The sequence below is a fragment of the Cytobacillus sp. EB106-05-05-XG126 genome, assembly GCF_058791715.1.
The window spans coordinates 1-57671 of sequence record NZ_JBYTDU010000008.1 but is presented as its reverse complement, the minus strand read 5'-3'; the positions used below and the strand labels follow the sequence as shown (position 1 = coordinate 57671).

The following is a 57671-nucleotide window of genomic DNA, read 5'->3' as shown; positions in this document are numbered from 1 at the left end:
ATACTAGTAATAAGTAACACAGAATACCGGTAAAATGGAGATGAAAAATTTGGAAAACATCACAGAAATGCTGAAAGGGGTGCTTGAGGGTTGTGTGCTTGAGATCATCAGCCGCGGGGAAACTTATGGCTATGAAATCACGCAACAGCTGCGGGAACTTGGATTCACTGATGTGGTTGAAGGCACAGTTTATACAATCACCATGCGACTTGAGAAAAACAATCTGGTGAACATCGAGAAAAAGCCATCCACTATGGGACCGCCGAGAAAATTTTACACACTTAACGCAGCAGGTCAAGAGCACCTTGAAACTTTTTGGAAAAAATGGGATTTCGTCTCAAGCAAAATTAACGAACTCAAAACAAAAATAAAATCAAAAGGAGAAGTAATATGATGAGTATTTTTGAAAAAATCTTTGGCGATTTTAGCGAAAAGAAAGCATGGCGTGAAATGGAAAACCGTGCAAAATCCTTACCAGAAGACTACTGCATAGCCTACAAAGCAATGCAAAAATATCTCTGGAACACTGGCAGCGTGGTGGATTGGCAAGAAACAAAATTCGTCTTTAATCACATCATCGACCTTCTTGAAGAAGCCGCAGCCGATGGCAAGCCCGTTAAAGAAGTTACTGGCAATGATGTAGCAGCCTTCTGTGATGATCTTGCCAGTGATGCAAAATCATGGGTTGATAAGCAACGGCAAAAACTCAACGATGCGATTAAATAATACAACTGTACTGAATAGCTTAGTATCTTAAAGGAGACTACAATGAACTTTTTAGAAAAAATAACCGGTAGCGATATGACTAAAGCCATGAAAGATTTTGAAGCACGAGCAAAAGTCTTGCCAGCTGAATATCAAACTGCTTGGCAAGAAATTAAAATTAAACTCTGGATTCACGGAGATTTCACCGGCCGTAATCTGATGCCCATCCTTGACAGTACTCTTGAATTGCTTGAAGTTACAGCAGCAGACGGCCAGAGCATCGAAGAAGTACTAGGAGATGATATCAACGGCTTCTGTGAAGCGCTTGTTGGTAACGAAGGCGCAAAATCCTATAGAGATAAATGGCGTGACCAGCTCAACAAGAACGTCGCAAGAAAATTAGGAGGACTGAAATGAGCATCAAAAAAATCATTGAAGGCAAAAAAGAATGGAAAGCCCATGTTTCACGTGTCAAAGCGCTTCCACAAGATTACCAAATTGTCTATAAAGAGATCCAAAAATATCTCTTCAAAGTCGGTCCTGTTGAGCTAAACAATGGTATCGGACTGCTTTCTGACATTCTCAGCTTCTTTGAAGAAGGAGCAGCAGCTGGAAAAGGTGTGCTTGAAGTCACAGGAACAGACGTTGCTGCTTTCTGCGATGCACTTATTGAAGACTCAAAAACTTATGCTGATCTCTATCAAGAATCGATCAATCAAAAAGTCGATAAGGCTATGAAAAAATAGAAGGAATTTAATAAGCATGTCATCTCTTTCCTCCTTCCATTAAACAGATACGAATAAATTGAGTTGTTCGAAGCAAGTGCGGCAGAAGACAGACAGCTCCTGGACAGCACCAGGTTCGACTTGACGTCCTTTGCCTGCGAACCAGTGGCAAACGCTAATAACTTTGCCGGCAAGTATCGTGAAGATTTGAATGAGATCGATTTGAAAAAAGGCAACTTCAATAGATAGTTCGACTGAATAGCTGGTTACAAGTATGAATGTGCCACCTTCACTATTCAGTTATATTTTTACTCCAGTACTAAGTAATACAGATTATCAGTCAGACTAAGTAGCCGGTATTTTAGGCAATCAAGCTCCATCACTTTTATAAGGAGGAAAAAAGTATGAGTAATGCAGCGATTTCTGTAAAAGGGTTGAAAAAATCCTATAAAGACAAGGAAGTCTTAAAGGGGGTAGATTTTGAGGTGCGGCGTGGCGAAATTTTCGCACTGCTGGGCTCAAATGGAGCAGGCAAGACAACGACGGTCAACATCCTCTCGACGCTGATGAAGCCCGATGGCGGCGAAGCAGCTATTTGCGGCTTTGACTCCCAGCGTCAACCGGATCATGTTCGCCAGAGCATCAGCCTGACAGGACAATTCGCAGCCTTAGACGGCATGCTTACAGGAAGAGAAAATCTGATGATGATCGCCAAGCTTCGCGGAGTTTCCAATCCCGCTCAAGTCGCCGACAATCTGCTTGCCAAATTCAGCCTTACCGATGCGGCCAACCGCCGGGCGGACCAATATTCCGGCGGGATGAAGCGCCGGATTGACATTGCCATGAGCCTGATCGGGACGCCAGAAGTTATTTTTCTCGATGAACCGACGACAGGACTTGACCCCGAAGCGCGGATTGAAGTCTGGAATACCATAAAGGAACTTGCTGGAAGCGGCACGACCATCCTGCTGACGACCCAGTACTTGGAGGAAGCCGAACAACTGGCGGACCGTATCGCCATCCTGCATGGCGGAAAAATCATTACAACCGGTACCCTTTCCGAACTTAAAGAGATGTTCCCGCCAGCGAAAGTGGAGTATATCGAGAAGCAGCCGACATTGGAGGAAATTTTCCTCGCGATCATCGGCAAAAAGGAGGAGAAATAAATGAAAAACAAAACAGGGGTATTACTTGGACGCTTAATGTGCAACATCCTGCGCAGCCCGGATACGATTATCACGGTGGCAATTACGCCGATTATGATGATGCTGCTGTTTGTTTATGTATTTGGCGGATCCATAGAAACGGGCACGGACAACTACGTCAATTATTTATTGCCGGGAATCTTGCTAATGGCTATCGCATCCGGCGTCGCTTACACTACATTGCGGCTGTTTAACGATGTAAAGAGCGGGCTGATGGCTCGATTCATTACCATGCCTATCAAGCGTTCATCGGTATTGTGGGCTCACGTGTTGACTTCGCTTGTTTCCAATGCCATTACTGTCGTGGTGGTTATCCTTGTTGCCCTCTTGATGGGCTTCCGTTCCAGCGCTGATATCCTGGATTGGCTTGCCGTAGCCGGGATACTCGGGCTGTTTACGCTGGCACTGACATGGATTGCAGTCATTCCTGGATTGAAAGCAAAATCTATGGAAGGGGCGACAGCCTACTCGTACCCGCTGATTTTCCTGCCATTTATCAGTTCGGCCTTTGTCCCTACCGAAACCATGCCTAAAATTGTTCGTGTGTTTGCTGAGAACCAGCCCGTGACTTCAATCGTGAATGCGATTCGTACCCTCTTGTATGAAGGGTCTGTTGGCAGCGATATCTGGATTGCGCTTTCCTGGTGCATCGGCATCATGGTCATCGCTTACTTCTTCGCCACTAAAGCATTTAAACGCCAGTTAGGGTAAGTACACAATTAGGGGCTTAGCCATATCAAAGTCACAAGCTGCCAGGTAAGGACTACCGCCTCTTTACGTTTTCTGACTTATGATGTGTGTAACCCCTGCCTGCTTTAACCCAAGTCCCTGACCCCTTGTACTTTAAAGCGATAGTATAGTTGGGGTCAGGTACTTGTATTAGGACACCCCCTTACTTTACAAAATTTGGATTGTGCACTTTTTTACTTTTGTAAGATTCACTGGACTTTTATCTTTTCTTCGGCCATTGATATTGTTATGGTGTCACTGCAGAGGAAGCAGCTGCTTGGTCGGCCTTTACACAATCAATTGCAACAACGAGGGCAACCATGATGGCTTCCATTTCTTCATCTAAAATTTGAACCTTGTAGCTGTCGCCCCAAGTAAACCATTCCTTGTTCACTTTCCCAATAGCTTTGCCATGCTGTATTACCTGAAAATCCATGTCCCACCAATTACCATGTACTTCAATGCCTGCCCCATCAATCGTATAGCGTGCTTTTAAGAAGGATAACTCCTTCTTAATCGTCAGCACCTCTCGACCATTTACCTCAACAAAAAATTTCGGTAAAAAGCTAAACACCTTTTTCGTAATGAGGGCTATTTCATCTCTTGCTGTATTCATAATGGAAAATGTCTTTGGAATTTGCATAAAACTTCCCTCTATATAATATACATCGTTCTCCTGCTGGTCCTTTACTGTAAATTTGCCACTAAGACTAAACACCTTCTGCTTTATATAAAGTTGCCTCACATTATGACCCCCTTTTTATATAGCATATTACAAATTAGTATAATCTTGTTCTAACCGTTATGAAACATCAAGGAAGACCACCATGTAACTAATCGGATTCACTTTGCATTCATTGTAAAGAATCCTAAAGTTCAAGCTTACTTTAAAAATGAATACAATTGATATCCCATATAAATAGCCATAGCCCATATAATAAGAGCGGAAACTTGATTCATATATTTTAAGAACTTACCATTTTTATCAAATTGGCCAATCTTCCTTCCAGAAATCGCTAAGGAAAAGAACCAGATCCAAGAAATCATTATACAAGCCACGGTAAACACCCATTTCTCATATCCTGTATAAGCCAATGAACTAGTTCCTATAACTCCAATAGTATCCATAATAGCATGAGGATTAAGTAATGAGACAGAAGCAGCAAAAGTAACCTGACGACGTGCAGAAAAACGGTTTTGTTCTTGATTAGCGTTTATTTCGGATGTGTTTTTCCAGATGATCCAACCCATATAGGCTAAGAAAAAGAATCCTACTAAAAATAACAAAATCTTTATCCATTCAAAACTAAAAACAATAATGGATACCCCGGCAACAGCCAAATAAATCAGTATTGTATCACAAACCCCTGCTGTAATAATTGCAGGTAGAGCATTGGTGAATTTGTTGTGTGCCGCTCCTTGATTAAATACAAATACATTTTGAACTCCTAAAGGTAAGATTAATCCAAATGCCAATACCATTCCATGAAATAATGGTTCCACTATGATTCCCCCTATTCCTATACAGAATAGCTAAGGACCATTCATATGTCTCCAACCAATTGGATGGGAGTCTATCCAACCATTTGGTATAATTTTAAAAAATTGATTGGAGATAGCCTATGTCTGAATTAGATTGGAAGCCAGAAAAAAATTCAATCGTTCCTTTACATCAGCAAATATATGATTTTATGAAAAACAAAATAATGAACGGTGAATGGACAATAGGCACTAAAATACCACCACAAAGAAATTTAGCAAAAGGATTTCAAGTGAATCGCAGTACCATTGTAACTGCACTTGAAGAACTGGCTGCCGATGGATTAATTGAGTCTAAGGTTGGAAGCGGTACTAAGGTGATTAACAATACCTGGAGCCTGCTTGCTTCCACTCCTCCTCCAGATTGGATAAGTTATGTAAAATCCGGTATACATAAACCAAATATAACGATCATCCAAGAAATTAATAAATCAGAAGCAGACCCTGCTATGATTAGGCTTGGAACAGGAGAACTTTCACCAGATCTATTGCCCAACAAAAAGATGGGACAAGTACTGCAAATAGATACTGAGCAGTCTTTATCGCTTGGATACATGGAGCCTAAAGGAAGCCTATCTTTACGTAAAACCGTTAGTGCATATTTAAGAACAAAGGGAATTGAAGCTTCCCCCGAATCAATCTTAATTGTTTCTGGAGGGCTCCAGGCACTGCAATTGATTTCAATTGGATTATTAAAAAGAGGATCCACAATACTTCATGAATCACCATCCTATTTAAACTCCGTACACGTTTTTCAATCGGCTGGAATGAATTTATTGGGTATACCACTTGATAAAGAAGGAATTAAAAGTGACTCTATTGGACGCATGAAGCGACAGCATCACGCGGCTTTACTCTATACGATACCCACTTTTCACAATCCAACAGGCACATTAATGTCTGAAAAAAGGCGGGTTGAATTAATAAAGGTTTGTCAAAGGGAGTCTATACCTATCATTGAGGATGATGTTTATGGTGATTTATGGTTTGAAAACCCTCCGCCAAATCCTTTGAGAGCTAATGACACACAAGGAAATGTCCTGTATATAGGTAGCATGTCCAAAACATTGAGCCCCGGTTTGCGAATCGGTTGGATTGTGGGACCTGAACCTGTCATCGAACGTTTAGCAGATATAAAAATGCAAACAGATTACGGGTCAAGTTCCTTATCACAATATGCTGTAGACAAATGGCTTAGTAGTGGTATGTACGAGGATTTCTTAAAGGAAACGAAAGAGGAATTACGATCCAGAAGGGATTTCACCATTCAAATTTTAGAGAAATATTTTTCCGAGATAGCAACATGGAACACCCCAAAAGGTGGATTTTATATCTGGCTTAAATTACTGACAAGTGTTTCTATCCGAAAGCTATTTAACGCAGCCCTTCGAGAAGGAATTTTATTAAATCCAGGTAGTGTGTATGATAATAATGATGAACAGCATCTTCGTATTTCCTATTCATATGCATCAATGGATCAACTAGAAAAGGGGCTGGTTTATTTAGCACACCTTATTAAGAATTCTTCTATGAATTAAATTTTATTGAGGATACCGCGTAATAACGGTATCCTTATTTAAAAAAGTCAATATAATGAGTGCTTATCTAGGCCATTTTTGTTATACCCCTATTTATGGTACGGTTCCCCGTAACGAGTCTAAATGAGGTTTCACCAAACCTGTAAATAGGTCAAAAAAACTTATTGGCTTTAATAAATATGGAATGCCTTTTATATTTTTATAACGCTTTTGTTTTCCTTCTAGTTCGTATTAGCTTTTAGTATTTCATTTGCATCAAACCACTGAGGATGGAGAATATACCTATGCCTATACAAATCAAGCAGACAGTTCTTAACTTCTTTTTGGATGATTTAAGGAAATATATTGAAAATCCTAATAAAACCAAAAGAATACCTATTATTATACTTGACTGATAAAATAGCGGGGCGAGGTTTTCAAGAGTATTATCTGTTGCATTTACAATTTTATGTTCCATATTTGTTATACCTCCATGCAGTTAATCTTTCTTGTCATTATGTTGATGACAATTACACTTATCAATACAAGAATTATTGTAAAAATAATGATTGGACTATCAGCAGATATAGAACCTGCCACGATGTTACTTAATAGAGAGCAAAGCAAGACTGAGCATATTATAGTGGTTGGTATAGACTTTTTTATAAAGCCGATTGCCATAGAGATAATACCAACACTAACAGCTGAAATAGACATATAAAATGTGGTTTTGGCAGCCCTGCTTATAATTTCAAAAGTGATGTTTCCGTCTACCACTGGGGAAATGGATTCACTAATACCAAAAATAATAAATATACTTATACTTGAGGTGATCATTGCAGTCGCCACAAACAGTGAAACCACAGAAATCTTTGCCAGAAAAACCTTTCTTCTGCTGATAGGGTATGAGAATAGCAGAATGGTGCGTTTCCCTGCATATTCTTCAATTACTATTTTTGAAAACATTACTGATGATAATAAGCTGAAGGCAAACATACAGATTGTGTTAAATAGTGGAATGATATTTTCATATCCTGCAAACATTTTCATGTCCGGGTCTTTTGGCTCAATCTTGGGAGCATAGGCGAATAGATATATTATTCCTAACATACAGATTCCAATGATAGAGGCTGAAATAATGTATGTACGAATATTGTTCTTTTTCAATTCAAGTTTCAATAGGTTAATCATTATGTTTCATTCCTCCATTCACAATACTAAAAAAATATTCTTCTAAGCCATCTGCAAAATCCTTTTCGATAGTGGATAACTCTATTTCTTTAACAATGCATCCTTCTTCGATAATTCCTATAACATCTGAGATATGTTCGATTTCACTTAAAATATGGCTGGAAACAAGTATAGTCATATCATGTTTTTTTACAAGGTCTTGAAAAAGCTCCCTCATTTCACGGATTCCCACTGGATCTAGCCCATTAATTGGTTCATCCAAAATTAAAAGTTTTGGATGATGGATGATTGCTCTTGCAATCCCTAAGCGCTGACGCATGCCTAGAGAAAATTGAGAAACAGGTTGATTTCCTATATCATGTAATCCAACTATTCCTAATGTTTTTTGAATATCTGTATTTTGAATACCCATATAGGAAAGATGAATTTCTAAATTTTTAAAAGCGGATAAATGTTCATAAAAAATGGGAGTTTCAATTATGCTTCCCACATTCCTTAATATACATTTTTTATCAACTTGAATATCCTTGCCGAAAATCTCAATGTGTCCGGCTACGGGATGAACTAATCCTAATAGCATTTTAAAAATTGTAGTTTTTCCAGCACCATTTACACCCAACAGTCCGTAAACGCTTCCTTTTGAAACGGTCATGTTACAATTTCTTATGACTTCTTTTTGATTGAAGGTCTTTACTAATCCAGATATTTTTACAGCAGATTCAAACTCCATATCAAACTCCTCCTAAATTATTTACATACATATAAATGTATGTAAGTGTGTAAAAGTAAACTGCCCAATGGCAGTCCACTTAGATATTTAAAATAGATTTATGAAATTTTTCAAGTGTAGCAAATATCTGGTCATCAATCACTGGGAGTCCGATACTATTAAATAATTCATGTAAATGTTTTGCTTTTAATAGATATTCTTCCGTATCCACTGAAAAGATAATAGGACTTAACCAAATATTGGTCAACAGCATAAATGTTTCAGATGTCTGCTTAGGATATTGAACAGAAATAGACCCATCCATTACCCCTTCTTCGATAAAAGCGAGTATATCACGAGCCCCTGAATTGACACAATCCTGCAATTGTTTGGCAATCAATTTGGGGTTGTTTAGGATTGTAGGTATTGTTTTAACGGCTTCTAATTGTCCAATATTTTCAAATGACAGTAAAAATGCCATTCTCAACTTTTCTAGTCCGTTTAATCCAGAGATATTTTTAGCCTTTTTGAACGGGTCATTTTCAGTAGCCAGTCGATTGAGAACAGCGTCTATAATATCCTCTTTAGATTTAAAGTGATGGTAAAATGCACCTCTGGTTAAATCTCCTAATTCATCTACAATATTCTGAATGGTAGTTTCTTCCCATCCCTTTTCCACAAACAACTTTGTTGCTGTATCCAAGATTCTTTTTTCTGTTATTTCTGGATATTTATTTCTTGGCAAGATGCTACCCTCCATACATACATTTATATGTATGTATGTTATCTCTTATTTATGAAAATGTAAAGTATTACTAGCAGAAAAATTGCATAGCGCAACTCACTGAATATTATGAATACATTTACTCTTTGTAATCAAATTCATTAAGGCGGGGCTGGAAGCCACCGCCGTGTAAATTATGGAAATGACCACAATTACGGTACACTCCACATGTTAAAATGTATAAAAATATTCATGCAAGAAGTTTAATTAAAAACCTCATTTATTTATGATACGGTTCACCCCGATTAATCCGAAAAGCCCGATAAATCTGCTCCAGCAAGATCAGCTTCATCAACTGATGCGGAAACGTCATCTTCGAAAAAGACAGCTTCTCATCCGCACGCTGCAAAACCTCCTGGCTCAATCCAAGCGACCCGCCAATGACAAACGCAATCTTACTCTTCCCGTATGTAGCCAATTTATCAAGAGTATCAGCCAATTCTTCCGACGATTTCATCTTCCCTTCAATTGCCAAAGCAATGACATGGGCATCCGGATGGATCTTTGCCAGGATCCGCTCACCCTCTTTTTGCTTGACCTGAATCATTTCCGTTTCGCTTAGTTCTTCGGGGGCTTTTTCGTCGGGGACTTCGATGATGTCCAGTTTTGCGTAGGCTGACAGTCTTTTTAGATATTCGTCAATTCCCTGCTTCAAGTATTTTTCTTTTAGCTTTCCAACCGTTATGATTGAGATATTCACAGCATGTCCTCACTTTACAAACAAGATATCCACAGAAGTTATCCACATGTCCACATTTTTCATCCACATGTTGTATGAGATCATTCGTTCGCTACAACATATATTGCGGTATTTTGACAATATTCACAGGTTGTTGATAACTTTTTATCACCTTCAAGTTTTGTTAATTGTGGGAATGTTTCGTACTCATCCACCACTATATCTATTGCCAGATCAACGTGTTCGTCACAGCAGTAAATCATTTTCAGCTAACTCCTTTTTAGGCTGGCCGCCTGTTTTTTTATCCGATCTGTGGATAATTTTTATATTTGGTTATGTATTTAAGTTATCCACATCTCATACTAACAAAACAATAAAAAACAGGAAAGCGATTATCGCTTTCCCATTTCATTAAAATGTCTCGCCGCTCAGCTTCATCGTTACTTCCTGTGTTTTGCCGTCGCGGTAAAACTTGATTTTCATCTGGTCGCCAACTGATTTTTTCGTATAGAGATGCTGGCGCAATTCGATGATGTCTTTGATTTCCTGTCCATCCATCTCGACAATGACATCCATTTCCTTCAGTCCTGCCTGTGCTGCTGGAGAGTTCGGTTCTACAGATGTGATAGCCACACCTGATTTTACATCCTTCGGCAGTTTCAGTGCTTCCTGCTGGTAGTAGCCAGGAATCTCATTAACAGATGCCAGCTGCACGCCCATATATGGACGTTTTACTTCTCCAAATTTTTCAAGGTCATCAATTACTGGTCTTGCGTAGTTAATTGGAATCGCCAATCCAATTCCTTCTACCGCACTCTCAGCAATTTTCATGGAGTTGATGCCGATGAGCTGGCCACTGATATTAACCAGCGCTCCGCCGCTGTTACCCGGGTTGATGGCCGCATCTGTCTGCAGAACTTCTGCCTGCCAGTCTACTGTCCCATTCTGGTCAATATCAACCGGTATGGCACGCTCCAGTCCAGAGATGATTCCCTGTGTGACTGAGCCGGAGAACTGGCCAAGAGGGTTTCCGATGGCAATGACAGGCTCGCCTGGCTTCAGCTTGTCTGAATCGCCGAATTCGGCTACCGTTTTGATTTCCTTTCCTTCTACTTCAAGCACGGCAAGATCCGTCCAAATATCGCTGCCTACCAGTCTTGCCGGCAGCTTGGTGCCATCCTCCAGGCTTACTTCCAATTCCTGAGCACCTTCGACCACATGATGGTTTGTGACGATGAAGGCTGTATTTCCTTCCTTCTTATAAATAACGCCTGACCCTGTTCCGGCCGGCTGTCCGGCACTGCCGTTTCCTTCATTGGACCAGAAGCCGGCTGTCTGGATGTTCGTAATGCTTACTACCGCATCCCCGGCTTTGTCGACCGCCTTGGTTACATCGGTTGTCACATCAAGTGAGACATTCTGAGTCCTGGCATTATTGTTATCCCCGGATGCTTCGTCCTGCAGCTTTTGATCCGGTTCAACCGTATATGGGAGCACGTCGTAGTCAGCCAGCTTTGGGACTGCAACCACTACCAGGATGGCCCCTAGTATGATCCCAACAAGACTGGCCAGAAAGTATCCGCCCTTGTTGCCTTTTTGCCCTTTATAACGGTTCTGATGATCTTGATCATAATAGCCCAAACTGCACCCATCCTTTCTTTCTTTTGCAAAAAAAAACGGCTGTTTTTAATATAAATGCTAAAACTTAGTCTTCCTTTATACCCAATATTATACTCTTCTGTTTTTAGAAATCTAACAAAAAAGCTCTCGCTGACGCAATCTTACGACTTTGTTCATACTTTATTAAAATTTCCTCAAAAAGAAAAAGAGGAATACACGAAAAACAGCTGTCTCTCTGTGTATTCCTCTTATAATTTATGTTTAAACGGCTGTTAAAATCGTCGGGACCTTGGGATCGGTATCAAAAAGGTCGAATTGTTCGCCGACAATGATTCCGCGGCTTTCCAGTGTCTGGGCTACAGACATTCTCGCCAGATCCTTAATATTGTTATCCTGGCTTAAATGGGCAAGATAAAAGCTCTTCGTCCGGTCGCCTGCCACTTCACTCATCGCCAGCGCTGCATCCTCATTGGATACATGGCCGACATCACTTAAGATCCTTCTCTTTATATTCCACGGGTAGCGGCCCATGCGAAGCATCTGGACATCATGATTGCTTTCAAATACATAGGCCTCTGCATTGGAAATCAGGCCTTTCATACGGTCGCTGACATATCCTGTATCGGTAATCAGGACCAGCTTTTTCCCGTTATGATGGAACACATAAAACATCGGGTCGGCTGCATCATGGGAAACCCCGAAGGATTGAATATCCAGGGATCCGAATGTTTTCACGGCTTCCATATCAAAATGGAATTTTTGGTCAACTGGGACTTGCCCAATCAGTCCGTCCATGGCCAGCCATGTTTTTTCATTGGCATAGATCGGGAGGTTATACTTGCGGGCAAGAATCCCGACACCCTTGATATGGTCGCTATGCTCATGGGTCACCAGTATGCCTGAAAGCTTACCGATGTCCCGGCCAATATGCTGAAATAATCCTTCCATTTGCTTCCCGCTTAAACCGGCGTCTACCAGAAAGGAATGTTCCTCCGTCTCGACAAAGATCGCATTCCCAGTACTGCCGCTCGCGAGAACGCTGAATTGTAAAGACATGTTCTCCTCACTCCACTATTTTTTTCTCTTCGTTGTTAAGCTGAATAATTTTGCCTTCAAAGGCATCCACAAATAAATTCTCCTCGCCATTAATAACAAATCGCCAGGCAGGCGTCAATAGTTGTGAAGAACTCAAATGCACGAAGGTAAAATAACCTAACTCTACATTTGTGATTTTTGATTTAGGCAGAAGCGAGCCATTCTTGTAAAGGGTCTCGACAGCCTTTATCGGCTGAATGACTTTTTCGCTCTCTTCCTTCGACTCAATCTTTTCCAGAAGCGTTTGCTTGTAAGAGACGATTTCATTTTCATCATTCAAATAAAATGTGAGCTCGCCATTTAAATTCATATAAAACATCTTGTCTTCAAATTCCTGATAATACGTGATTTTATTGCTGTCCTCAGGCTTGTCCCAGAAGCGGTACTGATCCCCGAATAACACCCTGTTTTTGATAAAAGCGGATAATTCGGATGGACTGAACTTGTCACTGATCTTGATCGGCTCATCCAAAATGGAATTCAAGGTGGTTCCTTCTGAAATCGTGATCTCCTGGCCTTCAAGCTTTGTATCTTTCAGACCCTCAAGATTTTCAATATCAAATTCCACCGGCTTTGCCCTCAGGTAACGGTCTTTCGGGTTGCTTTTCGGAAGGGGCGACTCAAATGTGATCTCGGCACTCTTAAGCTGCTTTTCCAGGGATGCCTGGGCGACCGGTTCAAATTCACTGGCTTCCTTTAATTTGAAAAACTCGTACATCAAGTAAATATCCAGCACCAGGAAGGTTAAAATAAAGATTGTTTTGATCTTACTCCAATCCATTATTCATGCCCCCTGTCTCATCAAGCGAAATGCTCTTCCACGTTCCTTCATAACGGTAAAACCAGGAAGGCTCCAGACGGATGAAGGTGGTCTGCGCTTCCTTGACCAGCATCATCTGATACCCCAGTCTTACATCCTCCAGCAATTCAGGATCGAATCCGTCCAGGGCCAACAGGTACTCCATTACGCGATTTCCGGAACTGAGGGATACTTCTGTTGGCGTTTCCGTACTCAGACCAAGCTGGAAGCTGCTTCGAACATACTCATATATTTCATTTTGCCCCCAAATCTGGCGGATCTCAGACAGTTTCGGATCATCGCTGAAAATAGGATAGCCTGAAGATTCATACATCCGGAATACAACCCGATGGTTCACTTCATCTATTTCGGCAAATTGGTAATTATCTGTCCATCCCGAATGTCCGTTAATGTAGTCAATGCTCCTTTTCAGGAGGTCACCTGACGGAAAAGCCGGATTATCACCGGCAGCCGGTTTAATATAACGAAGGGTATTTTTATCAGAATTCACCCTCAGCAGGCTTAAGGTATCATTATATTCATCCTCTGATTGCTGAAAGCTTTTCTGCACGACACTCGGATCACTGAACAAGGCATTTTTGTATTGTTCAGAGTCCAATTTTTTCTCGAGATATTGATATCTTGGCATTTTGGTATCCTGTGCGGGCAGGTAGATGGTTCTTTTATCTGATGGCTTATAAGCAAGATAGGCTCCATATTTCGGGTTATACTCCGACAGATTGAAGTATTGGCTTTTGAAATTCTGAATAAAGGAAACAGGCACATGGCTACGATAAACCTGCCGGTTATCCAATGAGACAAAATCTACAATTCCTTCCTTTTTATCCGTTTGCCTGGTATCAATGACAATATGATCAAATTGAAAATCAGCGGGATCTTTATCGCCAATTTTGATGACGGATTTGTATAAGTCAATCGGAACAGAATCCGGAAATGCCAGAACCGCTTTTCCTTCGTTATGAACAAACGAAGGAAGGATGCCTGCTTCCTCTGTAATATTTTCAAAGTCAGCAAAATTCCAATCGCTGATTTCCTTTATTACTTTATCAATCTCATCAGGGCTGACTGTCCCCAAGGTCTGTTTTTCCCCAAGATGGAATAAAAGGGTGTCCGGTCTTACAATCTGATTTATTTCTTTTTTCTCCGCAATTGTTACTTCCTGAATGGTGTTTGATTCTTTTTCAATTCGCTCAAAAGTCGGCTGGTAGGTCCAGAGATTCCAGGTCAGGAGGACACTTGTCACGACTAGAATGGTCAGTATGATGGATTTTATATTTTCATATCTCATTCCCAATCATCCTCTTCCGAGCGAACATATGGAAGGCTGAATGAAATCGTTGTCCCTTTCCCTTCTGTACTCGCTGCCCAAATTTTCCCGCCATGAGCCTCCACCATTTCCTTCGCAATGGCCAAACCGAGGCCTGTTCCGCCAAGCTTTCTTGTCCGGGCTTTATCCACCCGGTAAAAACGCTCAAAAATCTGCTCAATATTTTCTTTTGGTATCCCCACACCCTGGTCAGAAACGCTGACGATAATGAATTCATCTTTTTCCTCAATGCCAAACGTCACCTTTCCGCCCTCCGGAGAGTATTTCAGTGCATTCGAGATGATGTTGTCCAGTACCTGGGTGAGCTTGTCTTCATCTATTTCCACAAAAGCCGAATGGTCAGGAAGCCTTCTTTCAAACGTAACATTCTGCTGCTTCGTCATTTCAAAACGGTCTATAATTCTATTATAGAAGAAAATGAAATCAATCCAGTCCTTGCTTAAACGGTAATCCTTGCTGTCCATTTTAGAAAGCTGCAGCAGATCATTAACCAGGCGGATCATCCGCTCTGTTTCATTTTGGGTAACATCCAGGAAGTTCGGGGCAATCTCCTCATCTTTCCAGGCGCCATCCGCCAGAGCTTCCAGATAGCTTCTCATCGTCGTGAGCGGGGTTCTAAGTTCATGAGATACATTTGCCACAAATTCGCGGCGTTCCATATCAATTTTCTCCTGCTCGGTGATATCATGCAAAACGGTGATTAAGCCGTTTACAAACCCGGTTTCTTTTTGGATAACCGAGAAATTCGCACGGAGAATCAGCGTTTTCGTTTTGCTGCTATAATCCAGGATGACTGAATCCTGCTCGTCTAACAGCTCTTCAAAGGTATAATCCTCTTCAAGTCCTAAAAGGGATACAATTGGTGAAGACAGGACCGTTTCACGTGAAACATTCAGCATTTTTGCTGCAGGCTCATTAATGAGAATGACACGCCCTTTGCGGTCGGTTGCGATGACCCCATCTGTCATATAGGAAAGAACAGAGGATAATTTCCGCCGTTCGCCTTCCGTTGTGGCGTGAGCTTCCTGAAGCTTCTTTGTTAAGCTGTTAAACGTAATGGCCAGCTGGCCAATTTCGTCATACCCATAAACTTTAACCTTGCGGGAGAAGTTCCCTTTTGCCATGGCCAGCGCCTGTTTCCGCATATCGGAAATAGGGCGTGTTACCGTCTGGGCAAGGAGTATTCCCAGGATCGCTGTGATGGCTAACGCAATAGCGATTCCGGATGTAAAAATATTATTTATCTCTCTCATCTGTTCATAGATGTTTTCTATTTTAGCAACCAGATAGATGGCCCCGTTGACTTCCCCATTATTATTTTTAATAGGGGTGACGAGAACCCATATCCGCTGTCCCTGGTCAACCAGATCCTCCGTTACCGGCTGTTTGGTGGCGATGGCCATCTTGATCAGGTTATCGGTAGACCTTCCTCCGACAACCCCCTGATTATCGGGGTCGGAGGTGCCAAGAATTTTCAGTGATTCATCAACCACACGGACTTCGGATATATCCGCCGAATTGTAATCACTTAATAGCCTTCTGATATCTTCCTCCTGGGACGGGGCCTCCTCATCGGGAAGCCTTACCTTGGTCATCTGTTCCTCCACATAATAGCTAAGAAGATTAACCCTCTCCTGAATGGCATCTTTGAAATTTTCCTGTAAGGTCGATTCCAGCTGCCTGACAAAGTAGACTCCGATAATCTGCATCGCTACCAGGATGAGAAGAACATAAATGATCACAAACTTCAAATGAATGGACCGAAAAAAACCCACCTTTTCCATGTACCCTTTTACTCCTGTTCAGGATTCCGCAAGTAATAACCGACTCCTCTTCTTGTCACAATCCATGTCGGGTGGCTTGGATTATCCTCGATTTTCTCCCGCAGTCTTCTGACAGTTACATCAACTGTGCGGACATCACCATAATAATCATAGCCCCATACGGTTTGAAGAAGATGTTCCCTTGTCATGACTTGTCCAATATGTTTGGCCAGATAGTGAAGGAGCTCAAACTCACGGTGTGTTAATTCAATCGTCTCACCGCGTTTGGAAACCACGTAGGCATCCGGATGGATAATCAGTGAACCCACTTCGATTTCGTTGGATTCATCTTCTTCCTCTGCTTTGGCAACCTGCTGATGGCGCCTCATATTAGCCTTCACACGGGCAATCAATTCTCTCGTGCTGAACGGCTTTGTAACATAATCATCTGCACCCAGCTCAAGACCCAGAACTTTATCAATTTCAGAATCCTTTGCTGTCAGCATAATGATCGGCATATCATATTTCTTGCGCACTTCACGGCAAACCTCAATGCCATCCCTCTGCGGAAGCATGATATCAAGCAAAATTAAATCCGGCTTGATTTCTTCTACCTTTTCAAGGGCGTCATTGCCGTCATAGGCACATACCACTTCATAGCCTTCTTTTTTTAAATTGAACTGCAGAATATCTGCAATTGGTTTCTCATCGTCTACAACCAGAATTTTTTTATCCATACCTATCTCCTTTTTCTTGCTCATTTATTTATTTTTGGAGCAGTAGAAGTCAGTTTCATGCATATGTTCTCTACTTTACTTTACCATGTTAACAGTGATAATTCACCTATTACGAAAAGCGGGAGCGCCCTGCCTGCCTCCGACACCTCAAGAAGCTGAATGTTTTATTACTTATTCTTAACCACAAAAGTCTCTAGCATGATAACTAGAGACTTTTGTGCGTGTATTATTTATTAATATATTTCAGCGGATCCTGCATTTTGCCGTTTTTGTATACTTCGAAGTGCAGGTGGACACCGGTTGAATCACCAGTGGTTCCCATTATGCCGATTTTTGATCCTTTTGAGACGGTTTGGCCAACGCTGACACTGATGGAATCCAGATGGGCATAAATCGTGCGGAAGCCATTGTTATGGTCGATGACGATTTTATTTCCATAGCCGCCATCCATGCCTGCGGATACAACCGTACCGTTATCGGCTGCTTTGATCGTGCGGTCGCTCGGTCTTGCAATGTCAATCCCTTTATGCATTTTGCCCCAGCGGTATCCCATTTTACTTGAGATATAGCCGCCAACTGCCGGATAGGCAAAGCTGCCTTCACCGCGGGATGGAATCACCTTTGTTCCCTTGATGACAATTTGCTTCACAGGCTCTTCAAGAACCTTTTCATCTTTTACTTCTTTTTTGACCGTTTGGCCGTTTTCTTCCGTAATCAGATAGGTAGCAGCACGAACGCCTTCCTTGCCTTCCTGCTTCACTTTCGTTTCGCCTTTAGGCATGCTGCTGTCTTCGACGATTTCCTTTTCAAAATCTATTTTTTCTTTCTTGAAAACTTCCTTATCTGCTAACACTTTTACATACGGTTTGTAGACAGTCACATTTAATTTCTGGCCTGCTTTAATGACTGAATCGTTCTTAAGACCGTTGTTCAGTTCGATCAATTCCTTCATATCGAGGTCATGGGCACTGGCGATATTGCTTAGTGCATCGCCTTCTTTCACCACATATTTCTCTTCTTCAAGGGTTCCCTTTTGCAAAAGCTTTACAGCCTCATCTGCATTGATGATCTGGTCTGGTTTCACGGTTGCTTCAGAGATGGATACATCTTCCGTAAAGCGGACATCTAAAAGACGTGTTTCATCTTCCTTCAGCTGTGGTAAAGGAATTGCAGAAGATGCTTTTCTATCTTCGAGTGCCTTTAAGTCTTTTTCTGATACATAGGACGTCTTGATTTTCTGGAGGGCCGCTTTTGCCTGCTCCTCATTTTCCAAATAAGCAATTTCCTTGCCGCCAATCACTAAGGCAGCTGCTTCAGCATGAACTTCCATCTTATCTTTTAGGCCATTGACAGCTTCTGATTCATTCACTTGTGAGCTGGATTCAAAAACCTGCTCAGGAACAAAGGAAAGCTCCGATGCCAGCGCCAGCTTTAATCCCTCATGGGATCCTTCAGCCTCACTGATCTTTTTATCAGCCAAATTTTCGATGACACTTTTATCCGACACCGTTCCAATATATTCGTCACCCATATAGACATAATAAACGGTCACAAGCTTATCATCATTGGCAGAAGCGGATATGCCGCCAGTAAATGTTAAAGCCGCCGCTGCAAAGCCGGCCGCAATCGTTCTATTTATAGTTTTCTTAAAGCTTTTCGCTGTAAATTCTGATGATGAGGTACCTTTTTTCATCCATTTGAACATGGTTACATCCCCCTAGACTACGGTAACAAAGAACACTTTCATATAGTGCTATGTAACTACGAATTTGTGAGTCTGATTTTTTCACAATACCTACTTTACCATACAGCAAAGCAAATAAATTACGAGACTCGGGAATGTAACAAAAATGTATAATAGCTGACATTTTATGACTTTTAATGGCAAAGCAAAGGGTGGTATTTGTCGAATGGAGGATAGGAAGTAATCCCTATTTTCAAGGGTTTGTTAGGGCGGCGAAAAATAGAGGAGAGTGTGCGTCTAAATTACGCGGCCTTTCTTCAGAAAAGCGCTTATATTACAGAAATATAACAAAAAGGAGCATGCTTGGTTACATACTCCTTCTTGGGATGGCTCAGGACGGAATCGAACCGCCGACACAAGGATTTTCAGTCCTTTGCTCTACCGACTGAGCTACTGAGCCTTATTAGATTATTTTTTCCTAAACGTTGTTTGGCTTCGTCCTTCGTCCCGATTTGGCAAACGGTACAATGTTATGAAGCAGATTATGTAAATGGCGGTCCGGACGGGACTCGAACCCGCGACCTCCTGCGTGACAGGCAGGCATTCTAACCAACTGAACTACCGGACCAAATAATAACCGCCAGCAAGTAAGCTGGGCTTGCCAGCCGTTTGCTGACGGTTATTCGCCATGACCCCTACGGGATTCGAACCCGTGTTACCGCCGTGAAAGGGCGGTGTCTTAACCGCTTGACCAAGGGGCCATAAAAAAGTATAAATGGTGAGCCATGAAGGACTCGAACCTTCGACCCTCTGATTAAAAGTCAGATGCTCTACCGACTGAGCTAATGGCTCATGCTAAAATTCTGTTTCCTAAAGCCTGACACTGCTAAGTCAGATGTTCCAAAGCCCTGCGTGCTTTGTCACAGATTGCTATTCGGGTGAAGCAATTCACTGATGCTGCAATCTGCTCTACCGACTGAGCTAATGGCTCATGCTACTAGTGTTTCCAAGGTTGCTACCTTGGCGACGCTTTTTATAATATCATAGAGTTTTATAAAAGCGCAATAACTTTTTTATAAAAAATTCTTTTTTGCTGGGAAGACTGCAGCTGGAGGTGTTTGAATACTCGATTGCAGCCAATTGGCTGGGATGGGCTTTCCCTAAAAAGAGTATTCTTTTCCCCGGTTTATGGATTCATTTCCCTAATCTCCCTTTGTTTATTCCTCTTTTTTAATTTTTTCTCTATTATAAACCAGTTGTGCGGGTTCGGACTCAGGACCGGCCATTTTCTCTTTCTCTGTCTGAACTCGCCCCAACTTCGGACTCAGTAACGCCAATTTCTCCTTCTTCTGTCTGAACTTGACCTAATTTCGGACTCAACACCGGCCATTTCCCCTTTTCTCTGTCTGAACTCACCCCAACTTCGGACTCAAAAACGACAATTTCTCCTTCTTCTGTCTGAACTTGACCTAACTTCGGACTCAACACCGGCCATTTTCCCTTCTTCTGTCTGAACTCACCCCCACTTCGGACTCAAAAACGACAATTTCTCCTTCTTCTGTCTGAACCTGCCCCCAGGAGCCACAAACCAGCCAAGCGCACACCCGCCTTGTCCAGCCACATAAAAAAAGAAAAGCCCCAATCAGGGCTTTTCCAATCAAGAATTAGTTTTGTCTCCATGGGCTTAACACTACGTTTGTCTGTGTGCGGTCCGGGCCAACTGAGAAGATGGATAATGGAATTCCTGTCAGCTGGGAAACGCGCTCCAGGTAGTGGCGGGCATTGGCAGGAAGCTCATCGAGTGATTTGCAGCCTGTGATGTCCTCTGTCCAGCCTGGAAGCTCTTCGTATACCGGCTCACATTCAGCCAGTACTTTTAAGCTTGCAGGGAATTCTTCGATAACTTCTCCGTTATAACGGTAAGCTGTACAGATTTTTAATGTCTCAATTCCAGTCAGAACGTCGATGGAGTTAAGAGAAAGATCTGTGATGCCGCTGACACGGCGGGCATGGCGGACAACCACACTGTCGAACCAGCCGACACGGCGCGCACGGCCAGTAGTTGTTCCGTATTCACGGCCGACTTCACGGATCTGATTTCCGATTTCATTATCAAGCTCAGTCGGGAATGGGCCGTCTCCTACACGAGTCGTATAGGCCTTGGATACACCGACAACATGCTTGATCTTTGTAGGGCCAACACCAGAACCGATTGTTACGCCTCCAGCCACTGGGTTAGAGGATGTAACGAATGGGTATGTACCCTGATCGATATCAAGCATAACTCCCTGTGCACCTTCGAACAGAACGCGGCGGCCTTCATCCAATGCGTCGTTAAGCACGACAGACGTGTCGCAGACATAATGCTTGATCTGCTGGCCTAATTCGTAGTATTCATCCAGGATGTCTTCAATTTTGAATCCTTCTGTTTCATAGAAGCGCTCAAGCAGGCGGTTCTTTTCTTCCAGGTTGCGCGCAAGCTTTTCTTCAAACACTTCACGGTCAAGAAGGTCCGCGATGCGGATTCCGTTGCGGGCTGCTTTATCCATGTAAGCAGGGCCGATGCCTTTTTTCGTTGTACCGATCTTGTTCGCACCTTTGCGCTCTTCTTCCACTTCGTCAAGCTTCAGGTGGTAAGGAAGGATGACATGTGCGCGGTTTGAAATGCGCAGGTTGTCTGTTGTCACTCCCTTGTCATGAAGGTATGCCAATTCTTTTACAAGCGCTTTAGGATCGACTACCATTCCGTTTCCAATTGTGCAAATTTTATCGCTATAGAATATGCCAGATGGAATTAAGTGAAGCTTATATGTTTCGCCATTGAATTTGATTGTATGTCCTGCATTGTTTCCGCCTTGGTAACGTGCGATTACTTCTGCATTCTCAGAAAGGAAGTCTGTAATCTTTCCTTTCCCTTCATCTCCCCACTGTGTTCCAACTACTACTACTGATGACATTAAACAAGCACCTCCGGGAATCCCATGGTTTTAAAATTTATTTTCATTTTAATTAAGTAACTTATTTCAACCATCTTAGTTTAACAAGGTGATGTGTGATAGTCAATAAAACACGAACAATTTTAATAAAAATATGAAAATATGTTCGTGAAACAATGAAAATACGAAAAATAAAAGCGGAAGCGCCTTGCCCATTGAAGGAACGCAGACTAAGAACGCCACGTCCTGTGGCAACGTCTGCATGACCCGCATCCTTGCGGGCCACCAGTACAAGAAAAGCCGCACGGAAAGGTGTTCTTTCCTTTCTGGGCGGATTGCCCGAAATGTGGAGGCGACTGCTCAGGGACGACAAGCATAAGACGAGCCCTGCAAGAAGGTGTTCTTTCCTTCTGGAAGGGATTGGCTTATGTCTCGAGTCCCTAGGAGCCGCAACAAGACAAGCTTGTGACATCGAGGGGGTAGGCGCTGGAGCTGGACAATATAAAAAAGAGGACTTGCTATAGGCAGGCCCTCTTTATGCACCAGGCGGCGCGAATGAATCATCAAAGCGTTTCTCTAAGTTTACGAATTTATTATACTCTTTTACGAATGCCAGCTGAACGGTTCCAACCGGGCCGTTACGCTGCTTGGCGATGATGATTTCAATGATGTTTTTATCTTCGGATTCTTTGTCATAGTAGTCATCGCGGTATAGGAATGCCACGATATCGGCATCCTGCTCAATACTTCCCGATTCACGGATGTCTGACATCATCGGGCGCTTATCCTGGCGCTGTTCCACACCACGGGAAAGCTGGGACAGGGCAATCACAGGGACCTGAAGTTCACGTGCCAGCTGTTTTAAGGAACGGGAGATTTCAGAAACTTCCTGCTGGCGGTTTTCTCCTGAACGTCCGCTTCCGAGGATTAATTGCAGGTAGTCGATCAGAATCATGCCAAGCCCATGCTCCTGTTTGAGGCGGCGGCATTTGGAACGGATATCCTGGATGCGGACACCCGGCGTGTCATCGATGAAAATACCCGCATTTGACAGGCTTCCCATCGCCATCGTCAGTTTTCCCCAGTCCTCATCTGTCAGAGAGCCGGTACGAAGTCTCTGGGCATCAATATTCCCTTCAGCACAGAGAATACGCATGACCAGCTGTTCGGCACCCATCTCCAGACTGAAGATCGCGACGTTTTCTCCGGTTTTCGTTGCCACATTTTGCGCGATATTCAGGGCGAAGGCTGTTTTACCTACGGAAGGACGGGCACCGACAATGATAAGATCATTTCGCTGGAAGCCGGCTGTCATGCGGTCAAGCTCGGTAAATCCAGTCGCAATCCCGGTAATATCCCCTTTACGGTTATGCATTTCCTCGATATTATCATAGGTCCGCACCAATACATCCTTAATATTATGAAAGGCACCGGCATTTTTGCGCTGTGCAACCTCCATGATATTTTTCTCTGCTTCCCCCAGCAGAACTTCCACTTCATCCTCGCGCGTATAACCGTCCTGGGCAATGCCCGTCGCCGTCCGGATCAGCCTGCGAAGCAGTGACTTTTCTTCCACGATCTTTGCATAGTACTCGATATTAGCTGCTGTCGGAACAGATCCGGCCAGTTCACTTAAGTAGCTGACCCCTCCGGTATCCTCCAGCAGTTTTGCTGCGCTGAGCTCTTCTGTCACGGTCACTAAGTCGACCGCTTTTCCCTGATCGCTCAGCTTCAGCATTACATTGAAAATCTTCTGGTGGGCCGCACGGTAGAAGTCTTCGGGTATCAAGATCTCAGATGCTTGTGTAAGAGAGGAGGGTTCAAGAAAGATTGCCCCAAGCACAGCCTGTTCCGCTTCGATATTCTGAGGCGGGAGCCGATCCGCGAATAAATCACTCATCTCATTAAACCTCCTTAAAAAATAAAAGCGTTAAACCAATCTATATTTATATAAAAATCCTTTATAATCCCTTTAAAAAATGTGACCAGCAAAAACTGATCACATTTTTAATCAACCCTTTTATTTTAACATGTTTATTAGCAAAAGCCACTTCCAATATTAGTTTATCGGCTTAGCTTTATGCTTCTTTAACATGTACGTTTAATGTTGCGGTTACTTCAGTATGAAGCTTGACTGGAACCTTTGTGTATCCAAGTGTGCGGATTGCATCTTCCATTTCGATCTTGCGTTTGTCGATTTTGATGCTGTGCTTCTTTTGAAGCTCTTCAGCAATTTGCTTGCTTGTGATGGAGCCGAACAGGCGGCCGCCTTCACCTGATTTCGCAGTAAATTCAACTGTCAGCTTTTCAAGTGTTTCTTTCAGTTTTTTTGCATCAGCAAGCTCTTCAGCAGCAAGCTTTTCTTCTTTCTTCTTTTGAGCATTCAGACTGCTGATACTCGATTGGTTTGCTTCAACAGCAAGCCCTTGCTTAATTAAAAAGTTATGTGCATAGCCATCTGCTACATTTTTTACTTCGCCTTTTTTCCCTTTGCCTTTAACGTCTTTTAAAAAGATTACTTTCATTCCTTTTTTCTCCCTTCAAAGTATTCATCTATAGCTTCTTTTAATCGGACCTCAACATCATCAAGTGTTGCATCCTGAAGCTGTGTGGCAGCATTTGTTAAGTGCCCGCCGCCTTCGAGGTTTTCCATAATCACCTGGACATTGATATCCCCGAGGGAACGTGCGCTGACCCCTATCATGTTTTCAGAGCGGTTTGAGATAACAAACGAAGCAATCACACCATCCATCGTCAGCAGGGTATCTGCCGTCTGGGCAATCAGCACCTGGTCAAATATCTGATCCGGCTCACCCTTGGCAATCGCAATGCCTTCTTTGTAAAATTGAACGGTTTCAATCAGCTTCGCCCGCTTGATGTAGGTATCTACATCCTCTTTTAAGAACTTTTGGACGAGCACGGTATCTGCACCCTGTCCGCGCAGATAGGAAGCCGCATCAAACGTCCTTGACCCTGTCCGGAGTGAGAAGCTCTTCGTATCGACAATGATTCCGGCGAGCAGGGCCGTTGCTTCCAGCATTTCGATTCTGCCGTTTTTCGGCTGATACTCCAGAAGCTCTGTCACCAGTTCTGCTGTAGAGGAAGCGTATGGCTCCATATAAACCAGCAGCGGATTATGAATGAACTCTTCTGCGCGGCGATGATGGTCGATGACGACCACATGTTCAATCGCATGAAGCAGCTTTTCCTCAATTACCATGGATGGCTTGTGGGTATCAACAACCACGAGCAGGGTATCGTCCGTGGCGATTTCCATCGCCTGTTCCGGTGTGATGAACTTTGAAAAGAGCTCTTCATTCTTTTCAATTTCCTTCATCATCCTTCTGACGCCTGTATCCAGTTCATTGAAATTCACCACTACATAGCCTTCTCGCTGGTTCAGGCGCGCCACCTTCTGAATGCCAATGGCGGCTCCAATCGCATCCATATCCGGGCTTTTGTGGCCCATGATAATGACTTTATCACTTTCTGAAATCAATTCCTTCAGCGCATGGGAAATGACGCGTGCTCGGACCCGGGTTCTTTTTTCAACAGGATTGGTCTTGCCCCCGAAGAATTTGACTTTCCCGTTGGTCTGCTTAATGGCCACCTGATCTCCTCCGCGGCCTAATGCCAGGTCTAAGCTGGACTGGGCCAGTGAACCAAGCTCAGGAAGGGAAGAGACCCCAGTGCCGACACCTACGCTTAACGTGAGCGGAACATTTTGCTTGGATGTGGTCTCCCGGACATCATCGAGAATTGTGAATTTCCCTTTTTCAAGAAGCTGCAGAATATGTTCATTAAATACGGCGATAAAGCGCTCAGATGACACCCGCTTCAGGAAGACCCCATTATCCTGTGCCCATTTATTCAATATCTGGGTCACCAGACTGTTGAGGCTGCTTTTCGTCTGGTCATCCATCGCCTGGGTCAGTTCGTCATAATTATCAAGGAAGATGATGGCGATCACTGTACGTTCTTCCTGATACATTTTCTCAATTTCAGTTTGTTCCGTGACATCAAAAAAGTATAAAAGCCGTTCTTCCGGTTTATGGATCACCCGGAATTTCCGGTCATGAAGGGTAATAATTTCTGTTTCCACTTCTTGTTTGATCAGCGGAACAAGCGAATCCGCGACATCATAAAGCGATCTTCCGACTAGCGTATCTTCATCAAAGCAGGATGCCAAAAAGGGATTGGTCCATTCAATGTAATAATCATCATTAATCAGCATAATCCCGATCGGCATTTCCATCAGAGCTTCTTCGCCGACCTTTTTCACCCTGTAGGAAAGGGTAGAAATGTATTCTTCCGTCTCCTTCCGGTGCTTTTGATTCAGCTGAAAAAGGTAGTAGAAAGGAAGGATGGCCAGAAACAGCCCGATTAATGCAAAAAGCCAATTGTAGTACGCCAATATACCGAGAAGCACCACTGTTATGCCCATCAATCCAAAAATCGGATAGCGTATGGACCGCTTTTCTAAATACGAAGGCATGTTTTCAGCTCCTAAACAGTAGTGTTGTTCATCACTTTTTTCCTAATCTTTGCCTTAAATCAAATCCTAAGTCAATTATACCTAATATCCTCACAATATAAAGGAGAAATGGCATAAGAAATGTAAATACAGCAGCAAGGACAGGCACCGCTTTCGGCCATCCCTTTAAATGACTGAAAAAGAAAATCAGGGACAGGCCTTGAATGACCATGAAAATCTGCAGAATGAAGGCAATATTGACAAGGGCCATAAACCAGTAGCTTCCTTCTGACGGATTAAAAAGGAACGAAGCAATAATGGTTATGAGATAGTACCATAATATGCTTTTCGGCAGGCTCATTTCCCTGAATGGCTTAAAGCCTTCAATCTTAATACCGAATCGTTTGGCGATCGGAAAGGAAACAAGCTGAATGACAAAAACAGAAATGACCGATGTCATGACAAATAAACTCGGCGTTAAGGTCTCAATCATTTTCAGGCCTGCTGTCAGCTGCTCGACTGCCTTATCTGCGTTCTGTCCGAAGCCTTCGAGCATTCCTTGTGAGATTTTAATGGACTCCTCCATCATGCCGATGCCTTCTTTAATGATATTGATATTAAAAAAGGCAACTGCTGCAGCATACTGAAGCAAAAGGGCTGCAAGGAATACGAGCGTGCCCGCAATAAAGGAAGAAGCCCGTCCTTTATTTTCCCTTATAAAAATACCGATTACCGTGCCGGTCAATCCGAATGTCAGAGCAAGCGGAATGCCCATGATGGATCCGATAATCAGCGAAAGCAGGACACCTCCCGTCAGAAAGACAATCGCGCTCATCCGGTTATTTTTCGCTGCAAACATAATAAACGGAAGAGCCAGGAAGAAAACCGAAACGGTACCGAGAATCGGCACATAGAGCGAAATCAGAAGAAGCACGGCAAAAACCGCGAGAAGCACAGCACCTTCTGTTAATTTATGTACATTATTCATTGATACACCCCTCAAACTGTGTATCCAAAAAGGAGGAAATCTGTTCCCGGCTTTTTGAACCCATATAAGCTCTATTGTAGCTAGTATTAAATGCAGGTTCAACCTTAGTGATTTTAGAAGGGTTCTTAACTTTAACACAATCACGTACTAAAGGAGAACATACTAAAAAAAGACGCCGGATACCAGCGTCTTTTTCTAATTATTATTCACCTGAAACGTATGGCAGTAATGCCATTTGGCGAGCGCGCTTAATAGCAATCGTTAATTTACGTTGGTATTTAGCGTTAGTGCCAGTTACACGACGTGGTAAAATCTTACCGCGCTCAGAGATGAATTTTTTTAGAAGATCCACATCTTTGTAGTCGATGTGAGTGATTCCGTTTGCAGTGAAAAAGCAAACCTTACGACGTTTAGCACGTCCTCCTCTGCGTCCTCCAGCCATGGTCAGTTACCTCCTTTAGCTTTTTATTTTATATATTTCCGTTCATAATCGGGCACTATTAGAATGGCAGGTCGTCATCGGAAATGTCGATTTGGCCGTCATTTGCGAATGGGTCCTGATCCACGCGAGTGTAGTTGCCCTGATTACGATTATCCTGTCGTTGATTCTGATTGCTGTTATTTCCAAATGGGAAATCCTGATCTCTTGGACCGCCGTAGTTCGGATTACCGCCGCCCTGGCCGCCAGAACTATTCTTCGGCTCAAGGAATTGCACACTCTCAGCCTGGACTTCTGTCACGTAAACGCGCTTTCCATCCTGGCCTTCATAGCTGCGGGATTGAATCCGGCCATCTACACCTGCAAGACTTCCTTTTTTAAGGAAATTCGCTACGTTTTCAGCTGGCTTTCTCCATACCACACAGTTGATAAAGTCTGCCTCCCGCTCACCTTGCTGATTCGTAAAAGCACGATTCACGGCAAGAGTGAATGAAGCGACAGGAACTCCGTTCGGGGTATACCGCAAATCAGGATCCTTTGTCAAACGTCCGACAAGAACAACACGGTTCATCATCAGAATCAACTCCTCTCGGTAAAATGCTATATCTATTATTTTTCGTCTTTAACAACGATGTAACGGATGATGTCTTCGCTGATTTTAGCTAAACGAGTGAACTCGTCAACTGCTTTTGATTCAGCATTAACGTTCATAAGCTGGTAGTAGCCATCGCGGAAATCATTGATTTCGTATGCAAGACGACGCTTACCCCAATCCTTTGATTCAGAAACCTCCGCACCATTGTCAGTTAAGATTGTGTTGAAACGCTCAACTAGGGCTTTTTTAGCCTCATCTTCAATGTTTGGGCGGATGATGTACATAACTTCGTACTTTCTCATCACTTTCACCTCCTTTTGGTCTAACGGCCCACAAAGGGCAAGGAGCAATATACATTACTCACAAGTTGAAATTATAGCACATTAAATATGCAAAAGCAATAACACTAGAGTGAATTGGAAGATGGAAGATTATTTTGAAAGAATCATTAAAAAAGAACCCCTAAAAAAAGAGGTCCCCAAATAATTAAACGTTAAAGCGGAAGTGCATGACATCTCCGTCTTTAACAATGTATTCTTTTCCTTCGAGGCGGACTTTCCCTGCTTCTTTCGCAGCTGTCATGTTTCCTGCAGCGACAAGGTCTTCATAGGAAACCGTTTCTGCACGGATGAAGCCTTTTTCAAAGTCAGAGTGAATCACTCCCGCACATTGAGGAGCCTTCATTCCTTTGCGGAATGTCCAGGCACGGACTTCCTGTACACCCGCAGTGAAGTAAGTTGCCAGTCCAAGCAGGTTGTAGGCTGCTCTGATCAGCTGATCAAGGCCGGATTCTTCAATGCCAAGCTCTTGAAGGAACATTTCTTTTTCTTCCCCATCAAGCTCAGCAATTTCAGATTCGATTTTTGCACAGATTACGATCACTTCCGCATTATCCTTTGCGGCAAATTCTTTTACCTGCTGTACATATTCGTTAGAAGAAGGATCCGCTACATCATCCTCGCTTACGTTCGCAACGTAAAGCACAGGCTTGATTGTCAGCAGGTGAAGACCTTTTACAATCTTCATTTGCTCTTCTGTGAATTCAACTGTACGGGCTGGCTTATCGTTTTCGAACGCTTCTTTTAATTTCTCCAGAATTTCAAGCTCGATCACAGAATCTTTATCCTTCTGCTTAGCCAGCTTGCTCACACGGCCAATTCGCTTATCAACTGACTCAAGATCAGCCAGAATCAATTCCAGGTTGATGACTTCGATATCATCAATCGGGTCCACTTTCCCCGCAACGTGTGTAATATTGTCATCCGCAAAACAGCGGACAACCTGACAGATGGCATCCACTTCACGGATATGGGACAGGAATTTGTTTCCAAGACCTTCCCCTTTGCTCGCACCCTTTACGATGCCGGCGATATCCGTAAATTCGAAAGCCGTTGGCACAGTTTTTTTCGGCTGAACCAATTCAGTTAATTTATTCAAACGGTGATCAGGCACTTCCACAATTCCTACATTCGGATCAATTGTACAGAACGGATAGTTCGCAGACTCCGCTCCAGCCTGGGTAATTGCATTAAACAACGTAGACTTTCCGACGTTCGGCAAACCTACAATACCAGCTGTTAAAGCCATCCAAGTCACTCCTCAGTCTAATTTCATCTATTAAAAATACGATTGATTCTCATTTAAACAAGCCTCTAACAATTATAGATAGTTGCCGGAGAAATGTAAAGAAAAGGTGACAGGTACCTATACCCCTTTGCCTGACTGGTATAGGTGCCTGTCACCACTACTGTTAAACCTTCTCTATATTCACAAGGCAGTCATACAATGTGCTTCCAAGGCCGTTGTCCGATTCGCGGCTGGATGTAAGGTTATTGACGGGGCCGCCGAATTTTGCCCAGATGCCTTCATCGATATTGATGGTATCCGGATGGGCTTTCTTCATAATATGGACAAAGCCCTTCATTTCCCCGCGGTCATTCCACACCTTGACATGATCGTTCTCCTGCAGGCCAAGCTTTTCGGCAATATTATCGGCAATTTCGACCTTTGCCTTTGGCTCCGGCTTCAACAGGTGATAATGCTGCGAATGATTGGAGCGAAGAGGGTGAATCGTCAGCAGGGTAAAAGGAAACTGTTCGGCACGCTCTTTATCCGTCCACTTGGTTTCCCGTGGAAGAGCGAGTGTCAGCCTGCTTTCGGAACCCTTTCGGAACGAGGTAAATTCATACTTTCCGCTTGGCGTCTTGAACTGGCGGTCTGCCCAGGGCACCGTATCAACCGGAAGCTCCATATGGTGAGAATTCCTTAAGCTATCAAGCGTGATTCCCTGCTCTTTAAGCGAACCAAGGCCCATGCTGATGAATTCGTCTCTTGTAAAATCGAAATCGGCTCCGAATCCGAGTCGTTTGGCAAGCTCAGTCCATACCCATAAATCAGGCTTCGCTTCACCTGGCGGTTCAGCCAGCTTCGGGCCATGATTGGCATAATGATGATACATGGAAGAATAATAGACATCTTCCTGTTCAAACACGGTTGCAACAGGAAGAACGTAATCGGCCATTTTAGCCGTGTCTGTCATAAACTGATCCATCACAACAACGGTCTCAACAGATGCAAAAGCTTCTCGGACCCTTGAAGAGTCAGGCACCTGGGTTAAAGGATTTCCGCACGTAACGAAGATCATCTTAATTTCAGGATCCTTTGCTGTTAAAATCCCCTCTGCCTGCCGCATCATCGTAAATTGCCTGAAGGCCGTTTTCCGCTCAGGGAGGGTGAGGGCAGCCGCATCAAAGCTCTGTCCTACCTGTCTGTTGGCATAGTTTGCACCACCGCCTGGAATCCCTATATTGCCGCTCACGGCAATCAAAGCATCCATCAGTCTGATCGTGTTCCCGCCGTTTTCGTAGCGCTGCATGCCCAGGCCAAAGAAGGTGGACACGGGGCGATCGCCATACACCGCTGCAAGTTCGGTCATGACTTCTGCAGGCACTTCCGTTTTCTCTGCGATTTCCTCAAGCGTTACACTTTCGAGCAGTTCATTTAGATCTTCAAAACCAACTGAATAGGTATCTATGAAACTTCTATCTTCCAAACCTAGACGGAGCATTTCCTTCATGATGCCGGCCGCAAGCCAGCCATCCATCCCCGGCTTGATAGAAAAATAATAGTCAGCCATTTTAGCCGTCGCATTAAAAATTGGATCAATCACATATAATTTGGCACCCTGTTTCTTTGCCTCCTGCAGCCTTTGATACAGGTGCATATTGGTGCGGGCAACATTTCTGCCCCAGACGACAATGTGCCTGCTGTTTAAAATATCTTCAGGAGCATGGCTGTACGCATCTCCGAAATCCGAGCTCTGAGCTTCAATACCGGCTCCCCAGCAGATTGACCCCACAAGTTCAGTCACGCCGCCATAACAGTTGAAAAAACGCTGATCCAGGTTCGTCAGCAAACCGCCATTGGCATAATCATGGCTATGCAGGATTGAAGTGGTTCCAGCCGTTTCTTTTAGCTCCTTCATTTTCAGGGAAATATCGTGCAAAGCCTGCTCCCAGGAAATTGACACAAATTCTCCATCTACCTTTTTCAGTGGGTGAAGCAGGCGCTCCGGAGAATTGGTTCTGTTTTCAAGCATTCTGCCGCGGCCGCAAATTTTCCCCTTTGTTATCGGATGGTCCGGATCACCATCTACCTTTGTCACCTTACCGTCTTCAACTGTTACATGAAAGCCGCAGCTGTCCCAGCAATTAAGGGGACAGGCTGACTTGAATGTTTGTGCCAACAACCTCATCTCCCTGCAGTTTGTCTCTTATTCCTCATGCTTAACAAGAATTTTCTTCATTTTGCGGGCGAATTCCCTTCTTGGGATCATTACGCTGTGTCCGCAGCCTTCGCACTTAATGCGGATATCTGCTCCCATCCGGATGATTTTCCATTTGTTGGCCCCGCATGGATGAGGCTTTTTCATTTCCACTACATCGTGTAAATCAAATTCTTTTTGCTCCATGTTTATCCCTCCGCATTCAGTTTTGGGTTATCCTGCTCATTCCTTGTGTACATCACCAGGCGCGGGAACGGAATTTCAATGCCATGCTCATCTAAACAAAGCTTAATTTCCTTCCGCAGCTGGCGCGCTATATAAAAATGCCTCATTGGCAGTGTCTCCGAAACAACACGCAGCATCACGTCTGCTGCCGCCATATTTTGGATGCCCAGAATTTCCGGCGGCTTGACCATATCCTCATATTTTTCCGGGAGCTTTTCGAATAATTCCTGAAGGACCTGTTCAACCTTCACAATATCGCCTTCATACGCAATGCTGACATCCACAAAAGCCACACTATTATTCAATGAAAAATTGGTCACCTGCATAATGCTTCCGTTCGGAAGGATGTGAACCTCGCCCGTCCAGTTTTTAATCTTTGTCGTCCGAAGCCCGATTTCTTCTACAGTTCCTTCAAATTGATCAATCCGGATATAATCTCCAACCGAAAACTGATCTTCGAAAATGATGAAAAATCCGGTGATAATGTCCTTCACAAGGCTCTGTGCTCCAAATCCAACAGCCAACCCGACGATTCCCGCACCAGCCAGAAGGGCTTTTACATCAATTGTCAGCACCGATAATATCATGATTGCCGCAACGAAAAACACCACATAGGTGAGCATATTCTCCAGCAGCTTCAGAAGAGTGGCTTCCCTGCGCTCTGAGATTCGGAGCCTGGACGGTGTTCTCACTTTAAAAATATTGCGGATGGCCAGCTTGCCGATTCTAATAAGGATGCTCGTCACGATCAGAATCGCCATAACTTTAAAAATGCCTTCCCCAATGGTTATCCACGTTTCTTCATTCGAAATCTTATCTATCATACCGTTTATCATTTTTTCAATAGGACTCATGGTTTCACCTGCTCATTTTTAGTGAAAATATAGAAAAGCGGAAGGCGCCCGCTTATAAAGGAACGCAGACTAAAACCGCCACGTCCTCCCAAAAGCTACCGCTTTCGGTCGTGCGATGTTTATGCTGACGAAGCCATCCTTGTCCTGCGGGCCTCAAGCATAAGACGAGCCGGCTGAAGGTTGTTCTTTAACCTTTTGGCCGGATTGAAAGAAATGTTGAGGCGACTGCCCAGGGACGACCAGCATAAGACGGTCCCTGTAAGAAGGTGTTTTTCCTTCTGGAAGGGAACGTCTTAGACCCGAGAGTCCCTAGGAGCCGAAACAAGACAAGCTTAGACCCGAGAGCCGATGGCGCCTGGAGCTAGACAGTTATCGCGTTCAAAACTTCAAGTCTTTATCTTGAATGAAATTATACTGCATCTTGCCCCTCAGTGCGAATCCCTCTGTAAAACAAAATTATTTTATCAATTTTTCTCATGGCTTAACAGTTAAAAAACCGATTGTTTAACGATTAAATAATACAGGTATGTATAGATTACACAAAAATTCCGTATACTGTTAAAAACGTATAAATACTGTTTTTCGGGCATGGCAAGGATTAAAAAGGGAGTGGACCTATATGAACTTCAAACCAAACTTGTTTGACAAAAAAGGCGGGGCTTCTGCCAGAATCCCGCATGAAGAAACAAACTCTGCAGAAAAATTGGCTGCTGAGCTGAAGAATATTCTGCCTGCAGGCATCGGCTGCCGTCCGATCGTGTTTGTCTGCATTGGCACAGACCGCTCAACAGGTGATTCATTAGGTCCGCTGGTCGGCACACTCCTTGAGGAAAAATCCATTTCATCCTTCCATGTGTACGGAACATTGGAGGACCCGATCCATGCCGTGAACCTGGAAGAAAAACTGAACGAAATCAAAAAGAAGCATTTCAATCCCTTTATTATCGGAATCGACGCCTGTCTGGGCCGTCTGAAAAGCGTCGGAGTCATCCAAATTGGAGACGGACCCGTCAAGCCGGGTGCCGGAGTCAATAAAGACCTGCCGGAAGTAGGGGATATGCACATCACCGGCATCGTCAACGTCAGCGGATTCATGGAATTCTTCGTCCTCCAGAACACCAGGCTCAATCTCGTCCTGAAAATGGCAAAAACCATCGCTGAGGGGATCTATGAAGCCAGCCTGACCCACCAGACAGCACCGGCATGGCCTGCATTTAAGTGGGAACTGAACCGTGAACAAACACCTTAATAGAGTGGAAAGCCGCAGGGGAGTGAGCCTGCGGTTTTTTGTTGGGCAGGGGAGGGGGATGGTGCATACATCCGTTTTGTGGGCCGGTCCTTCATTTTTCGCGCTCGTCCTGCTCTCTGTTTTGATCGTCAATTCCGTTCTCTGTAACGAGGAATTGCGGCAAATGTGAGATAAAATGAGAAACTTGTTAGATAAACTTCAAAATTTGCTGGATAAATTCACAAACCTGTTAGATAAACCGCCAAGCACACTCCTTTTTCCGGAAAAACAGCTGACTTGAGCACAAATCTTGCGCACTTACTTCAAAATTTGCGCGGTTCCAGCCAGTTTTAACGCCATTCCGGCATAAAAAATGCACAGCAAGCACACCAACACCCGTGCCCGCAGTGCACATCCCATTCACCTAAAAATAAATCCCGTAAAAATAAACAACCGACACAATCACTCCTGTAACCACAATTCCCGGAAGCAGGTTCGCCACCCGGATTTTCGTAATGCCAGTCAAATTCAGTCCAATCGCAAAGATCATGATTCCGCCTGTTGCGGTCATTTCCTTGATAAAGCTGTCCATCAGAAGCTGGGGGACAAACCGGTCGATTTGGGTGGCAAATAGAGCAATGAGTCCTTCATACAGCATCACCGGAAAAGCTGAAAAGAGCACACCGATCCCTAATGTAGTCGTTAAGATGAGGGAGGTGAAGCCGTCAATAATCGATTTGGTATAGAGCACCGAGTGATCGCCCCGGATACCGCTGTCAAGCGCGCCGATGATGGCCATAGCGCCAATGACAAAGATGAGTGTAGCCGTTACGAAGCCCTGCGAAATGCTGCCTTGTCCTTTGGAGCCAATTTTGCTTTCAAGCCAATCGCCAAGCTTGTTGAGTTTATCTTCGAGAGCAAAGTACTCTCCAATCACCGTTCCGAACACAAGGCTCAAAATCACCACGAGGAAATTCTCGCTTTTAAAGCCCATTTGCAGGCCGAGCACCATGACAGCAAGGCCAATCGCATGCATGACAGTGCCCTTCATGTTTTCGGGAATGCGATGGAGCAATTTCCCCAGCAGTGTTCCAATAATAATCAATAATCCATTCACAAGTGTACCTAGCAGAAACATCGTCTTCACCTTATTATTTCGCAATGCGAATTATTTTCTATTAAAATTACCACGAAAGGCCTGAGCCTACAATCCTTTTTTATGGAATCCTGTAAAAAAATAAACCATCATAAAGATGGCTTACTGATGTGTTTCTAAAAGCTCCATAATGCGTTCCAAATCTTCTTTTGAGAAAAATTCAATCTCAATTTTCCCTTTGTTTTTGGACTGTTTAATATGGACGGTCGTTCCGAACCGTTCCCTGAGGGAGGATTCGCGTTCCTTAATAAAGATATCCTTTTGAACTGCCGGCTTTTTCGTTTCACGTGAAACATCGTTCAGCTGCTGAATCAGCTGTTCAAGCTGACGGACATTTAAGCCGTCTTTAACTGTTTTTTCAACAAGTGCCTGCAGTTTTTCTTTTTTTCGCAGCCCCAACAGCGCTCTTCCGTGTCCCATGGAAATTTTGCCGTCTGAAATCAATCCCTGAATTTTCGGAGGAAGGGATAGCAGGCGAACATGGTTGGCAATATGCGGCCTGCTTTTTCCCAGGCGCTTGGCCAATTCCTCTTGTGTCACCTTAAGCTTCTCCATCAGCAGCTGGTACGCAGCAGCTTCTTCAATCGGCGTTAGGTCTTCACGCTGCAGATTTTCAAGAACAGCCAGCTCCATCATTTGCTGTTCAGTCAGCTCTCTTACAACAACAGGAACTTTCTCCAAGTTGGCTTCTTTTGCTGCCCGGTAGCGGCGTTCCCCAACTACAATTTCAAAGCCTTTGATGCTTTTGCGGACGATGATCGGCTGCAGTATTCCATGTTCAAGGATGGATTGCTTCAGCTCCTCGATGGCTTCCTTTTCAAACACCTTGCGCGGCTGATAAGGGTTTGGACGAATGTCCTTTATTTTTACTTCCTGTACGGTTTCTTCACTTTCGCTTTCAGCATTATTGAAAAAAGCATTCAGACCTTTTCCTAAACCTTTAGCCATTTGAAACCACTTCCTTTGCCAGTTCTAAATATACTTCAGCTCCGCGTGACTTCGGATCATAAGTAATGATAGGTTCTCCATGGCTCGGAGCCTCTCCCAGACGCACATTGCGGGGGATGATTGTTTTATAGACTTTATCCTGAAAATACTTTTTCACTTCTTCAATGACCTGAATGCCAAGATTTGTACGGGCATCAAGCATTGTCAGCAGAACGCCTTCAATTTTTAAATCATGGTTCAGATGCTTCTGCACAAGGCGAACCGTATTCAGAAGCTGGCTCAGCCCTTCCAGTGCATAGTACTCGCACTGCACGGGTATGATTACGGCATCCGAAGCGGTCAGCGAATTTATCGTCAGTAATCCGAGGGAAGGAGGACAGTCGATAATCACATAATCAAAGTTTGCCTTTACTTCCTCAAGAGCCCTCTTTAACCTGACTTCCCGTGAGATCGTCGGCACCAGTTCAATTTCTGCGCCTGCCAGCTGAATGGTTGCCGGGATGGCGTATAAGTTCTCTACCGAAGTAGGTTTAATGACCTTGGATGCTTCCACATCATCCACGAGGACGTCATAGATGCAATGATCGACATCCGCTTTTTCAATGCCGATTCCGCTTGTGGCATTGCCCTGCGGATCAATGTCGACCAGCAGCACTTTCTTGCCTATGTATGCCAGGCATGCGCCAAGATTGACGGAAGAGGTCGTTTTGCCGACTCCGCCTTTCTGGTTCGCAACGGCTATAATCTTGCCCACAGTGTCACCTGCTTTCATCTATCAATATTCCAATCTATCTATCTGCGAATTTATTCGTATCGTTAAATCACGTAGTCTATTTTATCACGAAAAACAGGGCAGAATAATTTTTTTGTAAAAAATAAGAAGATTCTAATAGTCTTTTTATCGTCCTTCAAAGAAAAGCGCAAGCGCCTTGGTCACCCCCGACAAGCACAAGACGAGCCTCCCGGAAAGGCGTTCTTTGCCTTTTTGGGAGGATTGGCTTGTGACCTCGAGGGGGTAGGCGCTGGAGCTAGACAGTTATCAAAGTTCAAAAATTATATACTTTCTTATCCTTCAAAAAAAACGCGAAAAATAAAACGGGGAGCCCCCGCTTTATTTCTCGCGTAAAAAAAATTATTTCTTTTTAGGAATCTTGATCGTGATTTGATAAAATTCATCAAATTCTTCTTCTTCAGAATCAAGATTAATGCCGCTGTCAGAAACCATGGATAAAGATTGCCTGATCGTGTTGACCGCAATTCTCATATCCTTGCTGAAAGCCTTTCGTTTCGGCTTCGGCTTTGGATTTTTCTGTTCGAGAATTTTGACAACCCGGTCTTCCGTCTGCTTCACATTGAGATTCTTTTCCACAATCTCCTGAAGCAGGGCGACCTGCTTCTCCGGGTCCTTCAGCGGGATGAGTGAACGGGCATGCCGCTCTGTGATTGATTTGTTTAGCAATGCATCCTGGACAGGCTGCGGCAATTTCAGCAGCCGAAGCTTGTTGGCAACGGTTGACTGGCCTTTTCCAAGGCGTTGTGCCAATGCTTCCTGTGTCAGGCTATGCAGCTCTAAAAGTTTTCCGTAGGCAACAGCTTCTTCAATCGGTGACAATTCTTCCCTTTGAAGATTTTCAATTAAAGCTACTGAAGCCGTTTCGGTATCGCTAAGATTTTTGACAATAGCAGGAGCTTCTTCCCAGCCCAGTTTTTTCATGGCCCGGTATCTGCGTTCACCTGCTATGATTTCAAACTGGCCATCTTCAAATTCCCGTACGACGATTGGCTGGATGATTCCATGCGTATGGATAGTCCGGGAAAGCTCTTCTATTTTTTCATCATCAAACACCGTTCTTGGCTGGAAACGGTTGGGGACGATTTGATCAATAGGAATTTTCTTAACTTCTTCTCTGTCGCTTAAGTCTTCAACAATATCCAGCTGTTCTTCTGCTGGTTTTTCCGCTGTAACTTGTTCTCCCTTTTCGCCTAGGCCAAAAAAGCGTGAGAAAGAATGCTTCATCACCCTGCACCACCTTTACGAAACTCCCTATAACATATTCTCTATCATCATGACAAATCCTGCCGGACAGGAGCAATATAAATATCTGGAAAAATCGAAACGTTTACACCATTATGTCATACAATGGCAAATTGCGCACCCTATTCAATTGGTGTTTTATTGGGTGTCCCCGGCTTTCGCGGGTACTTTTTAGGAGTGCTCTTTTCTTTTTTTATGATTAGAATATTGCGCTCACTTTCTTCCTCAGGCAGCGTGAACGTGTGGGAATCCACAAGTTTTCCGCCCAGCACCGAGACGGCCTTTTTGCCGGCATCCAGTTCTTCCTTTGCACTGGCACCCTTCATGGCCACAAATGTGCCTCCAGTTTTCGCCAGCGGCAGACAAAGCTCGCTTAAAACGGATAATCTGGCTACAGCTCTTGCTGTCACAACATCAAAAGACTCGCGGTATTCCTTGTTCTGTCCAAAGGTTTCCGCACGGTCATGGATAAAGCGGACATTCTCAAGCCCAAGCTTCTTCGCCAAATGCTCCAGAAAACCAATGCGCTTATTAAGCGAGTCAACAATCGTAATATGTAAACCCGGAAAAGCAATTTTAATCGGTATGCTCGGGAAGCCTGCCCCCGCCCCGACATCACAGACCGTTAGCGGCTGGCTGAAATCAAAGTAAAAAGCCGCGCTAATGGAGTCATAGAAGTGCTTTAAATACACATCTTCCTTTTCCGTAATGGCTGTTAAATTCATTTTTTCATTCCATTCCACCAGGGTGGAATAGTAGGTGTCATATTGCTGCAATTGCTGTGGCGAAAGGGCAATCCCCTTCGCCGCCAGCATTTCAGTAAATTGTTCGGTATTCATTTATGAATCCTTTCCGTTCTCTGACATAATCGGATTTTCCTCTTTACTCAGCTGAAACCCGTGCAATTCTCCCCTGCTCTAAATAAACAAGCAAAATGGAGATATCGGCAGGATTAACTCCGGAAATTCGCGAAGCCTGTGCAAGAGATAACGGCCTTACTTCCTTCAGCTTTTGTCTTGCTTCGGAAGCCAGTCCATTAATATCATCATAATCGATGTTTTCAGGGACCTTTTTGTTTTCCATTTTCTTCAGACGCTCTACCTGCTGAAGGGACTTCTCAATATAGCCCTCATACTTAACCTGGATTTCCACCTGCTCGGTTACATCCGGATCAAGCGCAGTTTCAGCCGGAACGAGCTGCCCGATATGCTCATACGTCATTTCCGGACGCTTCAGAAGATCTGAGGCGCGGATGCCGTCTTTCAGCTCGCTTCCGCCCTGGCTTTTGATCAGCTCCTGAACGTCAGAAGTAGGCTTGATGATGATGCCCTTAAGACGTGCCTTCTCGTCTTCTATCGCCTGCTTTTTCAGCTGGAATTTTTCATAGCGTTCTTCACTGATCAGACCGACTTTGCGGCCAAGCTCCGTTAAACGCAAGTCGGCATTATCATGGCGAAGCAGCAGACGGTATTCCGCTCTTGAAGTCAGTAGACGGTAAGGCTCATTCGTTCCTTTGGTTACAAGGTCATCAATCAGGACGCCAATATAGGCATCTGAACGGCTTAAAATGACTTCTTCCTTATCCAGCGATTTCAATCCGGCATTCATGCCTGCCATTAATCCCTGGCCGGCAGCTTCTTCATAGCCTGATGTCCCGTTGATCTGGCCCGCCGTGTAGAGATTTTTCACCTTTTTGGTTTCCAGTGTCGGCCATAATTGCGTTGGGACGATGGAATCATATTCAATCGCATAGCCGGCACGCATCATCTGCACCTTTTCAAGTCCAGGGATCGTTCTGAGAATCTGCTGCTGCACATCCTCAGGCAAGCTTGTTGAAAGCCCCTGCACATATACTTCCTGAGTATTGCGGCCTTCAGGCTCAAGGAAAATTTGATGGCGCGGCTTATCGTTAAAGCGGACAACCTTATCTTCAATGGACGGGCAATAGCGCGGACCAGTTCCTTTTATCATGCCGGAGTACATTGGCGAGCGATGAAGATTATTGTCGATTAAGGTATGCGTTTCAGCATTTGTGTATGTCAGCCAGCAAGGGAGCTGGTCTGTAATATACTTGGTTGTTTCATAAGAAAAAGCTCTTGGCACATCATCGCCAGGCTGGATTTCCGTTTTGCTGTAATCAATGGTATGGCTGTTAACGCGCGGCGGCGTTCCAGTTTTAAAACGGACCAGGTCAAAGCCAAGCTCCTGCAGATGCTCTGAGAGCTTAATGGATGGCTGCTGGTTATTAGGCCCGCTTGAGTACTTCAGTTCACCAAGGATTATTTCTCCTCTTAAGAAGGTTCCGGTCGTAATGACGACCGCTTTTGAATGATACACGGCGCCTGTCTGGGTGACAACGCCCCTGCATTCTCCATCTTCAACAATCAGACGTTCAACCATTCCCTGAATAAGCGTCAGGTTCCGTTCATTTTCCAGTGTTTTTTTCATTTCATGCTGATATGTGAACTTATCGGCCTGTGCTCTTAATGCACGTACGGCTGGGCCTTTTCCTGTGTTCAGCATACGCATCTGAATATGCGTTTTATCAATATTCTTGCCCATTTCTCCGCCAAGGGCATCGATTTCCCTTACGACGATTCCTTTTGCAGGTCCCCCGACTGAAGGGTTACAAGGCATAAAGGCTACCATATCCAGGTTGATTGTAATCATTAATGTCTTTGCGCCGAGGCGGGCCGAAGCAAGGCCTGCTTCCACACCCGCGTGTCCGGCTCCGACTACTATGACATCATAACTTCCAGCTTCATATGTCATGATGCGGCCTCCTTTGCTGCAATCAGGCAAGCACAGACCCAAGCTCAGCAGAGGCTGGACCGGCCGATTGCAAAAGTTAAAAAATCTATTTCCGCTGCGTCAGCTGACACAGCCTGCTTAAATCATCTATTTTCCTAAACAGAACTGAGAGAATAACTGGTCAATCAGGCTTTCATGGACGCTGTCGCCAATAATTTCACCAAGCAGCTCCCATGTTCTTGTCAAATCAATCTGCACAATATCAATAGGCGTTCCCATCTCAACACCCTGCATCGCTTCATCAATGGCATTTTGCGCCTGATTCAATAGAGCAATATGGCGGGTATTGGATACATACGTCATATCCCCGGCTTCGATGGAGCCTGCAAAGAATAAAGAGGCAATGGCTTCCTCCAGATCGTCGACACCCTGGTCCTCCAATAAAGAGGTTGTAACCAGTTTATGATGCTTCGAAAGCTCGCGGACGCGATTCATGTCGATCTTTTGATCAAGGTCGGTTTTATTGACAATCACAATGACATCCATGCCTTCGACTGCTTTAAATATATTTTCATCCTCAGACGTCAAATCATCCGAGTAATTGAGCACGAGCAAAATTAAATCTGCTTCCTTTAATACCTGCCTCGATTTTTCGACACCGATCCGTTCTACGATATCTTCCGTTTCACGAATGCCGGCTGTATCCACCAGACGGAGCGGCACTCCTCTGACATTCACATATTCTTCAATAACATCACGGGTGGTGCCCGGTATATCAGTCACAATCGCCTTATTTTCGTGAACAAGGCTATTCAATAAGGAAGATTTCCCAACGTTTGGCCTTCCGACAATGACCGTGGAAAGTCCTTCACGCAGTATTTTCCCCTGCTGTGAGGTTTGAAGGAGCTTTTCGATTTCTTTTTTTACATAAGAAGCCTTCTCCATCAGCATATGATGGGTCATTTCCTCGACATCATCGTATTCGGGATAATCGATATTGACTTCCACGTGAGCCAGGATCTCCAGAATTTCCTGCCGAAGCTTCTGAATAAGCTTTGACAGCCTTCCTTCCATCTGGCCAAGTGCCACGTTCATAGCCCGGTCTGTCTTGGCGCGAATCAGATCCATGACCGCTTCTGCCTGTGATAAATCAATCCGTCCGTTCAAGAAGGCGCGCTTTGTAAATTCACCCGGCTCAGCAAGCCGTGCACCATTATTCAGCAAAAGCTGCAGCACGCGATTCACGGAAACCAGTCCGCCATGGCAGTTGATTTCGATGACATCTTCCTTCGTAAAGGTTTTCGGTCCCTTCATGGCTGAAACCATTACTTCTTCAGCAATCTGTTCAGTTTTCGGGTCAACAATATGCCCATAATGAATGGTATGGGACGCCACATTCTTCAGCCGCTTGCCTCCTACCCCTCTGAAAAGAAGGTCAGCAATGTCAAATGCCTGATCCCCGCTCAGGCGGACAATGGCAATGGCTCCTTCTCCCATTGGCGTAGATATCGCAGCGATTGTATCAAATTCCAATTCATTCACCTCTCTTTTTGTTCTTACTTCCATCTATATAAAAATGAATCATGCTTTCGATTCCCCAAATTAATAGAATATCACAAGGCTTTTTTTTAGAAAAGCATATCAGCCCGCATTGCCGGCTTGTCCATCAGTTCAGCACGTTACTTATCAACATCCCGCTCTCCGTCAGCCAGCGAAAAAATTATCCACACGTCTCATAATTAATATGCTCTATTTTAACTTATCCACATGTGAATAACAATAAAACCAATTGAGATTTAATAATTTGCGGGGCTTTGACAAAGAACGACAAAAAAATCCCAATCCGGAGTGGATTGGGATTTTGCGTAATGAGTAATTTATGTTTTGGACGTTGATAACTGTCCAGCTACAGCGCCTACCCCCTCGAGGTCACAAGCCAATCCTCCCAAAAGGCAAAGAACGCCTTTCCGGGAGGCTCGTCTTGTGCTTGTCGGGGGTGGACAAGGCGCTTCCGCTCTTCTTGCTACTTTGTTCTGGCTGGTGCAATGACGATATGGCGGTGCGGGTCATTGCCATCAGAATAGGTTTTGATTCGCTTATTATTTACGAGAGCAGTATGGATCACTTTGCGTTCATAGGAAGGCATAGGTTCCAGTGCAATTTCTTTTCCCGTCTTCAAAGCTTTTTGAGCAAGCCTTTCAGCCAGTTGAATCAGGGTATCCTGGCGTCTTTTCCGGTAATCCTCTGCATCGACCACCACATTTAAGTACTGCTCGGCAAAGCGGTTGATGACCAGCTGTGTCAAATACTGGAGAGAATTGAGCGTTTGCCCTCTTTTTCCGATTAAAAGAGCTATCTTTTCGCCGGATAAGGTAAATTGAACATTTTTTCCCTCACGTAATGTTTCAATTTCGATGGGCACACCCATTTTTGCACTGACATCTTTGAGGAATTTTTCAGCTTCCTCAATCGGATCAGGCTTTTTCACAGCTTTCACCACGGCCGGCCGGGATCCGAAAATCCCGAAAACGCCTTTTTTACCTTCATCAACAATAGTAATCTCTAAGCGGTCTTCTGTTGTGTTTAATTGAGCTAAAGCTGACTCTACTGCTTCCTTGACGGTCTGTCCTGTAGCAGTTATTTGTTTCACTTTTTGGCTCCTCCTGCATTTCCGGCCGCTGCAGCTTTCAGGTCCGGACCTTTAATGAAATACGTTTGAATGATCATGAAGATATTACCCACTACCCAGTATAAAGAAAGAGCTGCCGGGAAGTTAATGGCAAAAACAACGATCATAATCGGCATTAGATAAAGCATCATTTTCATTTGTGCAGCCATTTGCCCTGTTTGCTGAGTGCCGGCCATCATCATTTTCTGCTGAATGAACGTTGTCACACCTGCAATTAAAGGCAATAAGTATATTGGATCCGGAGAACCAAGGTCAAACCAAAGGAAATTATGGTTTGCAATTTCGCGCGTACGTGTAATCGCATGGTAGAAACCGATCAGGATCGGCATTTGAATCACTAGCGGGAAACATCCTGCAAGCGGATTAACACCGTGCTTTTGGAATAAAGCCATTGTTTCCTGCTGCAGCTTCTGCTGGGTTTTCTGGTCTTTCGAACTGTATTTTTCACGAAGCTTCTGCATTTCTGGCTGAATCGCCTGCATCGCTTTTGAACTTCTCGTTTGTTTAATCATTAATGGCAGGATAACCAGACGGATAATGATCGTTACAATAATGATCGATAGTCCATAGCTGCCGCCTGCAAATTCCGCTACCTTAATAATAAACAGCGAAAGCGGGTAGACAATATACTCGTTCCAAAAGCCTTTGCTTTCAGACGTAATCGGCTGGTTGATTTCTGTACAGCCCGATAAAAGGGCCATCACAAACACTAAACCGATTAGTAGGAATATTCGTTTCTTCAACCGTTTTTTCCTCCTTAATTGCTCCTGATAATAGTATGGATTTCATTTGCTTATCCCCCGGCCAGAGGGACACGCTCATATGTATCTTATTTTAACATCTTTTAAAATGAAGTGCTTCATAATAAAGATAGATAATGATTATTAGTTTTTAGTATTTCCAAGTCCCGGTTTATTCAAAACCCGCGAAACCTTCAATACATGGATCAGACTCTTTTTCACTTCATGAAAATCCATTTCTGCCACCGGTTTCCTCGCAATGACGATCAGATCATATTGCGGCTTTATTTCTTCCTCCAGTTCTAAAAATGCCTGGCGGATATACCTTTTGATCTGGTTCCTCATGACCGCATTGCCAATTTTTTTGCTGACAGAAAGCCCGATGCGAAAATGGTTCTGCTCCTCTTTTCTCAAGATGTAAACGACAAATTGGCGGTTGGCGAATGACTTTCCCTTTTTAAAGGCCTCTTGAAATTCTTTATTCTTTTTTACACGGAACTCTTTTTTCATGTCATCACCTATTTCGAAAAGCGCAAGCGCCCTGGTCACCCCCTGCATCTTGAGGGGGCTGGCGCTGGAGCTAGACAGTTATCTAACTTTAATTAATTTATCTTTACATGGAAAAAAAGACCACTGACGTTTCAGTGGCCTAAGCAGATAATACTTTTCTTCCTTTGCGGCGGCGGCGAGCTAGAACGTTACGTCCGTTCGGAGAGCTCATGCGGCTGCGGAAACCATGAACCTTGCTTCTTTTACGCTTGTTTGGTTGATAAGTTCTTTTCATATATGACACCTCCCTGAGGAATTGCTGTTAAAGACAGTCTTTCTAATTATATAGATGTAACTAGAAAATTGTCAACTATGCATATAAGTCAATCTGCCTTCAATGGCAAAAATATTCGTTTTGGCTCTTTCTTTCATAAATTGTTTTTCTTATAAAGTTAGTCCGTTGATTTCAGCACGGGGCACTTGCTTTCCGCGGGAGTAACAAGAGCCTCCTCGGCTTCGCCTGCGGGGTCTCTCGATCCCTCACTTCCCGGCAGGACATTGAATAATCATCCTTGAATCAACACCGCACGAAGAAAATGCGAATGCATTTTCGAGGATCAAGTACCCTCCGCTCCAATCAACTCAGCAGTTGAGATTTATATAAAAAACAACGTACGACAATATAAAAAAATTCTTTGCTGCTCTTTCTCTTTTTGCATATCTGAAAGAACCCACTCAGAAAGTTTACCTTCTTTTCGCCTGAATGTCATCCTAAAATTTCATTTTTCCACGTTTTTCTCATTTCTCCATTGTAAAAGCTTTCCTTGGAGACTGCAAATTTTCCCGGACGCGGGATGATCCAGCCGCTAAAAAGGGCAATTACATTCCAAGTCCATCGGAATAGATTTCCCCAAAAAACAGGGCTGTGGATAAAATTTCGACAAGTTTTTTATTATCCACATCACATATTGACAGGTTTTGCACACAACCAGAGGCTGTGGACAATTTTTATGAACAGGGATGGGCATGCTGTGGATAAGGGTTTAAAAAGCATTGCAGTAAAAAGCATTATCTGTTATCATAATTGTGTTTTCACACTTAATAAATCATTGTGCATATCTTCATTATCCACAGATTGTGGATAACATGTGGACAGGTTATCCAAGGGGTTTGTAAAAGTTTGTCCACAGACAGTGGATACTGTCGAAATTCCACTTTACTTCCTTATTATATGATTTTCCACATAAACAGTTTCGTATATTTATAAACTTCAGGGTTATACAGCGTGTATAACCTATCGTTTTTGTGGCGGGAAACAAAGAAAAAGCCGAGATGTCCACGGAAAGACATTTGAGCCTGAACGTAATTTAGATATCAATTTTAGATAGAAAAGGAGGGATATCTTTGGAAAACATTGCGGATCTTTGGAATAATGCTCTGGCCAATATCGAGAAAAAAATCAGCAAGCCCAGTTTTGATACATGGCTGAAGTCGACAAAGGCGCATTCTCTGCAGGGAGACACTTTAGTCGTTAAGGCCCCGAATGAGTTTGCCCGTGACTGGCTTGAAGAGCGTTATTCCCAGCTGATCTCCGGAATTCTTTATGACATTACCGGTGAAGAATTAGGAGTGAAATTCATCATTCCGCAAAATCAGAGTGAAGAAGAAGTCGATCTTCCTCTTCCGCCAAAAAAGAAAAAGCGGGAGGAAGAGCAGCCGGAACTGCCTTTAACGATGCTGAACCCGAAGTATACATTCGACACGTTTGTCATCGGATCCGGAAACCGCTTCGCCCATGCAGCTTCACTTGCTGTAGCAGAGGCACCGGCGAAGGCATATAATCCTTTATTTATTTATGGGGGAGTTGGACTCGGAAAAACTCACCTTATGCACGCAATCGGCCATTATGTATTAGATCATAATCCATCAGCTAAAGTCGTATACTTATCTTCCGAGAAATTTACGAATGAATTTATTAACTCGATCCGAGATAACAAAGCGGGCGATTTCCGCGATAAATATCGAAATGTGGATGTTCTTCTTATCGATGATATTCAGTTTTTGGCTGGAAAAGAACAGACGCAGGAGGAATTTTTCCATACTTTTAATACCTTGCATGAAGAAAGCAAGCAGATCATTATCTCAAGTGACCGTCCTCCAAAAGAAATACCGACACTGGAAGACCGTCTCCGCTCCAGATTTGAATGGGGACTAATTACTGATATTACGCCTCCCGACCTTGAAACGCGTATTGCCATACTGCGTAAAAAGGCCAAAGCGGAGGGACTTGATATTCCTAATGAGGTTATGCTTTATATTGCCAATCAGATTGACTCCAACATCCGTGAGCTTGAGGGTGCTCTGATTCGTGTAGTAGCATACTCCTCTTTAATAAATAAAGATATTAATGCCGACCTTGCAGCAGAAGCTTTAAAGGATATTATTCCAAGCTCCAAGCCAAAGGTCATTACCATCCATGAAATTCAAAGGGTGGTTGGGGAACATTTTAATGTAAAGCTTGAGGATTTTAAGGCGAAGAAACGGACAAAGTCTGTCGCATTCCCCCGTCAGATCGCCATGTACTTGTCCCGGGAATTAACCGATTTTTCTCTGCCTAAAATAGGGGAGGAATTTGGCGGAAGGGACCATACGACCGTCATTCATGCCCATGAAAAAATATCAAAGATGCTTCAATCTGATTCACAATTTGAAAAGCAGCTGAAAGAAATCAATGAATTGCTCAAGGTATAATGTGTATAACTTGACCTGACTTACACACAGTCTGTCCACATGTGGATAGGCTGTGTTTCCTTTCAAAAAATGCAGTTATCCACATACTAACAGGCCCTACTAGTACTTCTACTATTTTTTTATAAAAAATATATATATTCAATACGCCATTAAAATATGCTTGGAGGATTTAAAAAATGAGATTTATAATCCAGCGCGACCAGTTGGTCCAAAGCGTCCAGGATGTTATGAAAGCTGTAACAAGCAGAACGACTATTCCCATCTTAACGGGGATTAAAATCGTTGCTTCTGAAGAAGGAGTTACATTAACGGGAAGCGACTCTGATATTTCCATTGAATCTTTTATTCCTAAAGAAGAAGACGGAAATGAAATTGTTGAGATCAAACAGCCTGGTGCCATCGTGCTCCAAGCGAAGTTCTTCAGTGAAATCGTTAAAAAGCTTCCGACTGACAGTGTGGAGATAAGCGTGGAGAACCATTTGCAGACAGTCATCCGCTCAGGTAAATCTGAATTCAATCTTAATGGCCTGGATGCTGAGGAATATCCGCACCTGCCTCAAATTGAAGAAGAAAAAATGTTTAAGATTCCTACGGACCTGCTAAAAGCAATGGTTCGTCAAACCGTTTTCGCAGTGTCCACCTCAGAAACACGTCCTATCTTGACAGGTGTAAACTGGAAGGTGGAAAACGGCACATTAACCTGTATTGCAACAGATAGCCACAGATTAGCTTTACGAAAAGCGCAGATCGAAACAACGGCCAGCGAAACCTACAATGTGGTTATTCCAGGAAAAAGCTTAAGTGAATTAAGCAAAATTCTTGATGACAACAATGATTTAATTGATATCGTTATTACTGAAAACCAGGTTCTCTTTAAAGCCGAGCATCTGCTGTTCTTCTCAAGGCTGCTTGAGGGAAATTATCCTGATACATCCAGACTGATCCCTTCAGACAGCAAAACTGATGTGGTCGTCAATACTAAAGAATTCCTGCAGGCTATTGACCGTGCCTCTTTACTTGCGAAAGAAGGACGTAACAATGTGGTCAAGCTTTCTACAATCGATGGCGGAGTTATCGAAATTTCATCCAACACTCCTGAAGTCGGAAAAGTAGTCGAAGAAGTGCAGAGCAAATCCGTAGAAGGCGAAGAATTAAAAATCTCCTTCAGCGCGAAATTCATGATGGATGCCCTAAAAGCACTGGAAGGCTCTGAAATTACCATCAGCTTCACCGGCGCCATGAGACCATTCATCATTAAACCGTTAAACGATGAATCAATACTCCAATTGATTCTGCCAGTTCGAACTTATTAAGAAAAAGCTGCCGGTTGTGCCGGCGGCTTACTTTTTTTATTACAGATGAACGAGGGTGGCGAGGTTTAACGAGAAAAAGCTTTTAAAAGAATAGGCTGTTTAGGCGAAGTTTGTTGCTATTTGTATTAAATTTACTGAGTTGATTGTAGCGGAAGGTGCGAGATCCTTGAAAATGCATTCGCATTTTCTTCGTGCGGTGTTTGCTCAAGGAAGCTTATTCAAAGTCCTGCGGGAGTAGCGGGACAGGTGAGACCCCGCAGACGCATAGCGTCGAGGAGGCTCAGCGCACGCCCCGCGGAAAGCGAGCATCCTGGAGCGGAAATCAACGGACAAGGTTATAAGCGAAAAAACTCTTTGCATTAGCTTAAAAGCCGCCAGAATATTGGCCAACACCAGGGGAATAATGAAAATAACGGGCTGCAGTCGACTTTTCTTTGTGTATCTGAGATTTATTTAGTAAAATAGAATATTAGATACCATTCTGAAATTGTTTTGCCAAAGTGCAGAAAAAACTGCAGCACTGGAAGTCGGACAATGGGAAAGAGTGAAAATATGACGGAAATTCAAATTGATACAGAATATATTACGCTGGGCCAATTTTTAAAAGCCGCTGATGTGATTCAAACAGGCGGAATGGCCAAATGGTTTCTGAGTGAATACGAAGTCTTCGTCAACGGCGAGCAGGATCAAAGACGGGGAAGAAAGCTAAGAACCGGGGATAAAATCGAAATTCCGGATGTCGGTGAATTTACGATCATCTAAACGCCGTTTTTAGCGTTAATATTTTAAAGGATGTAGCGTCTATGCATATAGAGCAGTTGCTGTTAAAGAATTACCGGAATTACGAAGAGCTTGAAGTCAATTTCGAAAATAAAGTGAATGTAATTTTGGGAGAGAATGCCCAGGGAAAGACAAATGTCATGGAATCAATCTATGTGCTGGCAATGGCAAAGTCCCATCGGACATCAAATGACAAAGATCTTATTCGCTGGGATCAGGAATATGCTAAAATAGAGGGAAGGGTCCAAAAAAGGCAAGGATCCCTGCCCATGCAATTAGTCATCAGCAAAAAAGGCAAAAAAGCCAAATGCAATCATATAGAGCAGCAGAAATTGAGCCAGTATGTCGGCAATATGAATGTTGTGATGTTCGCGCCTGAAGATCTCCATCTAGTGAAAGGGAGCCCTCAAGTAAGGCGTCGTTTTATTGATATGGAGATTGGGCAGGTTTCACCTGTCTATTTGCATGATATCAGCCAGTATCAGAAAATCCTCCAGCAGCGCAACCACTATCTGAAAATGCTCCAGATCAAAAAGCAGACCGACCATACCATGCTTGAGATTTTAACAGAGCAATTCATTGAAATGGCTGCAAAGATTGTTTCAAAGCGCTATGAGTTCCTCAGACTCCTCGAGAATTGGGCACAGCCGATCCATGAAGGAATTTCCAGAGGGCTTGAGACCTTGAAAATTGAGTACAAGCCTTCTGCTGAGGTATCAGAAGAACAAGATTTGTCGAAAATGGTTAAAGTATATCAGGATAAATTCGAAAAAGTGAAAAACAGGGAAATAGACCGCGGCGTCACTATGTTTGGACCGCATCGCGATGATCTGATTTTTCATGTGAATGGGCGCGATGTGCAGACATTCGGTTCACAGGGCCAGCAAAGAACGACGGCTCTATCGGTCAAGCTTGCTGAAATCGAACTGATCCATTCTGAGATTGGGGAATATCCTATTCTGCTGCTGGATGACGTCCTCTCGGAATTGGACGATTATCGCCAGTCCCATTTATTGAATACCATTCAAGGAAAAGTACAGACGTTTGTCACTACTACAAGCGTTGATGGGATAGACCATCAGACACTTAAAGAAGCAGCAGCGTTCAATGTGGAATCAGGGAGAATCAAGAAGATTCAGTGAGGTGATCGCATGTACATCCATATAGGTGAAGATGTGCTGGTCCGGGCAAGGGATATTGTCGCTATTATTGATAAAGAAACAGTCCTTGCTTCCGAGTATGCAAAAGAGCATAAGGAGAGCCAGGAGGAATCAGTTGTGAACCTTGCGAAGGGTTCCTATAAATCTGTGGTCGTCACAACAGAAAAGATCTATTTTTCTCCGCTATCCTCAGGCACGTTAAAAAAACGATCCCATAAACTAAGTGTTCATGAATTTTAAAGACAGGCCGGATCCATTACGGAAAGAGGCAAGTCAGTGAAAATTATAGTTTGGCTCATCCAAATGCCAGGCTTTTTTATAGATTAGTGAAATAGAAAGTGCAGGTGACCGATGTGGCAATGGAGCAAAAGGCAGTGCAGGAACAATCCTATGATGAGAATCAGATACAGGTACTGGAAGGTCTGGAAGCGGTTCGGAAGCGTCCGGGAATGTATATCGGTTCAACAAGTGCCAAAGGGCTTCACCATCTTGTTTGGGAAATAGTCGATAATAGTATAGATGAAGCACTGGCAGGCTATTGTTCTGAAATCAATGTGATTATCGAAAAGGATAATAGTATAACGGTAGTGGATAACGGACGTGGTATACCAGTCGGAATCCATGAAAAAATGGGGCGCCCGGCAGTCGAAGTCATTATGACGGTTCTTCATGCAGGCGGTAAGTTCGGAGGCGGCGGATACAAGGTTTCCGGAGGTCTGCATGGTGTTGGTGCTTCTGTAGTTAATGCGCTATCAACTGAACTGGAAGTATTTGTTCATCGTGACGGCAAGAAACATTATCAGAAATTTGAGCGCGGTGTTCCAAGTGCTGATCTTGAAGTGATTGGGGAAACCGATCACACAGGAACTACCATCCACTTTAAGCCGGACGGTGAAATCTTCACTGAAACGCTTGAATATGATTATGAAACACTTGCAAACCGCATTCGTGAGCTGGCTTTCCTGAATAGAGGATTAACCATCACGATTGAAGATAAACGTGAGGAAAATAAGAAAAATGAATATATGTACGAGGGCGGCATTAAATCGTACGTTGAACATTTGAATAGAACGAAAGAAGTTCTCCATGAAGAACCAATCTATATTGAGGGAGAACGTGAAGGCATTACAGTTGAAGTCTCCATTCAGTATAATGATGGCTACACAAGCAATATTTATTCTTTTGCCAATAACATTAATACGTATGAAGGCGGAACACATGAATCAGGATTTAAAACTGCTCTAACAAGAGTCATTAATGATTACGCCCGAAAAAGCGGCTTATTCAAAGATAGTGATGCTAACCTTTCTGGGGAAGACGTTCGTGAAGGTTTAACGGCGATTGTATCTGTTAAGCATCCAGACCCGCAGTTTGAAGGACAGACTAAAACGAAGCTTGGCAATTCAGAGGTGCGTACTGCAACTGATACGATTTTTGCTGAAGCTCTTGAGAAGTTCCTGCTGGAAAATCCGTCGGTAGCCAAGAAAATTGTCGAAAAGGGATTAATGGCTGCACGTGCCAGACTGGCAGCTAAGAAAGCCCGTGAACTGACAAGAAGAAAGAGTGCTTTGGAAGTATCAAGTCTTCCGGGGAAACTGGCCGACTGCTCATCTAAAGATGCCTCCATATCAGAACTTTACATCGTTGAGGGTGACTCTGCCGGCGGCTCAGCCAAACAGGGGCGCGACCGTCACTTCCAGGCAATCCTGCCGTTAAGAGGGAAAATCCTTAACGTTGAAAAAGCCCGTCTGGATCGAATTCTTTCCAACAATGAAGTGCGGGCTATGATTACTGCAGCCGGTACAGGAATTGGCGAAGATTTTGATATTGCAAAAGCCAGATATCATAAGATTGTGATCATGACCGATGCCGATGTGGATGGAGCTCATATTCGAACATTATTATTAACCTTCTTCTACCGTTATATGAGACAAATTTTAGAAGCGGGCTATATTTACATTGCGCAGCCGCCGCTTTATAAAATACAGCAGGGCAAGAAGATTGAATATGCCTATAATGAACGCCAGCTTGAAGAAGTAATGAGCACCATGTCCAGCCAGCCTAAGCCGAATGTTCAGCGCTATAAGGGTCTGGGTGAGATGAATCCAGGCCAGCTGTGGGAGACAACGATGAATCCCGAAACACGAACACTGCTGCAGGTGAGCCTTGAAGATGCCATTGAAGCAGATGAAACGTTTGAAATATTAATGGGCGATAAAGTGGAACCACGACGAAACTTTATTGAAGAAAACGCCCAATATGTTAAAAACTTAGATATATGATCAAAAGACAGGATAGTTTACTATCCTGCTTTTACATAAAAACGGTTTTCACAGGGTTTGTTGCTTTTCGTATCTTATTTGCTGAGTTAATTGGAGCGGAGATCAACGGACTATATTTTAATAAATGTTTTACAAATTAAGAGACTATGGGTAAACTCCAGGTCCCTTAAAAAGGGAGGTTCTTTAAATGGCTGATACGCCAAGGTCCCAAATAAAAGAAATTAACATTAGCCAGGAAATGCGTTCATCATTCCTGGACTATGCCATGAGTGTAATTGTTTCACGTGCCCTTCCGGATGTGCGTGATGGCTTAAAGCCGGTGCATCGCCGCATTCTATATGCGATGCACGATCTCGGCATGCATTCAGATAAGCCTTATAAAAAATCAGCACGTATCGTCGGAGATGTAATTGGTAAGTATCATCCGCATGGTGACTCTGCTGTTTATGAAACAATGGTGCGTATGGCACAGGACTTTAACTATCGATACATGCTGGTTGATGGACACGGAAACTTCGGTTCAGTGGATGGCGACTCTGCAGCTGCCATGCGTTATACAGAAGCACGTATGTCCAAAATATCAATGGAGCTTTTACGGGATATCAATAAAGACACCATTGATTATCAGGATAACTATGATGGGGAAGAAAAGGAGCCGGTTGTATTGCCTGCCCGTTTCCCTAATTTGCTGGTCAATGGAACGTCAGGAATCGCTGTCGGGATGGCCACTAATATTCCTCCCCACCAGCTTGGTGAAGTAATTGATGGGGTTCTAGCGATAAGCAAAGACCCTGAAATGACTATTCCGGAACTAATGGATATTATCCCTGGTCCGGACTTTCCGACTGCCGGAATGATTTTAGGAAGAACCGGAATCCGCAAAGCCTATGAAACCGGCCGCGGTTCAATTACTTTGCGCGCTAAAGTAGAGATTGAAGAAAAAGCTAATGGCAAAGAGACCATTCTCGTACATGAAATTCCATATCAGGTTAACAAAGCAAAGCTGATTGAAAAAATTGCGGAACTTGTCAGAGATAAGAAAATTGATGGTATTACCGACCTGCGTGATGAATCTGACCGTAATGGAATGCGAATTGTCATTGAAGTCAGAAGAGACGCAAATGCAAGTGTATTATTAAATAATCTCTATAAACAAACTGCCCTCCAGACAAGCTTTGGAATTAATCTTCTGGCATTGGTGGATGGACAGCCTAAGGTTCTGAATTTAAAGCAGTGTCTTGAGTATTATTTAGAACATCAAAAGGTTGTTATACGCCGGAGGACACAGTTTGAATTAAGAAAAGCAGAAGCCCGCGCACATATTTTAGAAGGCTTAAGGATCGCCCTTGATCATCTTGATGAGGTTATTAGTCTGATCCGCAGCTCACAGACAACTGATATTGCACGAGAAGGCTTAATGACCAAATTCAATCTTTCCGAAAAACAGGCTCAGGCTATCCTGGACATGCGTCTGCAGCGTCTGACAGGCTTGGAGCGTGAAAAGATTGAAGAAGAATATGCAAACCTTGTAGCCCTTATAGCGGAATTAAAAGCTATTTTGGCTGACGAAGAAAAAGTACTGGAAATTATCCGTGAAGAATTAACGGAGATCAAGGAAAGATTCAACGATAAACGCCGGACTGAAATAGTCGCAGGCGGTATCGAAAATATTGAAGACGAAGACCTGATCCCACGCGAGAATATTGTTCTGACACTAACTCATAAGGGATACATCAAGCGTCTCCCAGTCTCGACTTACCGCGCCCAAAAACGCGGAGGGCGGGGAATCCAGGGAATGGGAACAAATGAGGATGATTTTGTGGAACACCTCATTACCACATCCACACACGATACAATTCTTTTCTTTACGAACAAAGGAAAGGTTTATCGCGCTAAAGGATATGAAATACCTGAATTCAACCGTACAGCGAAGGGGATTCCAATCATTAACCTTCTTGGAGTGGACAAAGATGAATGGGTAAATGCGATAATTCCTGTTGAAGAATTTGCCGATGATTGGTTCCTGTTCTTTACCACTAAACAGGGGATTTCCAAGCGTTCACCATTATCATCCTTTGCCAATATCCGCAATAATGGCTTAATTGCTTTAAATCTGCGTGAAGATGATGAATTAATTTCAGTGCGTCTGACAGATGGCAGCAAGGAGATCATTATTGGAACCAGCCATGGCATGCTGATCCGATTCCCTGAAGAAGATGTTCGTTCGATGGGAAGAACGGCAACTGGTGTTAAGGGAATTAACTTAAGCAGTGGTGATGAAGTCGTTGGCATGGAAGTTCTTGAGGATGACAGCCAAGTTCTGATTGTAACCAAAAACGGCTATGGAAAACGTACTCCAGCCGAAGAATATCGTGTTCAGGGCAGAGGCGGTAAAGGAATCAAGACCTGCAACATCACGGATAAGAACGGAAGCCTTGTTTCCATGAAAGCTGTCACAGGGGAAGAAGACGTTATGCTTATTACAACAGGCGGCGTACTAATCCGTATGGCAGTCAGTGATATTTCCACCATGGGAAGAAACACGCAGGGTGTCAGACTCATCCGCATAAATGAAGAGGCAGGCGAAGCGGTATCGACTGTAGCCAGAGTTGAAAAAGAAGAGGAAAAAGATGACGAAGAATTAACAAAGCCTCTTGAAGATGCCGATTCACTTCCAGAAGAAGAAGTAACTGGCGATAATAGCGAAGAATAACTGCAATAAATTTTGAGGGACACAGATTTGTGTTCCTTTTTTTTGTCCAAATAAAGTAAAATAGTAAAAAAGACTCATATTTGGAGTGTGGAAACAGTGCGTGTACCCATACAGGAATTAAGAGAAGGCTGTATTTTATCCGAAGATGTTTTCAGTTTGACGAATCGCCCTATTATCAGCCAAAAAACAGTGCTGACGAAGGAATTGCTGGATATTATGAAAATATTTCTGATTGAGGAAGCAGAAGTTGAAACTACCATGGTCAGCGGGAAGTCAATGACTTCTGCCGGGAACATGGATGAAGCCGAAGAGGAAGTGGAATCAAATTATATTAGTACATTTCTAAAAGGCGTTCAACATTTCAAAAGGGAATTCACATCCTGGCAATCAGGCCTTCCGGTGGATATCGCCAAAATAAGAAACATTATGATTCCGCTGATTGAAAAAATGGAGAAAAATCCTTCCATTATCTTTTCGCTTCATCATCTTTCTACAAATGAAGATTATTTATACCAGCATTCAGTAGCAGTGGGAATGATCAGCGCATTTATAGGAAAAAAACTGAATTTAAACAAGGGAGAAGTTGTGCAGCTTGCCCTGGGAGGGTGCCTGGCTGATGCTGGCATGGCTAAAATAAACCCGTCCATTCTGCACAAAAGCATTACATTAAACTCCGAGGAGTTTGAAGAAATTAAAAAGCATTCGACCCTCAGTTTTAAAATGGTTCAAAATATCTCTTTGTTAAGAGAAAGCACTAAGATCGGCATTATTCAGCATCATGAGCGTTTGGACGGCAGTGGTTATCCGTTTGGAGAACAAAGCAGCAAAATTAATCAGGCTGGACGAATCATCGCTGCTGCAGATGCATTTCATGCCATGACTTCCCAAAGGCTCTACAGAAGGAAACAATCCCCGTTCAAAGTGCTTGAAATGCTGATACAGGACAGCTTCGGCAAATTTGATATTCCATCCATCCAGGCGCTGGGCTCCGGCATCATGACTTTTTCCATTGGCAGCCTGGTGAAACTCTCTGACGGCCAGATTGCAGAAATCCTTTTTATAGAAGATAAATCACCCACGAGACCACTTGTGAAACTCTTAGAAACCGGCGATATTATTCATTTAGAGAAAAACCGCCAGATATTTATTGATGAGATATTAAAATGACGGCATCCCGCGGTCATTTTTTTATTTAATTCCTTCACTTTTAAAAAAAGATTAAGTTTCTATTAAAAAGTACTTGCATTTAATAGAGAAGAGCTGGTATACTAATTCAAGTCAGCAAGAGAGAAACAACAACATCAAATTGATGAGAAAAAAACTTGTTGACATTGATTATCAGAAATGATATATTAATTAAGTCGCCTAAAGCGGCGGATTGATCTTTGAAAACTGAACGAACAATACGTCAACGTTTAAATCATTAGTCTTTTTCGAAAAGACAAACGAGCTTAATCAACTCTTATATGGAGAGTTTGATCCTGGCTCAGGACGAACGCTGGCGGCGTGCCT

At 43.5% G+C, this 57671-nt stretch carries 55 protein-coding genes and 4 tRNA genes; 17 read left to right on the top strand and 42 right to left on the bottom strand.

From position 1 onward, the window contains the following. Window positions 1–49: 49 nt before the first annotated feature. The 7 genes from AC3WTL_RS19165 to AC3WTL_RS19135 all read left to right on the top strand — a co-directional run bounded on the left by AC3WTL_RS19165 (window position 50) and on the right by AC3WTL_RS19135 (window position 3346). On the top strand, window positions 50–394 hold the full coding sequence (locus tag AC3WTL_RS19165; protein ID WP_163140337.1) for a PadR family transcriptional regulator: 345 nt from the start codon (window positions 50–52) through the stop codon (window positions 392–394). Next, on the top strand, window positions 391–726 hold the full coding sequence (locus AC3WTL_RS19160; protein ID WP_319003796.1) for a DUF1048 domain-containing protein: 336 nt from the start codon (window positions 391–393) through the stop codon (window positions 724–726). The genes AC3WTL_RS19165 and AC3WTL_RS19160 overlap by 4 nt, the downstream gene beginning before the upstream one ends. Before the next feature lie 42 nt (window positions 727–768). After that, window positions 769–1122 (top strand): DUF1048 domain-containing protein, encoded by a 354-nt coding sequence (locus AC3WTL_RS19155; protein ID WP_252220485.1) that lies wholly within the window; start codon window positions 769–771, stop codon window positions 1120–1122. After that, entirely contained in the window at window positions 1119–1451 is a 333-nt protein-coding gene (locus AC3WTL_RS19150) for a DUF1048 domain-containing protein (RefSeq protein WP_163140333.1), read from the top strand. The genes AC3WTL_RS19155 and AC3WTL_RS19150 overlap by 4 nt, the downstream gene beginning before the upstream one ends. Before the next feature lie 63 nt (window positions 1452–1514). Further along, window positions 1515–1679 carry a hypothetical protein gene (locus AC3WTL_RS19145; RefSeq protein WP_413227252.1) on the top strand — a complete coding sequence of 55 codons (165 nt, stop codon included), beginning with the start codon at window positions 1515–1517 and terminating at the stop codon, window positions 1677–1679. Window positions 1680–1834: 155 nt separating this feature from the next. Then, a complete protein-coding gene (locus tag AC3WTL_RS19140) occupies window positions 1835–2596 on the top strand; it encodes an ABC transporter ATP-binding protein (protein ID WP_492369883.1) in 762 nt (253 codons plus the stop codon). Further along, complete coding sequence (locus AC3WTL_RS19135) at window positions 2597–3346, top strand: ABC transporter permease (RefSeq protein WP_252220489.1); 750 nt, start codon at window positions 2597–2599, stop codon at window positions 3344–3346. Window positions 3347–3611: 265 nt separating this feature from the next. On the opposite strand, the gene AC3WTL_RS19130 is transcribed toward AC3WTL_RS19135, so the two are convergent. Beyond that, window positions 3612–4109 (bottom strand): LURP-one-related/scramblase family protein, encoded by a 498-nt coding sequence (locus tag AC3WTL_RS19130; RefSeq protein WP_197217304.1) that lies wholly within the window; start codon window positions 4107–4109, stop codon window positions 3612–3614. Between the two features lie 137 nt (window positions 4110–4246). Next, window positions 4247–4867, bottom strand: coding sequence for a LysE/ArgO family amino acid transporter (locus tag AC3WTL_RS19125; protein ID WP_492369882.1), 621 nt, complete (start codon window positions 4865–4867; stop codon window positions 4247–4249). Between the two features lie 119 nt (window positions 4868–4986). Between AC3WTL_RS19125 and pdxR the strand changes: the two genes are divergently transcribed. Beyond that, complete coding sequence (gene pdxR, locus AC3WTL_RS19120; RefSeq protein ID WP_492369881.1) at window positions 4987–6441, top strand: MocR-like pyridoxine biosynthesis transcription factor PdxR; 1455 nt, start codon at window positions 4987–4989, stop codon at window positions 6439–6441. Window positions 6442–6903: 462 nt separating this feature from the next. Here the strand turns inward: pdxR and AC3WTL_RS19115 are convergent, their stop codons facing one another. The 29 genes from AC3WTL_RS19115 to AC3WTL_RS18975 all read right to left on the bottom strand — a co-directional run bounded on the left by AC3WTL_RS19115 (window position 6904) and on the right by AC3WTL_RS18975 (window position 33124). Continuing rightward, window positions 6904–7611, bottom strand: coding sequence for an ABC transporter permease (locus AC3WTL_RS19115; protein WP_492369880.1), 708 nt, complete (start codon window positions 7609–7611; stop codon window positions 6904–6906). Next, the gene (locus AC3WTL_RS19110) at window positions 7604–8341 is read right to left on the bottom strand and encodes an ATP-binding cassette domain-containing protein (RefSeq protein WP_492369879.1); all 738 of its coding nucleotides are present in this window, start codon (window positions 8339–8341) and stop codon (window positions 7604–7606) included. The genes AC3WTL_RS19115 and AC3WTL_RS19110 overlap by 8 nt, the downstream gene beginning before the upstream one ends. A 79-nt stretch (window positions 8342–8420) precedes the next feature. After that, window positions 8421–9065 carry a TetR/AcrR family transcriptional regulator gene (locus AC3WTL_RS19105; protein ID WP_226618915.1) on the bottom strand — a complete coding sequence of 215 codons (645 nt, stop codon included), beginning with the start codon at window positions 9063–9065 and terminating at the stop codon, window positions 8421–8423. Between the two features lie 259 nt (window positions 9066–9324). Next, window positions 9325–9804, bottom strand: coding sequence for a 23S rRNA (pseudouridine(1915)-N(3))-methyltransferase RlmH (gene rlmH, locus AC3WTL_RS19100; protein ID WP_226618916.1), 480 nt, complete (start codon window positions 9802–9804; stop codon window positions 9325–9327). Between the two features lie 80 nt (window positions 9805–9884). After that, the gene (locus AC3WTL_RS19095) at window positions 9885–10046 is read right to left on the bottom strand and encodes a CxxH/CxxC protein (RefSeq protein ID WP_064503402.1); all 162 of its coding nucleotides are present in this window, start codon (window positions 10044–10046) and stop codon (window positions 9885–9887) included. A gap of 148 nt (window positions 10047–10194) precedes the next feature. Then, window positions 10195–11424, bottom strand: a complete 1230-nt coding sequence (locus tag AC3WTL_RS19090; protein ID WP_492369878.1) for a S1C family serine protease — start codon at window positions 11422–11424, stop codon at window positions 10195–10197. A 240-nt stretch (window positions 11425–11664) separates the two neighbouring features. After that, the gene (locus AC3WTL_RS19085) at window positions 11665–12459 is read right to left on the bottom strand and encodes an MBL fold metallo-hydrolase (protein ID WP_061793147.1); all 795 of its coding nucleotides are present in this window, start codon (window positions 12457–12459) and stop codon (window positions 11665–11667) included. A 7-nt stretch (window positions 12460–12466) separates the two neighbouring features. Beyond that, the gene (locus tag AC3WTL_RS19080; protein ID WP_048010223.1) at window positions 12467–13279 is read right to left on the bottom strand and encodes a two-component system regulatory protein YycI; all 813 of its coding nucleotides are present in this window, start codon (window positions 13277–13279) and stop codon (window positions 12467–12469) included. Beyond that, entirely contained in the window at window positions 13266–14606 is a 1341-nt protein-coding gene (locus AC3WTL_RS19075) for a two-component system activity regulator YycH (protein WP_248350236.1), read from the bottom strand. Before AC3WTL_RS19075 ends, AC3WTL_RS19080 begins: the two co-directional genes overlap by 14 nt. Next, complete coding sequence (gene walK / locus AC3WTL_RS19070) at window positions 14603–16429, bottom strand: cell wall metabolism sensor histidine kinase WalK (RefSeq protein ID WP_048010221.1); 1827 nt, start codon at window positions 16427–16429, stop codon at window positions 14603–14605. The genes AC3WTL_RS19075 and walK overlap by 4 nt, the downstream gene beginning before the upstream one ends. A gap of 8 nt (window positions 16430–16437) precedes the next feature. Beyond that, a complete protein-coding gene (gene yycF, locus AC3WTL_RS19065) occupies window positions 16438–17145 on the bottom strand; it encodes a response regulator YycF (protein ID WP_048010220.1) in 708 nt (235 codons plus the stop codon). A 226-nt stretch (window positions 17146–17371) separates the two neighbouring features. Continuing rightward, window positions 17372–18850, bottom strand: coding sequence for a M23 family metallopeptidase (locus AC3WTL_RS19060; protein WP_248350238.1), 1479 nt, complete (start codon window positions 18848–18850; stop codon window positions 17372–17374). Window positions 18851–19216: 366 nt separating this feature from the next. Next, window positions 19217–19289 (bottom strand) — tRNA-Phe (locus AC3WTL_RS19055). 91 nt (window positions 19290–19380) lie between these two features. After that, window positions 19381–19457: transfer RNA gene (locus tag AC3WTL_RS19050), tRNA-Asp, on the bottom strand. Window positions 19458–19518: 61 nt separating this feature from the next. Then, window positions 19519–19590, bottom strand: a tRNA-Glu gene (locus AC3WTL_RS19045). A gap of 15 nt (window positions 19591–19605) precedes the next feature. After that, window positions 19606–19681 (bottom strand) — tRNA-Lys (locus tag AC3WTL_RS19040). 420 nt (window positions 19682–20101) lie between these two features. Beyond that, window positions 20102–20314 carry a hypothetical protein gene (locus AC3WTL_RS19035; RefSeq protein ID WP_248350245.1) on the bottom strand — a complete coding sequence of 71 codons (213 nt, stop codon included), beginning with the start codon at window positions 20312–20314 and terminating at the stop codon, window positions 20102–20104. A gap of 179 nt (window positions 20315–20493) precedes the next feature. Continuing rightward, window positions 20494–21786: an adenylosuccinate synthase gene (locus AC3WTL_RS19030; protein ID WP_197217283.1), complete on the bottom strand. Its 1293-nt coding sequence runs from the start codon at window positions 21784–21786 to the stop codon at window positions 20494–20496. Window positions 21787–22300: 514 nt separating this feature from the next. Further along, on the bottom strand, window positions 22301–23665 hold the full coding sequence (dnaB, locus tag AC3WTL_RS19025) for a replicative DNA helicase (protein WP_035328281.1): 1365 nt from the start codon (window positions 23663–23665) through the stop codon (window positions 22301–22303). Window positions 23666–23843: 178 nt separating this feature from the next. Then, on the bottom strand, window positions 23844–24290 hold the full coding sequence (gene rplI / locus AC3WTL_RS19020; RefSeq protein WP_035328283.1) for a 50S ribosomal protein L9: 447 nt from the start codon (window positions 24288–24290) through the stop codon (window positions 23844–23846). After that, on the bottom strand, window positions 24287–26260 hold the full coding sequence (locus tag AC3WTL_RS19015; protein WP_048010216.1) for a DHH family phosphoesterase: 1974 nt from the start codon (window positions 26258–26260) through the stop codon (window positions 24287–24289). Before AC3WTL_RS19015 ends, rplI begins: the two co-directional genes overlap by 4 nt. Window positions 26261–26291: 31 nt before the next feature. Continuing rightward, complete coding sequence (locus AC3WTL_RS19010; RefSeq protein WP_226618923.1) at window positions 26292–27227, bottom strand: YybS family protein; 936 nt, start codon at window positions 27225–27227, stop codon at window positions 26292–26294. 202 nt (window positions 27228–27429) lie between these two features. After that, a complete protein-coding gene (rpsR, locus tag AC3WTL_RS19005; RefSeq protein ID WP_009332461.1) occupies window positions 27430–27669 on the bottom strand; it encodes a 30S ribosomal protein S18 in 240 nt (79 codons plus the stop codon). A 58-nt stretch (window positions 27670–27727) separates the two neighbouring features. Beyond that, the gene (ssb, locus tag AC3WTL_RS19000; RefSeq protein WP_048010214.1) at window positions 27728–28240 is read right to left on the bottom strand and encodes a single-stranded DNA-binding protein; all 513 of its coding nucleotides are present in this window, start codon (window positions 28238–28240) and stop codon (window positions 27728–27730) included. A 35-nt stretch (window positions 28241–28275) separates the two neighbouring features. Next, window positions 28276–28563, bottom strand: a complete 288-nt coding sequence (rpsF, locus tag AC3WTL_RS18995; RefSeq protein ID WP_048010213.1) for a 30S ribosomal protein S6 — start codon at window positions 28561–28563, stop codon at window positions 28276–28278. Window positions 28564–28747: 184 nt separating this feature from the next. Next, on the bottom strand, window positions 28748–29848 hold the full coding sequence (gene ychF / locus AC3WTL_RS18990; protein WP_492369877.1) for a redox-regulated ATPase YchF: 1101 nt from the start codon (window positions 29846–29848) through the stop codon (window positions 28748–28750). Window positions 29849–30011: 163 nt separating this feature from the next. Beyond that, the gene (locus AC3WTL_RS18985; RefSeq protein WP_263599165.1) at window positions 30012–32006 is read right to left on the bottom strand and encodes a molybdopterin-dependent oxidoreductase; all 1995 of its coding nucleotides are present in this window, start codon (window positions 32004–32006) and stop codon (window positions 30012–30014) included. A 27-nt stretch (window positions 32007–32033) separates the two neighbouring features. Next, window positions 32034–32231, bottom strand: a complete 198-nt coding sequence (locus AC3WTL_RS18980; RefSeq protein ID WP_035328295.1) for a DUF951 domain-containing protein — start codon at window positions 32229–32231, stop codon at window positions 32034–32036. Between the two features lie 2 nt (window positions 32232–32233). Then, window positions 32234–33124, bottom strand: a complete 891-nt coding sequence (locus AC3WTL_RS18975; protein ID WP_076262934.1) for a mechanosensitive ion channel family protein — start codon at window positions 33122–33124, stop codon at window positions 32234–32236. Between the two features lie 619 nt (window positions 33125–33743). On the opposite strand from AC3WTL_RS18975, the gene yyaC reads away from it, so the two are divergent. Continuing rightward, entirely contained in the window at window positions 33744–34373 is a 630-nt protein-coding gene (gene yyaC / locus AC3WTL_RS18970; RefSeq protein WP_492369876.1) for a spore protease YyaC, read from the top strand. Window positions 34374–34776: 403 nt separating this feature from the next. On the opposite strand, the gene AC3WTL_RS18965 is transcribed toward yyaC, so the two are convergent. The 11 genes from AC3WTL_RS18965 to rpmH all read right to left on the bottom strand — a co-directional run bounded on the left by AC3WTL_RS18965 (window position 34777) and on the right by rpmH (window position 45455). Further along, the gene (locus AC3WTL_RS18965; RefSeq protein ID WP_048010207.1) at window positions 34777–35490 is read right to left on the bottom strand and encodes a DUF554 domain-containing protein; all 714 of its coding nucleotides are present in this window, start codon (window positions 35488–35490) and stop codon (window positions 34777–34779) included. Between the two features lie 120 nt (window positions 35491–35610). Further along, entirely contained in the window at window positions 35611–36456 is an 846-nt protein-coding gene (locus tag AC3WTL_RS18960) for a ParB/RepB/Spo0J family partition protein (protein ID WP_222501660.1), read from the bottom strand. Then, window positions 36449–37210 (bottom strand): ParA family protein, encoded by a 762-nt coding sequence (locus tag AC3WTL_RS18955; RefSeq protein WP_048010276.1) that lies wholly within the window; start codon window positions 37208–37210, stop codon window positions 36449–36451. Before AC3WTL_RS18955 ends, AC3WTL_RS18960 begins: the two co-directional genes overlap by 8 nt. A 378-nt stretch (window positions 37211–37588) precedes the next feature. Next, window positions 37589–38473 carry a nucleoid occlusion protein gene (gene noc / locus AC3WTL_RS18950; RefSeq protein WP_035328309.1) on the bottom strand — a complete coding sequence of 295 codons (885 nt, stop codon included), beginning with the start codon at window positions 38471–38473 and terminating at the stop codon, window positions 37589–37591. A gap of 140 nt (window positions 38474–38613) precedes the next feature. Continuing rightward, complete coding sequence (rsmG, locus tag AC3WTL_RS18945) at window positions 38614–39330, bottom strand: 16S rRNA (guanine(527)-N(7))-methyltransferase RsmG (RefSeq protein WP_048010204.1); 717 nt, start codon at window positions 39328–39330, stop codon at window positions 38614–38616. Between the two features lie 43 nt (window positions 39331–39373). Then, a complete protein-coding gene (mnmG, locus tag AC3WTL_RS18940; protein WP_252220510.1) occupies window positions 39374–41263 on the bottom strand; it encodes a tRNA uridine-5-carboxymethylaminomethyl(34) synthesis enzyme MnmG in 1890 nt (629 codons plus the stop codon). 126 nt (window positions 41264–41389) lie between these two features. Then, entirely contained in the window at window positions 41390–42775 is a 1386-nt protein-coding gene (gene mnmE, locus AC3WTL_RS18935) for a tRNA uridine-5-carboxymethylaminomethyl(34) synthesis GTPase MnmE (protein WP_048010275.1), read from the bottom strand. Between the two features lie 490 nt (window positions 42776–43265). Beyond that, entirely contained in the window at window positions 43266–43892 is a 627-nt protein-coding gene (gene jag / locus AC3WTL_RS18930) for an RNA-binding cell elongation regulator Jag/EloR (RefSeq protein WP_163140306.1), read from the bottom strand. After that, window positions 43889–44674: a YidC family membrane integrase SpoIIIJ gene (gene spoIIIJ, locus AC3WTL_RS18925; RefSeq protein ID WP_048010201.1), complete on the bottom strand. Its 786-nt coding sequence runs from the start codon at window positions 44672–44674 to the stop codon at window positions 43889–43891. The genes jag and spoIIIJ overlap by 4 nt, the downstream gene beginning before the upstream one ends. A gap of 141 nt (window positions 44675–44815) precedes the next feature. Continuing rightward, window positions 44816–45181, bottom strand: a complete 366-nt coding sequence (gene rnpA / locus AC3WTL_RS18920; protein ID WP_048010274.1) for a ribonuclease P protein component — start codon at window positions 45179–45181, stop codon at window positions 44816–44818. A gap of 139 nt (window positions 45182–45320) precedes the next feature. After that, window positions 45321–45455 (bottom strand): 50S ribosomal protein L34, encoded by a 135-nt coding sequence (gene rpmH / locus AC3WTL_RS18915; protein WP_019382473.1) that lies wholly within the window; start codon window positions 45453–45455, stop codon window positions 45321–45323. A gap of 1109 nt (window positions 45456–46564) precedes the next feature. Between rpmH and dnaA the strand changes: the two genes are divergently transcribed. From dnaA to AC3WTL_RS18875, 8 genes are all read left to right on the top strand, one after another. Further along, on the top strand, window positions 46565–47911 hold the full coding sequence (gene dnaA / locus AC3WTL_RS18910) for a chromosomal replication initiator protein DnaA (RefSeq protein ID WP_197248921.1): 1347 nt from the start codon (window positions 46565–46567) through the stop codon (window positions 47909–47911). Between the two features lie 176 nt (window positions 47912–48087). After that, window positions 48088–49224: a DNA polymerase III subunit beta gene (gene dnaN, locus AC3WTL_RS18905; RefSeq protein WP_048010199.1), complete on the top strand. Its 1137-nt coding sequence runs from the start codon at window positions 48088–48090 to the stop codon at window positions 49222–49224. Window positions 49225–49758: 534 nt separating this feature from the next. Further along, on the top strand, window positions 49759–49986 hold the full coding sequence (gene yaaA / locus AC3WTL_RS18900) for a S4 domain-containing protein YaaA (protein ID WP_396021376.1): 228 nt from the start codon (window positions 49759–49761) through the stop codon (window positions 49984–49986). A gap of 41 nt (window positions 49987–50027) precedes the next feature. Then, complete coding sequence (gene recF / locus AC3WTL_RS18895; protein WP_048010198.1) at window positions 50028–51146, top strand: DNA replication/repair protein RecF; 1119 nt, start codon at window positions 50028–50030, stop codon at window positions 51144–51146. Window positions 51147–51155: 9 nt separating this feature from the next. Next, complete coding sequence (gene remB / locus AC3WTL_RS18890) at window positions 51156–51404, top strand: extracellular matrix regulator RemB (protein ID WP_048010197.1); 249 nt, start codon at window positions 51156–51158, stop codon at window positions 51402–51404. 119 nt (window positions 51405–51523) lie between these two features. After that, entirely contained in the window at window positions 51524–53446 is a 1923-nt protein-coding gene (gene gyrB, locus AC3WTL_RS18885) for a DNA topoisomerase (ATP-hydrolyzing) subunit B (RefSeq protein WP_197248919.1), read from the top strand. 187 nt (window positions 53447–53633) lie between these two features. Beyond that, complete coding sequence (gene gyrA, locus AC3WTL_RS18880; RefSeq protein ID WP_048010195.1) at window positions 53634–56159, top strand: DNA gyrase subunit A; 2526 nt, start codon at window positions 53634–53636, stop codon at window positions 56157–56159. A gap of 96 nt (window positions 56160–56255) precedes the next feature. Next, the gene (locus tag AC3WTL_RS18875) at window positions 56256–57326 is read left to right on the top strand and encodes an HD-GYP domain-containing protein (RefSeq protein ID WP_492369875.1); all 1071 of its coding nucleotides are present in this window, start codon (window positions 56256–56258) and stop codon (window positions 57324–57326) included. The last annotated feature ends 345 nt before the right edge of the window (window positions 57327–57671 follow it).

Coding starts and splice junctions, on each gene's coding strand:
- AC3WTL_RS19160 (WP_319003796.1), top strand. CDS start 391: ATGATGAGTATTTTTGAAAAAATCTTTGGCGATTTTAGCGAAAAGAAA.
- AC3WTL_RS19155 (WP_252220485.1), top strand. CDS start 769: ATGAACTTTTTAGAAAAAATAACCGGTAGCGATATGACTAAAGCCATG.
- AC3WTL_RS19150 (WP_163140333.1), top strand. CDS start 1,119: ATGAGCATCAAAAAAATCATTGAAGGCAAAAAAGAATGGAAAGCCCAT.
- AC3WTL_RS19140 (WP_492369883.1), top strand. CDS start 1,835: ATGAGTAATGCAGCGATTTCTGTAAAAGGGTTGAAAAAATCCTATAAA.
- AC3WTL_RS19135 (WP_252220489.1), top strand. CDS start 2,597: ATGAAAAACAAAACAGGGGTATTACTTGGACGCTTAATGTGCAACATC.
- pdxR (WP_492369881.1), top strand. CDS start 4,987: ATGTCTGAATTAGATTGGAAGCCAGAAAAAAATTCAATCGTTCCTTTA.
- AC3WTL_RS19115 (WP_492369880.1), bottom strand. CDS start 7,611: ATGATTAACCTATTGAAACTTGAATTGAAAAAGAACAATATTCGTACA.
- AC3WTL_RS19110 (WP_492369879.1), bottom strand. CDS start 8,341: ATGGAGTTTGAATCTGCTGTAAAAATATCTGGATTAGTAAAGACCTTC.
- AC3WTL_RS19095 (WP_064503402.1), bottom strand. CDS start 10,046: ATGATTTACTGCTGTGACGAACACGTTGATCTGGCAATAGATATAGTG.
- AC3WTL_RS19085 (WP_061793147.1), bottom strand. CDS start 12,459: ATGTCTTTACAATTCAGCGTTCTCGCGAGCGGCAGTACTGGGAATGCG.
- AC3WTL_RS19080 (WP_048010223.1), bottom strand. CDS start 13,279: ATGGATTGGAGTAAGATCAAAACAATCTTTATTTTAACCTTCCTGGTG.
- AC3WTL_RS19075 (WP_248350236.1), bottom strand. CDS start 14,606: ATGAGATATGAAAATATAAAATCCATCATACTGACCATTCTAGTCGTG.
- walK (WP_048010221.1), bottom strand. CDS start 16,429: ATGGAAAAGGTGGGTTTTTTTCGGTCCATTCATTTGAAGTTTGTGATC.
- yycF (WP_048010220.1), bottom strand. CDS start 17,145: ATGGATAAAAAAATTCTGGTTGTAGACGATGAGAAACCAATTGCAGAT.
- AC3WTL_RS19060 (WP_248350238.1), bottom strand. CDS start 18,850: ATGTTCAAATGGATGAAAAAAGGTACCTCATCATCAGAATTTACAGCG.
- AC3WTL_RS19030 (WP_197217283.1), bottom strand. CDS start 21,786: ATGTCATCAGTAGTAGTAGTTGGAACACAGTGGGGAGATGAAGGGAAA.
- dnaB (WP_035328281.1), bottom strand. CDS start 23,665: ATGAGTGATTTATTCGCGGATCGGCTCCCGCCTCAGAATATCGAAGCG.
- rplI (WP_035328283.1), bottom strand. CDS start 24,290: ATGAAAGTAATCTTTTTAAAAGACGTTAAAGGCAAAGGGAAAAAAGGC.
- AC3WTL_RS19015 (WP_048010216.1), bottom strand. CDS start 26,260: ATGCCTTCGTATTTAGAAAAGCGGTCCATACGCTATCCGATTTTTGGA.
- AC3WTL_RS19010 (WP_226618923.1), bottom strand. CDS start 27,227: ATGAATAATGTACATAAATTAACAGAAGGTGCTGTGCTTCTCGCGGTT.
- rpsR (WP_009332461.1), bottom strand. CDS start 27,669: ATGGCTGGAGGACGCAGAGGAGGACGTGCTAAACGTCGTAAGGTTTGC.
- ssb (WP_048010214.1), bottom strand. CDS start 28,240: ATGATGAACCGTGTTGTTCTTGTCGGACGTTTGACAAAGGATCCTGAT.
- rpsF (WP_048010213.1), bottom strand. CDS start 28,563: ATGAGAAAGTACGAAGTTATGTACATCATCCGCCCAAACATTGAAGAT.
- ychF (WP_492369877.1), bottom strand. CDS start 29,848: ATGGCTTTAACAGCTGGTATTGTAGGTTTGCCGAACGTCGGAAAGTCT.
- AC3WTL_RS18980 (WP_035328295.1), bottom strand. CDS start 32,231: ATGGAGCAAAAAGAATTTGATTTACACGATGTAGTGGAAATGAAAAAG.
- AC3WTL_RS18975 (WP_076262934.1), bottom strand. CDS start 33,124: ATGAGTCCTATTGAAAAAATGATAAACGGTATGATAGATAAGATTTCG.
- yyaC (WP_492369876.1), top strand. CDS start 33,744: ATGAACTTCAAACCAAACTTGTTTGACAAAAAAGGCGGGGCTTCTGCC.
- AC3WTL_RS18965 (WP_048010207.1), bottom strand. CDS start 35,490: ATGTTTCTGCTAGGTACACTTGTGAATGGATTATTGATTATTATTGGA.
- AC3WTL_RS18960 (WP_222501660.1), bottom strand. CDS start 36,456: ATGGCTAAAGGTTTAGGAAAAGGTCTGAATGCTTTTTTCAATAATGCT.
- noc (WP_035328309.1), bottom strand. CDS start 38,473: ATGAAGCATTCTTTCTCACGCTTTTTTGGCCTAGGCGAAAAGGGAGAA.
- rsmG (WP_048010204.1), bottom strand. CDS start 39,330: ATGAATACCGAACAATTTACTGAAATGCTGGCGGCGAAGGGGATTGCC.
- mnmG (WP_252220510.1), bottom strand. CDS start 41,263: ATGACATATGAAGCTGGAAGTTATGATGTCATAGTAGTCGGAGCCGGA.
- rnpA (WP_048010274.1), bottom strand. CDS start 45,181: ATGAAAAAAGAGTTCCGTGTAAAAAAGAATAAAGAATTTCAAGAGGCC.
- rpmH (WP_019382473.1), bottom strand. CDS start 45,455: ATGAAAAGAACTTATCAACCAAACAAGCGTAAAAGAAGCAAGGTTCAT.
- dnaN (WP_048010199.1), top strand. CDS start 48,088: ATGAGATTTATAATCCAGCGCGACCAGTTGGTCCAAAGCGTCCAGGAT.
- yaaA (WP_396021376.1), top strand. CDS start 49,759: ATGGGAAAGAGTGAAAATATGACGGAAATTCAAATTGATACAGAATAT.
- recF (WP_048010198.1), top strand. CDS start 50,028: ATGCATATAGAGCAGTTGCTGTTAAAGAATTACCGGAATTACGAAGAG.
- remB (WP_048010197.1), top strand. CDS start 51,156: ATGTACATCCATATAGGTGAAGATGTGCTGGTCCGGGCAAGGGATATT.
- gyrB (WP_197248919.1), top strand. CDS start 51,524: ATGGAGCAAAAGGCAGTGCAGGAACAATCCTATGATGAGAATCAGATA.
- gyrA (WP_048010195.1), top strand. CDS start 53,634: ATGGCTGATACGCCAAGGTCCCAAATAAAAGAAATTAACATTAGCCAG.